Annotated in this window: 60 protein-coding genes and 1 tRNA gene (2 of these 61 only partly in view); 47 read left to right on the top strand and 14 right to left on the bottom strand. The window is 49.0% G+C overall.

Annotated features, from left to right (window positions below; genetic code table 11):
- The 3 genes from RYZ26_RS03645 to RYZ26_RS03635 form a co-directional block, all read right to left on the bottom strand.
- On the bottom strand, positions 1-840 hold the 5' portion of the coding sequence (locus RYZ26_RS03645) for a TRAP transporter substrate-binding protein (protein WP_317681799.1). 255 nt of this gene lie to the left of the window's left edge; the window shows 840 of its 1095 coding nt (coding positions 1-840); it begins with the start codon at positions 838-840; its stop codon lies beyond the left edge, outside the window.
- A gap of 175 nt (positions 841-1015) precedes the next feature.
- On the bottom strand, positions 1016-1735 hold the full coding sequence (locus tag RYZ26_RS03640; RefSeq protein WP_317681797.1) for an arginyltransferase: 720 nt from the start codon (positions 1733-1735) through the stop codon (positions 1016-1018).
- Positions 1736-1753: 18 nt separating this feature from the next.
- Positions 1754-2269, bottom strand: a complete 516-nt coding sequence (locus RYZ26_RS03635) for an RDD family protein (RefSeq protein ID WP_317681796.1) — start codon at positions 2267-2269, stop codon at positions 1754-1756.
- 136 nt (positions 2270-2405) lie between these two features.
- Here RYZ26_RS03635 and RYZ26_RS03630 point away from each other — a divergent pair, with 136 nt between their 5' ends.
- Positions 2406-2879: a flavin reductase family protein gene (locus RYZ26_RS03630; RefSeq protein WP_317681795.1), complete on the top strand. Its 474-nt coding sequence runs from the start codon at positions 2406-2408 to the stop codon at positions 2877-2879.
- A gap of 2 nt (positions 2880-2881) precedes the next feature.
- Here the strand turns inward: RYZ26_RS03630 and RYZ26_RS03625 are convergent, their stop codons facing one another.
- Complete coding sequence (locus RYZ26_RS03625) at positions 2882-3661, bottom strand: enoyl-CoA hydratase-related protein (RefSeq protein WP_317681794.1); 780 nt, start codon at positions 3659-3661, stop codon at positions 2882-2884.
- Positions 3662-3749: 88 nt separating this feature from the next.
- Between RYZ26_RS03625 and RYZ26_RS03620 the strand changes: the two genes are divergently transcribed.
- Both RYZ26_RS03620 and RYZ26_RS03615 read left to right on the top strand, forming a co-directional pair.
- Positions 3750-4592, top strand: a complete 843-nt coding sequence (locus RYZ26_RS03620) for an alpha/beta fold hydrolase (protein ID WP_317681793.1) — start codon at positions 3750-3752, stop codon at positions 4590-4592.
- A 146-nt stretch (positions 4593-4738) separates the two neighbouring features.
- Entirely contained in the window at positions 4739-5236 is a 498-nt protein-coding gene (locus RYZ26_RS03615) for a chemotaxis protein CheW (RefSeq protein WP_317681792.1), read from the top strand.
- A 67-nt stretch (positions 5237-5303) separates the two neighbouring features.
- Here the strand turns inward: RYZ26_RS03615 and hemB are convergent, their stop codons facing one another.
- Both hemB and RYZ26_RS03605 read right to left on the bottom strand, forming a co-directional pair.
- Positions 5304-6317 carry a porphobilinogen synthase gene (gene hemB / locus RYZ26_RS03610; protein WP_317681791.1) on the bottom strand — a complete coding sequence of 338 codons (1014 nt, stop codon included), beginning with the start codon at positions 6315-6317 and terminating at the stop codon, positions 5304-5306.
- 74 nt (positions 6318-6391) lie between these two features.
- The gene (locus RYZ26_RS03605; RefSeq protein WP_317681790.1) at positions 6392-7684 is read right to left on the bottom strand and encodes an O-acetylhomoserine aminocarboxypropyltransferase/cysteine synthase family protein; all 1293 of its coding nucleotides are present in this window, start codon (positions 7682-7684) and stop codon (positions 6392-6394) included.
- A 440-nt stretch (positions 7685-8124) separates the two neighbouring features.
- On the opposite strand from RYZ26_RS03605, the gene icmF reads away from it, so the two are divergent.
- The 18 genes from icmF to RYZ26_RS03515 all read left to right on the top strand — a co-directional run bounded on the left by icmF (position 8125) and on the right by RYZ26_RS03515 (position 25211).
- Positions 8125-11388, top strand: coding sequence for a fused isobutyryl-CoA mutase/GTPase IcmF (gene icmF / locus RYZ26_RS03600; RefSeq protein ID WP_317681789.1), 3264 nt, complete (start codon positions 8125-8127; stop codon positions 11386-11388).
- 87 nt (positions 11389-11475) lie between these two features.
- Positions 11476-11706 carry a DUF6898 family protein gene (locus RYZ26_RS03595; RefSeq protein WP_317681788.1) on the top strand — a complete coding sequence of 77 codons (231 nt, stop codon included), beginning with the start codon at positions 11476-11478 and terminating at the stop codon, positions 11704-11706.
- Positions 11707-12074: 368 nt separating this feature from the next.
- Positions 12075-12989: an ABC transporter permease subunit gene (locus RYZ26_RS03590; RefSeq protein WP_317681787.1), complete on the top strand. Its 915-nt coding sequence runs from the start codon at positions 12075-12077 to the stop codon at positions 12987-12989.
- A gap of 5 nt (positions 12990-12994) precedes the next feature.
- Entirely contained in the window at positions 12995-14305 is a 1311-nt protein-coding gene (livM, locus tag RYZ26_RS03585; protein WP_317681786.1) for a high-affinity branched-chain amino acid ABC transporter permease LivM, read from the top strand.
- On the top strand, positions 14302-15177 hold the full coding sequence (locus RYZ26_RS03580; protein WP_317681785.1) for an ABC transporter ATP-binding protein: 876 nt from the start codon (positions 14302-14304) through the stop codon (positions 15175-15177). Before livM ends, RYZ26_RS03580 begins: the two co-directional genes overlap by 4 nt.
- On the top strand, positions 15177-15887 hold the full coding sequence (locus tag RYZ26_RS03575; RefSeq protein ID WP_317681784.1) for an ABC transporter ATP-binding protein: 711 nt from the start codon (positions 15177-15179) through the stop codon (positions 15885-15887). The genes RYZ26_RS03580 and RYZ26_RS03575 overlap by 1 nt, the downstream gene beginning before the upstream one ends.
- Positions 15888-15899: 12 nt before the next feature.
- The gene (locus RYZ26_RS03570; RefSeq protein ID WP_317681783.1) at positions 15900-16244 is read left to right on the top strand and encodes a DUF6867 family protein; all 345 of its coding nucleotides are present in this window, start codon (positions 15900-15902) and stop codon (positions 16242-16244) included.
- Between the two features lie 126 nt (positions 16245-16370).
- Positions 16371-17474: a branched-chain amino acid ABC transporter substrate-binding protein gene (locus tag RYZ26_RS03565; protein WP_317681782.1), complete on the top strand. Its 1104-nt coding sequence runs from the start codon at positions 16371-16373 to the stop codon at positions 17472-17474.
- 131 nt (positions 17475-17605) lie between these two features.
- Entirely contained in the window at positions 17606-18052 is a 447-nt protein-coding gene (gene rpiB, locus RYZ26_RS03560; RefSeq protein WP_317681781.1) for a ribose 5-phosphate isomerase B, read from the top strand.
- Between the two features lie 56 nt (positions 18053-18108).
- Entirely contained in the window at positions 18109-19392 is a 1284-nt protein-coding gene (glyA, locus tag RYZ26_RS03555) for a serine hydroxymethyltransferase (RefSeq protein ID WP_317681780.1), read from the top strand.
- An 11-nt stretch (positions 19393-19403) separates the two neighbouring features.
- The gene (gene nrdR / locus RYZ26_RS03550; protein WP_317681779.1) at positions 19404-19862 is read left to right on the top strand and encodes a transcriptional regulator NrdR; all 459 of its coding nucleotides are present in this window, start codon (positions 19404-19406) and stop codon (positions 19860-19862) included.
- Positions 19831-20991 (top strand): bifunctional diaminohydroxyphosphoribosylaminopyrimidine deaminase/5-amino-6-(5-phosphoribosylamino)uracil reductase RibD, encoded by a 1161-nt coding sequence (gene ribD, locus RYZ26_RS03545; RefSeq protein WP_317681778.1) that lies wholly within the window; start codon positions 19831-19833, stop codon positions 20989-20991. The genes nrdR and ribD overlap by 32 nt, the downstream gene beginning before the upstream one ends.
- Before the next feature lie 31 nt (positions 20992-21022).
- On the top strand, positions 21023-21616 hold the full coding sequence (locus tag RYZ26_RS03540) for a riboflavin synthase (RefSeq protein WP_317681777.1): 594 nt from the start codon (positions 21023-21025) through the stop codon (positions 21614-21616).
- Between the two features lie 2 nt (positions 21617-21618).
- Positions 21619-22743: a 3,4-dihydroxy-2-butanone-4-phosphate synthase gene (ribB, locus tag RYZ26_RS03535; RefSeq protein ID WP_317681776.1), complete on the top strand. Its 1125-nt coding sequence runs from the start codon at positions 21619-21621 to the stop codon at positions 22741-22743.
- Entirely contained in the window at positions 22743-23204 is a 462-nt protein-coding gene (locus RYZ26_RS03530) for a 6,7-dimethyl-8-ribityllumazine synthase (RefSeq protein ID WP_317681775.1), read from the top strand. The genes ribB and RYZ26_RS03530 overlap by 1 nt, the downstream gene beginning before the upstream one ends.
- Before the next feature lie 6 nt (positions 23205-23210).
- On the top strand, positions 23211-23705 hold the full coding sequence (nusB, locus tag RYZ26_RS03525) for a transcription antitermination factor NusB (RefSeq protein WP_317681774.1): 495 nt from the start codon (positions 23211-23213) through the stop codon (positions 23703-23705).
- A gap of 8 nt (positions 23706-23713) precedes the next feature.
- A complete protein-coding gene (gene thiL / locus RYZ26_RS03520) occupies positions 23714-24664 on the top strand; it encodes a thiamine-phosphate kinase (RefSeq protein WP_317681773.1) in 951 nt (316 codons plus the stop codon).
- A 76-nt stretch (positions 24665-24740) separates the two neighbouring features.
- Positions 24741-25211 (top strand): flagellar basal body-associated FliL family protein, encoded by a 471-nt coding sequence (locus RYZ26_RS03515; protein ID WP_317681772.1) that lies wholly within the window; start codon positions 24741-24743, stop codon positions 25209-25211.
- A gap of 8 nt (positions 25212-25219) precedes the next feature.
- Here the strand turns inward: RYZ26_RS03515 and RYZ26_RS03510 are convergent, their stop codons facing one another.
- Entirely contained in the window at positions 25220-25672 is a 453-nt protein-coding gene (locus RYZ26_RS03510; RefSeq protein WP_317681771.1) for an outer membrane protein assembly factor BamE, read from the bottom strand.
- 94 nt (positions 25673-25766) lie between these two features.
- Between RYZ26_RS03510 and RYZ26_RS03505 the strand changes: the two genes are divergently transcribed.
- From RYZ26_RS03505 to RYZ26_RS03445, 13 genes are all read left to right on the top strand, one after another.
- A complete protein-coding gene (locus RYZ26_RS03505) occupies positions 25767-26327 on the top strand; it encodes a ubiquinol-cytochrome C chaperone family protein (protein WP_317681770.1) in 561 nt (186 codons plus the stop codon).
- On the top strand, positions 26324-26866 hold the full coding sequence (locus tag RYZ26_RS03500) for a YceD family protein (RefSeq protein ID WP_317681769.1): 543 nt from the start codon (positions 26324-26326) through the stop codon (positions 26864-26866). Before RYZ26_RS03505 ends, RYZ26_RS03500 begins: the two co-directional genes overlap by 4 nt.
- Before the next feature lie 91 nt (positions 26867-26957).
- A complete protein-coding gene (gene rpmF, locus RYZ26_RS03495; protein WP_317681768.1) occupies positions 26958-27140 on the top strand; it encodes a 50S ribosomal protein L32 in 183 nt (60 codons plus the stop codon).
- A gap of 27 nt (positions 27141-27167) precedes the next feature.
- Positions 27168-28205, top strand: coding sequence for a phosphate acyltransferase PlsX (gene plsX / locus RYZ26_RS03490; RefSeq protein WP_317681767.1), 1038 nt, complete (start codon positions 27168-27170; stop codon positions 28203-28205).
- Positions 28206-28221: 16 nt separating this feature from the next.
- Positions 28222-29190 (top strand): beta-ketoacyl-ACP synthase III, encoded by a 969-nt coding sequence (locus tag RYZ26_RS03485; protein WP_317681766.1) that lies wholly within the window; start codon positions 28222-28224, stop codon positions 29188-29190.
- A gap of 110 nt (positions 29191-29300) precedes the next feature.
- Positions 29301-29597, top strand: a complete 297-nt coding sequence (locus RYZ26_RS03480; RefSeq protein ID WP_317681765.1) for an integration host factor subunit alpha — start codon at positions 29301-29303, stop codon at positions 29595-29597.
- 2 nt (positions 29598-29599) lie between these two features.
- Positions 29600-30238 (top strand): MerR family transcriptional regulator, encoded by a 639-nt coding sequence (locus tag RYZ26_RS03475; protein ID WP_317681763.1) that lies wholly within the window; start codon positions 29600-29602, stop codon positions 30236-30238.
- Between the two features lie 62 nt (positions 30239-30300).
- A tRNA-Pro gene (locus tag RYZ26_RS03470) sits at positions 30301-30377 on the top strand.
- Between the two features lie 145 nt (positions 30378-30522).
- Positions 30523-31293, top strand: a complete 771-nt coding sequence (locus RYZ26_RS03465; protein ID WP_317681762.1) for a substrate-binding periplasmic protein — start codon at positions 30523-30525, stop codon at positions 31291-31293.
- Between the two features lie 108 nt (positions 31294-31401).
- Positions 31402-31941, top strand: a complete 540-nt coding sequence (locus RYZ26_RS03460; RefSeq protein WP_317681760.1) for a cytochrome b — start codon at positions 31402-31404, stop codon at positions 31939-31941.
- A 110-nt stretch (positions 31942-32051) separates the two neighbouring features.
- Complete coding sequence (rlmF, locus tag RYZ26_RS03455; RefSeq protein ID WP_317681759.1) at positions 32052-32960, top strand: 23S rRNA (adenine(1618)-N(6))-methyltransferase RlmF; 909 nt, start codon at positions 32052-32054, stop codon at positions 32958-32960.
- Between the two features lie 70 nt (positions 32961-33030).
- Positions 33031-33255: a hypothetical protein gene (locus RYZ26_RS03450; protein ID WP_317681758.1), complete on the top strand. Its 225-nt coding sequence runs from the start codon at positions 33031-33033 to the stop codon at positions 33253-33255.
- 5 nt (positions 33256-33260) lie between these two features.
- Positions 33261-34466: a winged helix-turn-helix domain-containing protein gene (locus tag RYZ26_RS03445; protein ID WP_317681757.1), complete on the top strand. Its 1206-nt coding sequence runs from the start codon at positions 33261-33263 to the stop codon at positions 34464-34466.
- Here RYZ26_RS03445 and RYZ26_RS03440 read toward each other — a convergent pair.
- Both RYZ26_RS03440 and RYZ26_RS03435 read right to left on the bottom strand, forming a co-directional pair.
- Complete coding sequence (locus tag RYZ26_RS03440) at positions 34441-34644, bottom strand: hypothetical protein (protein ID WP_317681756.1); 204 nt, start codon at positions 34642-34644, stop codon at positions 34441-34443. The two genes, RYZ26_RS03445 and RYZ26_RS03440, sit on opposite strands and share 26 nt — an antisense overlap.
- A 10-nt stretch (positions 34645-34654) precedes the next feature.
- Positions 34655-36679, bottom strand: a complete 2025-nt coding sequence (locus RYZ26_RS03435; protein WP_317681755.1) for a hypothetical protein — start codon at positions 36677-36679, stop codon at positions 34655-34657.
- An 85-nt stretch (positions 36680-36764) separates the two neighbouring features.
- Here RYZ26_RS03435 and RYZ26_RS03430 point away from each other — a divergent pair, with 85 nt between their 5' ends.
- Positions 36765-36974 (top strand): hypothetical protein, encoded by a 210-nt coding sequence (locus RYZ26_RS03430; RefSeq protein ID WP_317681754.1) that lies wholly within the window; start codon positions 36765-36767, stop codon positions 36972-36974.
- On the opposite strand, the gene RYZ26_RS03425 is transcribed toward RYZ26_RS03430, so the two are convergent.
- From RYZ26_RS03425 to RYZ26_RS03415, 3 genes are all read right to left on the bottom strand, one after another.
- A complete protein-coding gene (locus RYZ26_RS03425; RefSeq protein ID WP_317681753.1) occupies positions 36975-37685 on the bottom strand; it encodes an alpha/beta hydrolase in 711 nt (236 codons plus the stop codon).
- Between the two features lie 110 nt (positions 37686-37795).
- A complete protein-coding gene (locus RYZ26_RS03420) occupies positions 37796-38866 on the bottom strand; it encodes an autotransporter outer membrane beta-barrel domain-containing protein (protein WP_317681752.1) in 1071 nt (356 codons plus the stop codon).
- Between the two features lie 341 nt (positions 38867-39207).
- Complete coding sequence (locus RYZ26_RS03415; protein ID WP_317681751.1) at positions 39208-39717, bottom strand: hypothetical protein; 510 nt, start codon at positions 39715-39717, stop codon at positions 39208-39210.
- A gap of 66 nt (positions 39718-39783) precedes the next feature.
- On the opposite strand from RYZ26_RS03415, the gene RYZ26_RS03410 reads away from it, so the two are divergent.
- Positions 39784-41502 carry an alpha-amylase family glycosyl hydrolase gene (locus tag RYZ26_RS03410; RefSeq protein WP_317681750.1) on the top strand — a complete coding sequence of 573 codons (1719 nt, stop codon included), beginning with the start codon at positions 39784-39786 and terminating at the stop codon, positions 41500-41502.
- Here the strand turns inward: RYZ26_RS03410 and RYZ26_RS03405 are convergent.
- Both RYZ26_RS03405 and RYZ26_RS03400 read right to left on the bottom strand, forming a co-directional pair.
- Entirely contained in the window at positions 41499-42710 is a 1212-nt protein-coding gene (locus tag RYZ26_RS03405) for a glycosyltransferase family protein (RefSeq protein ID WP_317681749.1), read from the bottom strand. The genes RYZ26_RS03410 and RYZ26_RS03405 overlap by 4 nt on opposite strands.
- Positions 42711-42732: 22 nt before the next feature.
- Positions 42733-43548, bottom strand: a complete 816-nt coding sequence (locus tag RYZ26_RS03400) for an HAD-IIB family hydrolase (protein ID WP_317681748.1) — start codon at positions 43546-43548, stop codon at positions 42733-42735.
- 286 nt (positions 43549-43834) lie between these two features.
- On the opposite strand from RYZ26_RS03400, the gene RYZ26_RS03395 reads away from it, so the two are divergent.
- The 11 genes from RYZ26_RS03395 to RYZ26_RS03345 form a co-directional block, all read left to right on the top strand.
- Positions 43835-45007, top strand: coding sequence for an ABC transporter substrate-binding protein (locus tag RYZ26_RS03395; RefSeq protein ID WP_317681747.1), 1173 nt, complete (start codon positions 43835-43837; stop codon positions 45005-45007).
- Positions 45008-45137: 130 nt separating this feature from the next.
- Positions 45138-46064 (top strand): branched-chain amino acid ABC transporter permease, encoded by a 927-nt coding sequence (locus RYZ26_RS03390; RefSeq protein WP_317681746.1) that lies wholly within the window; start codon positions 45138-45140, stop codon positions 46062-46064.
- Positions 46065-46066: 2 nt separating this feature from the next.
- Complete coding sequence (locus RYZ26_RS03385) at positions 46067-47047, top strand: branched-chain amino acid ABC transporter permease (RefSeq protein ID WP_317681745.1); 981 nt, start codon at positions 46067-46069, stop codon at positions 47045-47047.
- The gene (locus tag RYZ26_RS03380; RefSeq protein WP_317681744.1) at positions 47040-47783 is read left to right on the top strand and encodes an ABC transporter ATP-binding protein; all 744 of its coding nucleotides are present in this window, start codon (positions 47040-47042) and stop codon (positions 47781-47783) included. The genes RYZ26_RS03385 and RYZ26_RS03380 overlap by 8 nt, the downstream gene beginning before the upstream one ends.
- Positions 47783-48493 carry an ABC transporter ATP-binding protein gene (locus RYZ26_RS03375; RefSeq protein WP_317681743.1) on the top strand — a complete coding sequence of 237 codons (711 nt, stop codon included), beginning with the start codon at positions 47783-47785 and terminating at the stop codon, positions 48491-48493. Before RYZ26_RS03380 ends, RYZ26_RS03375 begins: the two co-directional genes overlap by 1 nt.
- Before the next feature lie 7 nt (positions 48494-48500).
- Entirely contained in the window at positions 48501-49361 is an 861-nt protein-coding gene (locus tag RYZ26_RS03370; RefSeq protein WP_317681742.1) for an alpha/beta hydrolase, read from the top strand.
- Positions 49351-51090, top strand: coding sequence for a sensor histidine kinase (locus RYZ26_RS03365; protein WP_317681741.1), 1740 nt, complete (start codon positions 49351-49353; stop codon positions 51088-51090). Before RYZ26_RS03370 ends, RYZ26_RS03365 begins: the two co-directional genes overlap by 11 nt.
- Positions 51087-52445, top strand: a complete 1359-nt coding sequence (locus tag RYZ26_RS03360; RefSeq protein WP_317681740.1) for a sigma-54-dependent transcriptional regulator — start codon at positions 51087-51089, stop codon at positions 52443-52445. The genes RYZ26_RS03365 and RYZ26_RS03360 overlap by 4 nt, the downstream gene beginning before the upstream one ends.
- A gap of 214 nt (positions 52446-52659) precedes the next feature.
- Positions 52660-53682, top strand: coding sequence for a TAXI family TRAP transporter solute-binding subunit (locus tag RYZ26_RS03355; protein ID WP_317681739.1), 1023 nt, complete (start codon positions 52660-52662; stop codon positions 53680-53682).
- Positions 53683-53797: 115 nt separating this feature from the next.
- Positions 53798-55924, top strand: a complete 2127-nt coding sequence (locus RYZ26_RS03350; protein WP_317681738.1) for a TRAP transporter permease — start codon at positions 53798-53800, stop codon at positions 55922-55924.
- Between the two features lie 2 nt (positions 55925-55926).
- Positions 55927-56607, top strand: partial view of an SDR family oxidoreductase gene (locus RYZ26_RS03345; RefSeq protein ID WP_317681737.1) — the 5' portion only. Its footprint extends 99 nt past the window's final position; the window shows 681 of its 780 coding nt (coding positions 1-681); its start codon is at positions 55927-55929; its stop codon lies beyond the right edge, outside the window.

The raw sequence follows: 56607 nt of genomic DNA, 5'->3' as shown, positions 1-56607 counted from the left end.
GAATTCCGCATACATGTAGTTGTTTTCAGCCATTGTCGCATTTTGAATGATGTGTTGTTGTGCTGGTGTCAAAGATTTCCACACATCAAGGTTCACACCGCAAGACAGTGTAGAGCCTGGCTCGTGGAAGCCTGGTGAGTAGTAATATTTCGTCACTTTGTAGAAACCAAAGGCCAGATCGTTCCATGGGCCAACCCATTCGGTCGCATCAATCGCACCGGATTGAAGCGATGGGAAGATTTCACCACCCGGCAGGGATACAGCAGCCGCACCAAGACGACGCAGTACTTCACCACCCAGACCAGGCATACGAATTTTCAGACCTTTAAGATCTTCAACCGTGTTGATTTCTTTGTTGAACCAACCACCCATCTGAACGCCAGTGTTACCACAAGCAAATGGTTTAATGTTGAAGCCAGCGGCCAGTTCATCCCAAAGTTCCTGACCACCACCATGGTGAATCCATGCATCCATTTCGTTCGCAGTCAGACCGTAAGGTACAGCTGTGAAGAAGTTAAACGCTTTGTGTTTACCCTGCCAATAGTATTCAGCAGCGTGGTACATATCAGCTGTTCCACTGGAAACAGCATCAAAAGATTCAAATGGCGGTACCAATTCGCCAGCAGCAAACAATTTAACAGTCAACTGACCATCAGACATGTCCGTGATACGTTTTGCGGCACGTGCAGCACCTGTTCCCAGACCTGGGAAATTCTTCGGCCAAGTTGTAACCATTTTGAGTGTACGCTTGTTTTGCGCAATTGCTGGCGAAGAAATTGTAGATGCAGCACCGACTGCAGCACCTGCAGCAGCTCCGGCTAGAAAATCACGACGCTTCATGTGAAAAACCTCCCTAATCACATTAAAAAATCTGTACCCGGCCTGTTATTCCGGGTGTTGGTAATCTTTTACCAATGTATGATTAGCTTACGTGGCTTCCAAAAGAGATGCAATTGATTCTCGGTACCAATAAATGCGTACTGCATTGCAATATCTAGGTATTTTCTAGGTAGTACTAGGTATCCAATGCCGTCCAAAGACCATCAACACATCCTTCAAGGGGAGTGTAGCGTGCCTTATACGACATTTTTCGACACTCTTTGATGTAGTAGCCCAAATAGACATAAGGCAGGTCATTTTCCATGGCTTGCTGAATGGCCCACAACACCATAAAATTGCCCAGTCCCTGATACTGTTTGTCATTGTCAAAGAAACTGTAAACAGCAGACAAACCGTCATCCAGATGATCCATCAATAAAGCAGAGACAAGTTTACCATCATCGCGAAATTCCACAATGGAGGTTTCAACAGGCGTTTCTTCCACCATGGAACGGTAATCAAAGAAGTCCATCAGGGCCATATCACCATCAAAGTGCCGTTTCTGCTGATAGCTTTCAAATAACATGAACTGTTCCTGTGTGGCCGCTGGGGCACAGGGATTGCCTGCAATATTTGAAAACTTGTTCTGCAGTCGTCGCCAGCTCTTGCTGAATTTAAATTTCGCCACATCAACACGAACGGGAATGCAGCTACTGCAGTCAGGACAGACAGGAGAATACGCCATAAAATGGCTGCGGCGAAAGCCACCTTTTGACAAGGCGTTGTGCAATGTATCTGCATCATTGCCGGACAGTTCCGTCACAATACGACGTTCAACCTTGCCTTCCAGATACGGGCAGGCAAGGGGCGAGGTCGTATAAAAAAAGACTTTAGACTGTATCCGATCGGGACGCATTTAACGTTCTATACCTGTTTATTTCTGTTCAAGATCATTTAATACGATTGTTCCGGCAAGTATATCATGAAGACAGCGCTGTCGGGTATTAAACAAACATACAATAAGAATTAAGAAGGATGTCGGCGGCGCAGTAAAGAAGAAAATCGCCGTCTGAATAAAGGCCTGCAACATTTCAGGTCTCTCGCCATCCAGCCGATAGACACGAATACCCACAAACCGCATCCCCAATGTGGCAGCACGCGAAGAACCGATCAACAGCGTGTGATAAGTAATCGGGATCAAGGCAAGCAAGGCCATCAACGGCCCAAACAACAGACCAAAGCTCATCAAGCCCACAACACTTGCGAAAATCGCACCAATAAAACCGACCACGGCGCAAATCAGAAAATCAATTGCATAGGCAATAATCCGTTTTACAGATATCCCGTCATAATAATCTGGATATTCAACAGGGTCTGGGCCTTCGGCTTTTTTGTGTTCTTCAAAGCGTTGCCACTGCGGCGCAGGGACCTTGGAACTTCTGCCTGACATCATTTTTCCTTCGTAATCGTGCAATTGACTCCATATATTTCATAAGGTAAGGCGATAACTTAGAATAAACAACCATTGACGTGGTTTGTTTTGATCTCTATTGAAACATCGTAAATTAAAACCTACGGAAATAAAAATGAGCATTGATCAAAGAGATTTCAGAGATGCACTTGGAAAATTCGCAACAGGAATTACTGTTGTCACGACCAAGGATGAAAACGAAAACCTGATCGGTGTCACGATTAATTCCTTCGCCTCCGTATCGCTGGAGCCACCCATGGTTTTGTTTTCCCTGAAAAACGAAAGCCAGCTTTGTGAGATTTTCACCGATACTAAAAACTTCAACATCGGCATTCTCTCAGCTGGTCAGGAAGATATTTCCAACCTGTTTGCAGGATCAGACGACAATAAATTCAGCAACGTCGGCTGGAAAGAGGGACAAAACGGTGTTCCTGTCCTTTCAGGTACATTGGCAAATCTTGAATGCAAACGTGCAGCAGCGCACCCTGGTGGCGACCACACCATTTTTGTGGGCGAAGTCACCAATCTGGAACAATCTGAAAAATCAGAACCCTTGCTCTATTACAAAGGCGGCTACAAAACGCTTTAAACCTATTTGGCTTTAAATACAGGCGTTTTCTTTTCCATAAAAGCTTTAAACCCGACCTGATAGTCTTCGGAATCACATGTAGAAAAGGCTTCGTCCAATTCTGATTGGCTGAGCGGGGCAGGCTGCTTTAAACGTCGAACCATTTTCTTGTGAAGGCGTGCAGCAAGTGGCGCACCTTTGGCGATGCGATCAGCAACCACGCGCACTTCCTCTTCAACTTCCCAATCTTCAACAATGCGGTTAATCATTCCGACACGCAGCGCATAGTCAGCGTCTAGAACACGGCCTTCCAACAAGAGCTCAAGCATGACAGCCGGGCTAACCAGACGTAAAATGGCGTCCAGCTCCGGGTAGGCCAGCGTATGTCCCAAACGATTGATCGGCACCCCAAACCGGGAACTTTCCCCGGCAATTCGCATATCACAGGCACAAGCGATTTCCAGTCCGCCCCCTGTGCAAGCCCCCTTGATCAACGCAATGGTCGGATGCTGACATTCTTCAATCGCTTTTACGGTGCGGGTTACGACTTCTCCATAGGCTTTAGCCTGCGCAGCCGAAGAACGTTCCGTCGGAAATTCCCCAATATCCGCGCCTGCTGCAAAAGCTTCATCACCAGCGCCACGCAAAATTACACATCTCAGATCATTGTCCTTAGACAATTCTTCCATAACCTCCCCAAGCTTGGCCCAGGCAGGTTTGGTCAGTGCATTTCGTTTTTCCGGGTTATTCAGAACAACGGTAACGATGGCACCTTCGCGCTGTACTAAAATTGGGTCGGACATTTTTCGGCTCCAGTAAATAAATTGTTTGACTTCCAAACTATCAACTTTGAAAAATAAGGCAATTGGTTTGAAAAGGATAACACCTCCCATGCAGCAAAAAAGTTTTCTCAGTCTTGGCCCCCACGGTTTTCACAAAATTGCCTATACGGAATGGGGCAAGGATAACGCGTCACACACCGCTGTTTGTGTGCATGGTTTAACCAGAAACAGTCGGGATTTCGACGATTTCGCACAAAGCCTGTCTGACAGCCATCACGTCTTTTGCCCAGATATTGCGGGCAGGGGGTATAGCGACTGGCTGATCAACCCACAAGATTACGGCTTCCCAGTCTATGTAAATGATATGGCCGCCTTGCTCGCCCGGATCGGGAAGGAAAAAATCGACTGGATTGGCACATCTATGGGCGGCATTATCGGCATGATGCTGGCGGCACAACCCAATTCGCCAATCCAGCGCCTGATTATAAATGATGTGGGTCCATTCATCCCCAAGGAATCTCTGGCGCGTATCGCAGATTATTTAGGCCTAAACCCAAAATTCAACTCCATGGACGAACTGGAAGCACACTTACGACTGGTCCATGAACCTTTCGGCAATTTGACAGATAAACAATGGCGACACCTTGCCGAACATAGTGCGAAACGTTGTGAAGATGACAAACTGGCTCTTCATTACGACCCCGCATTGGCCATTCCCATTCGTGAATCGGAACCTGTTGATGTGGATTTATGGCCACTTTGGGATGCGGTCAAATGCCCGGTCCTGATTTTACGCGGTGAAAAGTCTGATTTACTTACCCGTGAGACCGCTCAAGAAATGTTAAAACGCGGACCAGATGCGGAACTGGTTGAAATCCCACAAGTCGGGCATGCACCAACCTTGATGGATGAAGATCAAATCGGACTTGTAAAACAATGGTTGAACAGCTAATTTTATAAATAAGTCGAAGAAATCAATAATTTGGTTAACTCTTTAGTAGATTTTTGTGTAGATTTGTTTTTAAATCATTTGAGGGATGGCTTCGTTGAGGCCTGAAGAACAAATACGCCAAAGAGTTAAAGGCCGGAGAAAGAAACATGAACCAGCTCGTTACGACTGATGGACAGTCCACAGACCTCATTAAAGGGGACGGATTGGAAGATTACGTTACCTTTAAAATTGACGGACAGCTTTTTGGTATCCCCGTCCTGAAGGTTCAGGACATCCTGATGCCCGACCATATCGCCTTTATCCCACTGGCGCCGAAAGAAGTGGCAGGTTCTATTAACCTGCGTGGTCGTATCGTTACCGTAATTGATGTACGTGTCCGCCTTGGCCTGCCAAAGCGCCAGGATGACGGCCAAAGTATGGGCGTAACGGTTGAACATGTAAATGAACTCTACAGCCTGCTTGTTGATACAGTAGGTGAAGTTCTCAGCCTTGATGAAAAGAATTATGAACGCAACCCAAGCACGCTTGACCCGATCTGGCGCGAATTTGCTTCCGGCGTCTATCGTCTGGATGGCAAGTTGATGGTTGTTCTGGATGTAGATCGTATGCTTGATATCCAAACAGGCGACGTTAAATCTGCGTAAAATCAGATTACAGAATCAAAAAGGGCCGCAAGAGATTGTTCTCTGCGGCCCTTTTTCTTTGTTCGGTTTACTTCTGTAACAGTTTCGCGGCTTCCACAGCGCAATAAGTAAAAATCACATCAGCGCCCGCACGTTTAAAACACATCAGACTTTCCAGAACGGCACGGTCATTGTCCAGCCAGCCGTTTTGAACAGCCGCTTTCAGCATCGCATATTCACCACTGACATGATAAACCGCCACAGGTGCCCCAAAAGATTCTTTAATACGGTGCACAATGTCCAGATACGGCATACCCGGCTTGATCATAAACATGTCAGCCCCTTCTGCAATATCCAGGGCGACTTCGCGCAAAGACTCATCGGTATTGGCAGGGTCCATCTGATAGGTCTTCTTATCGCCTTTACCCAGCGCACTACCAGAACCTACTGCATCACGAAATGGTCCGTAAAAGGCAGAGGCGTATTTAGCCGCATAGGAAATTGTCTGCACATTCTGGAAACCTGCACCGTCCAGCGCATCCCGAATTGCTCCCATACGACCATCCATCATGTCAGACGGGGCAACCACATCACAGCCTGCTTCTGCCTGAACGATAGCCTGTTGGCACAAGACATCAATGGTTTCATCATTCAGGATAACGCCATCCTTGACCAAACCATCATGACCTTCGCTGTTGTAAGGATCCAGCGCGATATCGGTAATGACGCCCATATCCGGGTATTTTGCCTTGATAGCACGCACGGCACGACAGACGAGATTATCCTTATTCAGCGCTTCCTTCGCACAAGGCGTCTTCAGGTCGTCATCAGTGTAGGGGAAAACTTCAATCGCCGGAATACCCAGGTCATATGCTTCACCCACGGCTTCAACCAGCAAATCAACAGATAACCGTTCAACACCCGGCATGGAAGCAACTGCTTCACGGCGGTTTTCACCTTCCAGAACAAAGATCGGCCAGACCAGATCATCAACGCTTAGATTATTTTCACGCACCATACGACGGGTCCATTCCGTCTGACGGTTTCTGCGCATGCGTGTACGTGGATAAGAAGCATTGGTAAGAAAATGCGGACGTGACACTTTAAATCCCCCTTCATCAAAGAAAAACGCCGCGCACTATATGCACGGCGTTTATGCTTAAATTATGGCAAAGATTACACTTTTGCCAAAGCCTGTTCGATATCGGCAATGATATCGTCGGCATGCTCAATCCCGATGGACAGACGCACATAACCAGCTGTCACACCAGACATCAACTGTTCTTCTTCCGTCATTTGGGAGTGCGTCGTGCTTGCAGGGTGAATCGCCAAAGAACGTGCATCACCAATGTTCGCAACATGATACAGCAGTTCGAGGGAATCAATGAAGGTACGGCCAGCTTCCAGACCGCCTGCCAGCTCAAAACCGATCAAGGCACCATTGCCGCCTTTCAGATAAGTTTCTGCACGGCGTTTTGCTTCACCTTCAGCAACATTTGGGTGGATCACGTTTGTGATTTTGTCATGACCTTTAAGGAACTCAACCACCTTATCGGCATTTTCACAATGCTGACGCATGCGCAGAGGCAGTGTTTCCAGCCCCTGAATGGTCTGCCAGGCATTGAATGGGCTTTCCGCCGCACCGATATCACGCAGCAGCGTTACACGAGCACGAATGATATAAGCGATTGGACCCAGTGGCTTTACAGCCTCCGTCCAGACGGCACCGTGATAAGACGGATCAGGCTGATTGAGGGTAGGGAAGCGATCACCATGAGCTTCCCAGTCAAAGTTACCGCCATCAATGATCATGCCGCCGATGCTGGTACCGTGACCACCGATGTATTTGGTTGTGGAATACATCACAACAGCCGCACCATGTTCCAGCGGACGGCAAATAACGGGTGCTGCTGTGTTATCAACAATCAGCGGCACGCCAATTTCGCGACCAATATCAGCCACTTCTTTAATCGGGAAAACGTTCAGTTTCGGGTTTGGCAGTGTTTCAGCAAAGTAGCAACGTGTCTTGTCATCTGTCGCTGTACGGAAAGCTTCTGGATCAGCCGGATCAACAAAGCGCGCTTCAATGCCCATTTGCTTAAAAGTGTTGGCAAACAGGTTCCAGGTTCCGCCATAAAGGTCCGTTGACGTGACGAAGTTATCACCCGCGCTACACAGGTTCAGGATCGCCAGTGTTGCTGCTGACTGACCGGAAGAAACACCCAGTGCTGCCACGCCGCCTTCCATCGCCGCAAGACGTTGTTCCAGAACATCCGTCGTTGGGTTCATGATACGGGTATAGATGTTGCCGAACTCTTTCAGCGCAAACAGGTTGGCGGCATGTTCAGCACTGTCGAATTGATAGGATGTTGTCTGATGGATCGGCACAGCAACAGATTTTGCGCCAGGATCATTACGGTAACCCGCGTGAAGTGCCAATGTTTCGGGATGCAGTTGTTTATCAGACATGGTCCTATCCTTATTTAAATTTAATTAGAGATTGGCGAACACAAGACCATTTCAAAAGGTGTGCGTCAAGCAGCTTCGCCATTTTCGGACCTTCACATTACCCGCAACAACTTTAGAAAAAACGCATATGGCAATCATCCAAAACTCTTGCCACCAACTTTTAGAAATTTTCTATCCAGATTGAAAAAGGGAAAGCTTTGGTAATCCAATACTCTGTGATTACGGAATCCGATTGCCATGCAGTTTTAACATTTTTTTACTTTACCTTCCCGATCCATTGCTTTACGTTTACGTAAACGTAATTATTGATTTGATACCAACTTGAAAAATCAGGTTGGTTTTTTGCAACGTCCTCCCCTTATCAGGTTAGGGCGTTTAAAAAAAGAAACAATTCGGTATTACAGTACCGATTTATTTCATCATCTTTTTGGGAGGATCACATGCCAGACGGTAGCACTAAGAAAAAGGCACTTAAACTCAAGAACCCTGTACGCTTTGTAACAGCGGCAAGCCTGTTTGACGGCCACGATGCATCAATCAACATCATGCGCCGTATTTTGCAATCCAATGGCGCTGAAGTCATTCACCTGGGCCACAACCGCTCTGTTGACGAAATCGTGACAGCTGCGATTGAAGAAGACGCGCAAGGCATTGCCGTAAGCTCTTATCAGGGCGGTCACGTTGAATATTTCAAATATATGATCGATCTTCTGAAAGAACGCGGTGCAGGCCATATCAAGGTCTTCGGCGGCGGTGGCGGTGTAATCGTCACTGATGAAATCCAGGACCTCATGAGCCATGGTGTAGAGAAAATCTATTCCCCTGAAGATGGCCGCAAGATGGGGCTTGAAGGCATGATCCAGGATATGGTCAAACGTTCTGACTATGCCCCAGCAAAAGACATTTCCTGCCCAAAAAGCCTGACAAAGCTGAAAAAAGGCGATACGAACGATCTTGCCCGTATCCTGACGGCGCTTGAAAATGAGCAACTGCCAGAAAAGCTGCAAAAACAGCTGGATGATGGTGCTGAGAAAATTGGCACGAAAATTCCGGTTCTGGGGATCACAGGTACAGGTGGTGCTGGTAAATCATCCCTGACAGACGAACTGATCCGCCGTTTCCGCATGTATTCTGATGAGCCACGTATCGCCGTTATCGCGATTGACCCAACCCGCCGTAAGACAGGTGGCGCGCTATTGGGTGACCGTATTCGTATGAATGCCAACAATGTGGAAAACATTTATGTGCGTTCCGTTGCGACACGTGACAACAAGTCCGAAGTTCCACCAAGCATGACCTCTATGATCAGCGCTTGTAAACTTGCAGGCTTTGATCTTGTGATCGTTGAAACCCCCGGGATCGGTCAGGGTGATGCGGGCATCGTTCCTTACGTCGATTTTCCGATGTATGTGATGACGCCTGAATTCGGTGCGGCTTCCCAGCTTGAAAAAATCGACATGCTGGATTTCGCCCAGGTGATCGCGATCAACAAATTTGACCGTAAAGGTGCGATGGACGCCCTTCGTGATGTTGCCAAGCAAGTTCTGCGTAACCGTGAAGAATTCCACGCAGCCCCAGAAGACATGCCTGTCATTGGTACCATCGCTTCGCGCTTTAACGATGAAGGTGTGACTGCGCTTTATTATGAGCTGGTTACAAAGCTTCAGGAACAAAAGCTGGGCAAAATCAAAACTTCACTGAAAAAGTCCCCTGGCATTCGCCATTCTTCCCCAAAAACAGCGATCGTTCCACCAGAACGCCGCCGTTATCTGGCTGATATTGCTGATACTGTGCGAGGTTACCATCAGGAAATCGCAAAACAGTCCAAAATCGCACGCGAACGCCAGCAATTGCGTGAAACCAATCGTATGCTGGAAGAAGCGGGCGAGAAGGGCAAGAAAGCGATCAAGAAACTGATCAAGGAACGTGATCAGGAACTTGACGGTCGTTGCCATAAGTTGCTGGAAATCTGGCCGACAGTTAAAGAAAACTACGCAGGCGACGAATATGTCGTAAAAATCCGTGATCGCGAGATCCGCACGGAACTGACATACACGTCTCTGTCCGGCACAAAAATTCCAAAAGTTTCCCTGCCACAGTTTGAAGATGAAGGTGAAATCCTGAAATGGCTTCTGAAAGAAAACGTTCCCGGCAGCTTCCCGTACACAGCAGGCGTGTTTGCTTTCAAACGTGAAGGCGAAGACCCGACCCGCATGTTTGCGGGGGAGGGCGATGCCTTCCGCACGAACAAGCGTTTCAAATACCTTTCACAACACAGTGATGCCAAACGTCTTTCAACCGCCTTTGACTCTGTCACCCTTTACGGTCAGGACCCGGATCATCGCCCGGACATCTATGGTAAAATCGGCAACTCCGGCGTTTCCATTGCGACTCTGGATGATATGAAAGTCCTTTATGGCGGCTTTGACCTTTGTGCGCCTGCCAACTCTGTTTCCATGACAGTAAATGGCCCGGCACCGATGTTGCTGGCGATGTTCCTGAACACAGCAATTGAGCAACAACTTGAAAAGTTTGAAAAAGATAACAATCGCGTTCCAACTGATGAAGAGATTGAAAAGATCAAAGCATGGACGCTGGCAAACGTTCGCGGTACCGTTCAGGCTGATATTCTGAAAGAAGATCAGGGCCAAAACACCTGTATCTTCTCAACAGAATTTGCCCTGAAAATGATGGGCGATATTCAACAGTATTTCGTTGATCACGATGTGCGGAACTTCTATTCAGTTTCCATCTCCGGCTATCATATTGCTGAAGCAGGTGCGAACCCGATTTCTCAGCTGGCATTGACACTTTCCAACGGTTTCACCTTTGCAGAAAGCTATCTGGCACGTGGCATGCACATTGATGAATTTGCACCAAACCTGTCTTATTTCTTCTCAAATGGGATGGACCCGGAATATACGGTTCTTGGCCGCGTGGCACGTCGTATCTGGTCAACAGCCATGCGCTTCAAATACGGTGCGAACGAACGTTCCCAGAAACTGAAATACCACATTCAGACTTCTGGCCGTTCATTGCACGCACAGGAAATGGATTTCAACGATATCCGTACCACGCTGCAAGCGCTTCTGGCGACATATGACAACTGCAACAGCCTGCACACCAACGCTTATGACGAAGCCTTTACCACACCGACAGAAGAATCTGTACGTCGTGCCCTGGCCATTCAGTTGATCATTAACCAGGAATTTGGTCTGGCGAAAAACGAAAACCCGAACCAGGGTGCCTTCATTGTTGAAGAACTGACTGACCTGGTTGAAGAAGCCGTTCTGAAAGAGTTCGAGCGTATTTCTGAACGTGGCGGCGTTTTGGGTGCCATGGAAACCGGCTACCAGCGCGGCTTGATCCAGGATGAATCTTTATATTATGAAATGAAGAAACATGACGGCTCTCTGCCAATCATCGGTGTAAACACCTTCCTGAATCCACAGGAAGAAGAACCACTGACACCTGAACTGGCTCGTTCATCAACAGATGAAAAAGAAAGCCAGATCAATCGCTTGAGAGACTTCCAACAGCGTAACGCAAAAGACGGTGAAGCCATTATCGCGAAACTGAAAGATGTCGCACGCGCCAATGGCAATATGTTTGAAGTTCTGATGGAAGCGGTTAAATACTGCTCCCTCGGTCAGATTTCAGATGCCTTGTTTGAAGTCGGCGGGCAATATCGCCGTAATATGTAAATTACAGCTTTTCTAAAAGCTATGGACACTATAAAAAATGGCACTACATTATAGCTGTAGTGCCATTTTTTTGTTTTTAAGTGAAGAATGAACCAACGCGTAAAAGTTACACAGTGTTATTTTGAAATCCGTAGATACGGAAACTATCTGCGCGTCTCTGCCATTGATCCAAACAGTGGAACGGAAGCAATTTCGACAGGTCCGGTCAAAATGGGCGAAGAAGTCCTCAAAAGGGCGGCCCATAGAAAGCTCGAATACATCCTGACAAAAAAACTTCAGAAACAAACTGAACAGAATCGACAGGACTGGACAGCATAAAAGACTGCCTATAATTCAGCTACAGCACAAAGAAGAAGAAAACTTCCTCATTTCCAAAAAAATTATAACTATTTTTCATATTTTCCATCATTCTTCCTGCAAGGTCAAAATGAATGCAGCAAAAGATTCATTTTTCTTGACATGACCCACCGCTGAGATAGGGTCAATTCTAATAAACAAAGGGCTATTTATGCTCATAAATTCATTCATTTAAATCCTGACATAGGCTTTGGGGTTTAAATCTTGGTTAGGCTTCATCTGGTGAGAAATCGTTTGTCCCAAAACATTTCACTCCACTTTAGAAATACAATCTCGTTTTCGGGATCGTTTGGTGTCGCCCCACTTTTGAGAGACTTCTAAAGGCAAAAATGGAATATTTTACCCAACAACTGATTAATGGTGTCACATTGGGATCCATCTATGGATTGATCGCAATTGGTTACACCATGGTTTACGGGATTATCGGCATGATCAACTTCGCCCACGGCGAAATTTATATGATCGGTGCTTTTGTTTCGATGATCACGTTCCTTATCCTCACACTACTTGGCGGACTTTGGTTGCCACTGGCGCTTTTGGTCGCGTTAATCATGTCTATGCTGTTTACGTCCATCTGGGGATGGACGGTTGAACGCATGGCCTATCGACCGCTGCGAGGTTCCTTCCGTCTGGCGCCGCTGATTTCCGCCATCGGTATGTCCATCTTCCTGCAAAACCTGGTTCAGGTTCTGCAAGGCGCACGCGTCAAGCCGCTTCAGCCGCTGATTTCAGGCGGATTTGAAATTATGGAAAAGGACGGGTTCACCGTTACGATCAGTTATTTACAGATTTTCATTATTATTTTGACCATTGTGTTGATGACGATCTTTACCCTGATCATCAATAAGACGTCTTTGGGACGGGCCCAACGCGCGACCGAACAAGATCGCACAATGGCAGCGTTGATTGGTGTAAATGTTGATCGCACCATTTCAACCACTTTTGTCATGGGCGCAGCCCTTGCTGCCGTTGCTGGTTTGATGGTTACGCTTTATTACGGTGTTATCGACTTCTTCATCGGCTTCCTTGCTGGCATGAAAGCCTTTACAGCGGCGGTTCTCGGCGGGATCGGGTCCTTACCCGGTGCCATGCTTGGCGGATTATTGATCGGCCTGATCGAAGCCTTCTGGTCTGGTTACTTCACCATCGAATATAAAGATGTTGCGGCATTCTCTATTCTTGTATTGGTGCTGATTTTCCGTCCGACCGGCCTTCTTGGTAAACCTGAGATCGAGAAGGTATAAGTTACATGTCTGCACAAAATCAAAATATCGATATGCTGGCCTTGCTCAAAGAAGCAGGTCTTGCCGCCCTGATCGCAGCGGCTCTCGCGCTGCCACTGGCGGGTTTTAAAACATTTGACGTTAACGGCACACTGACAGCCGAACCTCGCTTTAACTGGGTTCTGGTTGCTGCGGTTGTTGTATTCTTTGGTCGCCTGACCATTTCCATCGGTCAACAGACATTCTTTCCTTCTGTAGGAGAGGCTGCTGGAAATGCAGCAGGTTCCATCGGAACGACTATTAACAAGAACCGCAACATCCTGCTGGTACTGTTGTTAGCTGCCGTCATCATCTTCCCATTTTCCCCCATGGCAAACCGTCACTCCCTTGACCTGGCTGTATACGTGCTGATCTACGTCATGCTGGGGTGGGGATTGAACATCGTGGTTGGCCTTGCAGGTCTACTTGACCTTGGATATGTGGCTTTCTATGCGGTAGGCGCATATTCCTACGCGCTTCTAGCCACCACCTATGACCTGTCTTTCTGGATTTGCCTGCCCATGGCTGGCGTCTTTGCGGCAAGTTTCGGGATCATCCTTGGCTTCCCGGTCCTCAGGCTCAGGGGTGATTATCTTGCCATTGTGACCCTTGGGTTTGGTGAAATTATCCGTGTCGTCCTGTTGAACTGGTACGAACTGACCGGTGGCCCGGATGGCATTTCCTCCATTCCAAAACCTTCTTTCTTTGGCCTGGCAGAATTTTCCCGCCGTGGAAAAGATGGCCTGCCACCATTCCATGAACTGATGGGCATCGAATATTCAACGCTCCATAAATTCATCTTCTTCTACTTCCTGATTTTCGCCCTCGCGCTCATTACGAACCTGTTTACACTTCGCATTCGTAAACTGCCTGTAGGTCGTGCCTGGGAAGCGTTACGTGAAGATGAAACCGCTTGTCGTTCGCTCGGTATCAACCCGACAAATACCAAACTGTCAGCTTTTGCTATCGGTGCCATGTTTGCAGGTTTCGCCGGGTCCTTCTTTGCAACCCGTCAGGGCTTTATCAGTCCTGAATCTTTCACCTTCATTGAATCAGCGATCATCCTCGCCATCGTGGTACTTGGTGGCATGGGGTCCCAGGTTGGGGTCGTGCTAGCTTCCATCGTCCTCGTGCTTGGTCCGGAAGTTTTCCGGGAACTTGCAGAATATCGCATGCTCGCCTTCGGGGGACTGATGGTCCTGGTAATGGTCTGGAAACCAAAAGGCCTGCTGTCAGGCCGAAATCCCACCATTCGTATGCATAAAGAAGGAGAATTTGAACAGGGGGCTGCGAAATGAGTGATCTCTCACATGAAATCAAAGGCGTTCCACTTTTGGAAGTCGAACACCTGACCATGCGCTTTGGAGGCCTTGTCGCTATTGGTGATTTATCTTTCACAGCGATGCGCGAACAAATTACCGCACTAATCGGTCCAAACGGGGCAGGGAAGACAACTGTCTTTAACTGTCTGACAGGTTTTTACAAGCCGACTGAAGGGCGTTTGACTCTCCATCATCCAGTAAAACAGGAAAAATTCTATCTGGAACAAATGGATGGTTTCCGCATTCCACAGGTTGCAGGTGTTGCCCGTACCTTCCAAAACATCCGTCTGTTCAGTAACATGACTGTTCTGGAGAACTTGTTGGTTGCACAACATAATAACCTGATGAAGGCATCCGGTTTCTCCATCTTTGGCTTGTTGGGTTTGCCAACCTACAAACAATCTGAAGCCGAGGCCGTTGAACTGGCGAAACACTGGCTAAACCAGGTTGGCCTTTATGAAAAGGCTGACTGGGATGCAGGCAACCTGCCTTATGGTGACCAACGCCGTCTGGAAATTGCACGCGCTATGTGTACGCAGCCACAGGCCCTTTGCCTAGATGAGCCTGCTGCGGGTCTCAACCCCAAAGAAACACTGGAAATGAACGAACTTTTCCAATTCATTAAAGAAGAAGAAAAGATCGGTCTGTTGCTGATTGAACATGATATGTCCATGGTCATGGAAGTGTCTGATCATGTGGTCGTGCTGGATTATGGCCGCAAGATTTCAGATGGCACCCCTGAACATGTCAAAAACGACCCGGCCGTTATTCGTGCCTATCTGGGTGAAGAAGAAGATGAAGAACTCCCGCCCGAAGTGGCACAAGACTTTGAAGGGGGGAACGTGTAATGCTTAAATTTACTGACGTTCATACCCACTACGGTAGTATTGAAGCCTTAAAAGGCATCAATATTGAGATTAACGAAGGTGAGATCGTCACCTTGATCGGTGCCAACGGGGCAGGGAAGACAACCACCCTGATGACCATGTGTGGTATCCCGCAAGCTTCAAGTGGCAACATCACCTTTGAAGGCGAAGATATCACCCGCAAACCTACAGACAAGATCGTTTCAAACGGAATCGCCGTGTCACCGGAAGGTCGCCGCATTTTTCCACGTATGACGATTTACGAAAACCTGCAAATGGGGGCGATTACCACTGATCCGAAATATTTCGATGAAGACCTCAAACGTGTCTTTAAGCTCTTCCCCCGACTGGAAGAACGTATTGACCAGCGTGGCGGGACTTTATCCGGTGGGGAACAGCAGATGCTGGCAATTGCCCGTGCTTTGATGGCACGTCCCCGATTGTTGTTGCTGGATGAACCTTCACTTGGTCTGGCCCCACTTGTGGTGCGTCAAATCTTTGAGATCATTAAAGAGATTAATGAGCAGGAAAAAATGACTGTTTTTCTTGTTGAACAAAATGCCTATCACGCCCTGAAACTGGCTCACCGCGGCTATGTTCTGGTCAATGGTGAAGTCACGATGAGTGGCACAGGACAGGAACTGCTTGCCAGTGAAGAAGTCCGCGCTGCTTATCTTGAAGGCGGACATTAAGGAGATATAGAAATGGAATCCATTACAGGTGTATCACTTGGTGTCTTTCTTGGACTGACATGTCTTATTGCAGGCTTTTGCGCCTATATGACGGGACAGGCGTTAGCCTCCACATGGCGACCTATGTGGCAGATTGTGCCATACATGGTCCTGTTGGGCCTGGCTGATCGTTTTCTAACGTTTGCACTGTTTGAAGGGCCGCTTTTGTCCTTGCAGGGCTATCTGGTTGACACCGCTGTTTTACTGTTCGTTGCCATACTGTCTTACCTTGCGACCCGTGCGTCAAAGATGGTGTCGCAATATCCTTGGCAGTATAAGCGTGCAGGATTATTCGGCTGGAAAGAAATAAATGAATAAATCCATGATTTCACTATTGAATTTCGTCAATAGAGTAATCATAGTTTTGCCCTGAAGCAATTCCTGCTAAACGGGTTTTTGAACGGATTTGGTTAGATCCGTATTATAATTGGGAGACTGTCACACATGACAAAAACATTTAAGACTTCTTTGTTTGCCGCTGCAGCAGCCATGGTTCTGAGCGCAAATGTTGCACAAGCTGATATTAAAATCGGCGTTGCAGGTCCATTCACAGGTCAGCTTGCTTCATTTGGTGAACAACTGAAGCGTGGCGCAGAAATGGCTGTTGAACACCTCAACGCCAAAGGCGGTGTTAACGGTGAAAAAATCGAACTTCTATACGGCGATGACCAGTGCGACCCTAAACAGGCCGTATCTGTGGCAAACAACCTGGTAAACCAAGGCGTACAGTTTGTAGCAGGTCACTTCTGCTCTTCAAGCTCTATTCCGGCCTCTGACGTGTATCACGAAGAAGGCATTCCAATGATTACGCCAGCTTCAACAAACCCGACGCTGACAGAAAAAGGCTATGACCGCGTATATCGTGTTTGTGGTCGTGACGACCAGCAAGGTAGCGTAGCCGGTGCCTTTGTTGCCAAAAACTATGCTGATACCAATGTAGCAATCATCCACGACAAAACTGCATACGGTAAAGGTCTGGCTGATGAAATGAAAAAAGCCCTGAATGCAGCGGGCAAAAAAGAAGCCATGTACGAGCCAATCACAGCAGGTGAAAAAGATTACTCTGCTTTGATTTCTAAACTGAAAAAAGAAAAAGTATCAGTTGTTTACCTTGGCGGCTACCACCCGGAAGGCGGTCTGATCGTACGTCAGGCTAAAGAGCAGGGCCTGAACCTGCAGCTGATCTCTGGTGATGCACTGAACAGCCTTGAATTCGGTTCCATCGCTGGTCAGGCTGGTGACGGCACACTCTTCACCTTCGGCCCAGAACCACGCAACTTCCCGGAAGCAAAAGCCGTTGTAGACGCATTTGCTGAAACAGGTTACGACCCGGAAGGTTACACACTTTATACTTATGCAACCATCCAAGCTTGGGCACAGGCTGCAACTGAAGTCAAAACAGCTGACGTTGATAAAGTCGCCAAGCAACTGCACAACACACGTTTCAAAACTGTTATCGGTGAATTCTCTTTCGATGAAAAGGGCGACACTGACGGCCGTGCGTATGTTTGGTACGAATGGAACGAAGGTAACTACGCAGAAAAATAATCTGATTGTTATCTGTTAGAAGAATTAGCCCGGTGAAAGTCTTTTTCATCGGGCTTTTTCGTTGTCGCTTTTCAAACGCTGTGCTACATAATCGCCAAAACATGATATGCATTCATAAGGATAGACGGATCATGGCTGCTGAAACCATTGCAATCGCCTGCGATCATGGCGGTATTAACCTGAAAAACGCGATTATTGACGAACTGAAAAACCAGGGTTTTGACGTTCTGGATCATGGCTGTGACGGCAACGAGTCTGTGGATTACCCGGATTACGCCTACAAACTTGCCCAATCAATCAAAGACGGTACTGTTTCACGCGGTGTTGTGGTCTGTGGATCCGGCATCGGTATCTCCATCGCAGTAAATCGCTTCCCTGAAGTCAGATGTGCCCTTGTACATGACGCATTAGGGGCCAAATTATGTCGTGAACACAATAACGCAAACGTCATTGCCTTTGGTGATCGCACAACAGGTCAAACAACGGCACTTGATGCGTTGAATGTGTTCCTGAATACAGAGTTTGAAGGTGGGCGCCATGAGCGCCGCGTCGAAAAACTTTCTAATCCACCGCTTTGAAGCATCGTTCTTAAAAAGCAATTTCTTTAATCCCCTCATTGGAAAGGCTCATACAAATGTCTTTTGAAAATTTCTTTACTGCTTCCTTGGCGGACTCAGACCCAGAAGTGTACGCATCCACACGCGAAGAACTGGGTCGTCAACAGGATCAAATCGAACTGATCGCTTCTGAAAACATCGTGTCTCGCGCTGTGATCGAAGCCCAAGGTACAGTCCTGACCAACAAATATGCCGAAGGTTACCCAGGTCGCCGTTACTACGGTGGTTGTGAATATGTGGACGTATCCGAAGGTCTTGCGATTGAACGTGCAAAAAAGCTGTTTGATTGCGAATATGTAAACGTACAGCCACACTCTGGCGCACAAGCAAACGGTGCTGTTTTTCAGGCGCTTCTGCAGCCGGGCGACACCATCATGGGCATGACACTGGCTTCTGGCGGCCACCTGACACACGGTGCCCCACCTGCACAATCTGGTAAATGGTTCAACGCTGTTCAGTATGACGTATCACGCGAAACACAAGACATCGACTATGATGAAGTTGAAGCAATCGCTGTTGCAAACAACCCAAAACTGATCATTGCTGGTGGTTCTGCGATCCCACGTCAGATCGATTTTGCCCGTTTCCGTGAAATCGCTGACAAAGTTGGCGCGCTGTTCATGGTTGATATGGCACACTTTGCGGGTCTGGTTGCCGGTGGTGTTCACCCAAGCCCACTGCCGCACGCTGATGTTGTGACCACAACAACACACAAAACACTGCGCGGCCCACGTGGCGGCATGATCCTGTCCAACAACGCTGATCTGGGCAAAAAGATCAATTCAGCAGTCTTCCCCGGTCTGCAAGGTGGCCCGCTGATGCACGTAATCGCAGCCAAGGCTGTTGCATTCGGCGAAGCACTGCGCCCTGAGTTTAAAGATTATGCGGCACAAGTTGTTGCAAACGCCAAAACACTGGCTGCCACATTGGTTGAACGCGGCTGTGACATCGTTACTGGCGGCACTGACACCCACCTGATGCTGGTTGACCTGCGCCCCAAAGGCGTCACTGGTAAAATGGCCGATGCAGCGCTTGAACGTGCAGGCATCACCTGTAACAAAAACGGCATCCCGTTTGACCCGGAAAAACCAATGGTAACATCAGGTGTTCGTCTGGGCACACCTGCTGGTACAACACGTGGTTTCAAGGAAGAAGAATTCAAACAGATCGGCAACCTGATCTCTGACGTTCTGGATGGCCTGGCTGCCAACGGTGAAGACAACAACGAAGCTGTTGAAAAAGAAGTCCGCGCCAAAGTTGGCGAACTGTGTGCTAAATTCCCGGTATACAAAGACTTTTAAGGAACGATAAGATGCGCTGTCCCTTCTGTGGTGACCATGATACCCAAGTTAAGGATTCCCGTCCCACAGAGGACAGCGTGTCCATCCGCCGTCGTCGCTATTGCCCAGCCTGTTCGTCACGTTTTACAACGTTTGAACGGGTGCAGTTACGTGAATTGACGGTGGTAAAACGCGATGGCACCAAAAAACCGTTTGATCGGGAAAAACTTCTAAGCTCCATCCGTATTTCGCTTCGCAAGCGCCCCGTTGAAGAAGAAAAAATCGAACGTATCGTCAGCTCTATCCAGCGCCAACTGGAAACATCCGGTGAAACTGAAATCCAATCTGCCGCTATCGGTGAAAAGGTTATGGACGTTTTATTAGATTTGGATAAAGTGGCATATGTAAGATTTGCATCCGTCTATAAAGACTTCCGTGAAGCAAAGGACTTCGAGGACTTTGTCGAAAATTTGGGAACACATCAAGAATAAGGCCCCAACGCCGTCACAGGATGACGCTGGCTTCATGAAAGCGGCCCTCAAGCTTGCCAAACGCGGGCTTGGCAACGTGTGGCCGAACCCGGCTGTCGGCTGTGTCATCGTCAAAGACAATATCGTCATTGGCCGTGGCTGGACCCAACCCGGTGGGCGTCCCCATGCAGAAACCGAAGCGTTGGGACGGGCAGGGGATAATGCCCGTGGTTCTACTGCTTATGTGACGCTGGAACCATGTTCCCACTATGGTAAAACCCCACCTTGCGCCCTAGCCCTGATCGAAGCAGGTGTTACGCGCGTTGTCGTGGCGCTTGAAGACCCAGACCCCCGTGTCTCCGGTCGTGGCATCAAGATGCTGAAAGAGGCTGGCATCAAGGTTGTGATGAACGTCTGTCGCGACGAAGCTTTAGAAGTCAACGAAGGTTTCTTCCTGAAAGTGTTGAAAAACCGCCCCATGTTCACCATGAAAATGGCGACAACGCTGGATGGCAAAATCGCCGTTCATACGGGCGAAAGCAAATGGATTACGGAAAAGCCAACCCGCGAACAAGGCCATCTGCTGCGTGCCAATCACGATGCTATCATGGTCGGGATTGGAACCGCATCGCAAGATGATCCGCACCTGACTTGTCGTTTAAACGGACTTGAAGGTCATTCCCCTGTGCGTATCGTGGTGGATCGCCGTATGCGTCTGCCCCTGACCAACCATTTGGTCACACATGCCCATAAAATTCCCACCTGGATGATCACGCTAGGTGACCAGGATGATATCCGTGCCCAAGCCTATCAGGAAGCGGGCATGGAACTGATCACACCGTCAAACGTTTCAGACACAGATGGTGGTATTACGCTTAGTTGGGTTGCAGAAGAACTGGCAAATCGCGGGCTGACCCGCGTGCTGGTGGAAGGCGGAAGCCATCTGGCAGCCGCCATGCTACGTCGCAAGCTGGTAGATCGCCTGACCTGGATGCGCGCCCCGCGCATGATGGGCCATGACGGCATCCCGGCTGTGCAAGCATTTGGCGTGGACCATCTGGAAGAAACACCGTTTTTTGATCGCCAAGGCACATATAATTCAGGCGATGACCTCGTTGAGATTTATCGTCGCCGCGATTTGGATATTTAAATAAAGTACTGTTAAGAAAGGCTGTATTCCCATGTTTACAGGCATCATCACTGATTTAGGCAAAGTCAAAGCCATTGAAAAATCAGGTGACACACGTTTTGAATTTGAAACCGTTTACGATATGTCCAGCGTGGACATTGGCGCCTCCATCGCCTGTAACGGGGCCTGCATGACCGTTGTGGAAAAAGGCAATAACTGGTTTGCCATCACAGCATCAGCAGAAAGCCTTTCAAAAACGACCATGGGCGACTGGGAAGTTGGCAGCCCGATCAACTTTGAACGCGCGTGTCGCGTTGGCGATGAACTGGGCGGTCACATCGTTTCCGGCCACGTCGATGGCGTTGCAGAAATTGTTTCCATCACCACAGAAGGGGATTCTCATCGTTTTAAGTTCAAATCTCCCCAAGAATTAAAGAATTTCATTGCGCCCAAGGGCTCAGTTACGCTAAACGGCATCTCTCTCACCGTAAATGAGGTTGAAAATGATGTGTTCGGCATCAATGTAATTCCTCATACTATGGAAGTGACCAACCTGGGGGCAGCCAAGGTTGGGGACAAGGTGAATTTGGAAATCGACATGTTGGCGCGATATGTTGCGCGCCTTCTGGAAAAGGACGAGAATTAAAAGTGACTGATTACAGCCAATACCTGTCCAGCATCGAAGAAATTATCGAAGATGCCAAAAACGGGAAAATGTTCATCCTCGTTGACGATGAAGACCGTGAAAATGAAGGCGATCTGATTATCCCCGGTGACAAATGTGATGCCGCTGCCATCAACTTTATGGCAACACATGGCCGTGGCCTGATTTGCCTTGCCATGACAGGGGACCGCATTGATCATCTTGGTCTGCCCTTGATGACAACCCACAATGCGTCACGTCATGAAACCGCTTTCACCATTTCGATTGAAGCCCGTGAAGGCGTCACCACAGGTATTTCTGCCCATGACCGCGCCCTGACGATCCAGACAGCGATTGCTGAAAATGCATCGCGCGCAGATATCGCCACACCTGGCCATATTTTCCCGCTACGTGCACGTGATGGCGGCGTGTTGGTACGTGCTGGTCATACAGAAGCTTCTGTTGATGTGGCCCGTCTGGCCGGCCTGAACCCGTCCGGCGTCATCTGTGAGATTATGAACGATGATGGGTCCATGGCACGCCTGCCTGATCTGGTCGATTACGCCAAGCGTCTGGACCTGAAGATCGCAACCATTGCTGATTTGATCGCATATCGTCGCAAACATGACCGTATCATCGAGAAAAAGACAGAAACCAAGCTCAACAGCCTTTATGGCGGTGAGTTTGACATGCGTGTCTACACAAATAACGTCGAATATGCAGAACACGTTGCCCTGGTAAAAGGCGACATCACAACGGACGAGCCCGTGCTGGTGCGTATGCACGCGCTGAACGTTCTGGACGATGTTCTGGGTGATAACAGCGCAGGTAAAGAAAAAGAACTGCATAACGCCATGCGCCACATCGCTGATGTGGGTCGTGGTGTCATCGTTCTGATCCGTGAACCACAACGTTCCAGCCTGTCTGAACGTGTACAGGCCCATGCCACGGGTAAAAAACCGTCCGGTCAATTGCGCGATTACGGCACAGGTGCCCAAATCCTGCTCGACCTTGGCATCAGCGATATGGTTCTGCTGAGTAATTCCGAACGTAAAAATATTATTGGTCTGGAAGGCTACGGTCTTGCTATTGTAGATCAAAAGCCCATCCCGACATTGGAGAATGAATAATGGAAGCCCCACGTATTTTTGTTGCAGAAGCCCGCTTCTACGATGATATCGCAGATCAGCTTTATGCCTCTGTTGAAAAAGAATTTGAAGGCAAGGGGTATGAACTGAAACGGTTTAAAGTGCCGGGCGTATTTGAATTGGCACCTGCCTTTTCCTATGCCATTCAATCCATGAAAGTGGGTGCAATTGGCTCTCGTTACGCAGGTTTCATCAGCCTTGGCTGTGTGATCCGTGGGGAAACAACGCACTATGACGTGGTGGTCAACGAAACCTCACGTGCCCTGATGGATTTGAGCGTTCAATACAATCTGGCCCATGGATTTGGCATGATTACGGCTGAAAACCGTGAACAAGCCTTGGTTCGCGCGGATCGTGACCAGAAAGACGTTGGCGGTAAAGCCGCACGTGCATGTCTGGACATGATCGAGTTGAAAAAAGAACTTCACCTGTTGCCGAGATAACCTGCCATGAACGATAAAGTAAAACCCAACAAATCCGTAAAACGCAGCTCTGCTCGTCTCGCTGCCGTTCAGGCTCTTTATGAAGTCGAACTGTCCGACAGCGACGTTGATGACGTTCTGATCAATTTCCTGAAGACCCGTTGGGATACCCCGCAGGAAATTGGCGATGAAAGCCAGGAAAGCAGTCCGCTGACAGAACCGGACAAAAACCTGTTCACCGATTTGTTGCGTGGTGTTTATAAACACAAGGACCAGATGGAAGAAATCGTTGCCGGTGGTTTGTCTCAGGAATGGTCAACTGACCGTCTGGAAACCATCGTGCGCATCATACTGATGGCAGGTGTTTACGAACTTTATAACCGCAAAGACGTACCGCCGCGTGTTGTAATCACACAATATGTGGACGTGGCCCATGCCTTCTTTGAAGGACCAGAGCCAGGATTCGTCAACGGTGTGCTGGATCGTCTGGCCAAAACCCTGCGCCCGGGCGATTTTAAGTAAAATTGATCATGCTCGGTGAATTTGAACAGATTTCTCAAATCATGGCTCCTTTAGCTGAAAAAGCTAAGGGAGCTTTCGGTTTAAAAGACGATGCGGCTGTCTTTTCACATGGCACAAATCAGGAAATCGTCGTCACGACCGATACATTGATTGCCGATGTTCATTTCTTTGCCGATGACCCGGCAGAAACCATTGCCCACAAACTATTAGGCGTAAACCTGTCTGACCTCGCTGCAATGGGCGCATCCCCCCTGCATTACACGCTCAATGCCTCTTACCCAAAAGACATCACCGTTGATTGGATCAAAGCCTTTGCAAAAGGGCTCCAGGCAATGCAGGAAAGATATGGCATTGTCTTAATCGGTGGGGACACAACACGCACACCGGGACCTTTAAGCCTGTCTGTCAGCGCTTTTGGCACGGTTTCTACGGGTGAGTCTGTAAGACGCACAACAGCGCGGGCAGGGGACCTCATCTGCGTAAGCGGCACCATTGGCGATGGGGCACTGGGGCTGCTGGTTGCGCAAGATAAGCTCAGTGACGAAACCAGCCATTTGCTCAATCGTTATCAATGCCCACAACCCCGTGTTGATCTGGGCAAGGAACTTTCTGGCTTTGCAACCGCCTGCCTGGATGTCTCTGACGGATTGATCACAGACTTTCGACATATGGATGTGGGTGGGGCAATCACCTGGTCAAAAATCCCGTTATCAGCCCCTGCACAAAAATTGGTTTCAAAGGATTCTTCATTAATTTCAACCATCTTGAACGGTGGAGATGATTATGAACTGCTCTTTGCCATCGATCCGAAAGACGAAACCAGATTGGCTGAAATCAGTGAACGGACAGAGACGGCAATCACTGTAATCGGCAGAATTCAAGACGGTTCGGATATTTCCGTTATCGATGGCGCGGGGCAAAAAATGGACGTTGCCAAAGTCGGTTACCGCCATTTCTAAAGTCTCACGTTGCAAAGCAATTGAACACAACCGATAATACCATTCTGTTTTTTTGAGGGCTCAGGACTAAGTAATAATGAAAAAAGTGGTTATCATCTTTGTGTTACTTCTTGTCGTCATCGGGGCGGCCGTTGGTACACTGTATTTTCTGAAGCTTGGCCCCTTTGAAAGCACAGAAGTCGTCCAGAAAACGGATGATGAACTAGAACTGGAAAGAACCGACAACACGGCTGTAGTCAACGTCAAACCTTTCACCATCCCAATGTTCCAGGGCGAACGGGTGGCAGGCAGCATTCAGGTGCAGTTTGAGATCGAAGTCGAAAAAGGCCAGGAAGAAATCATCAACAAGAAGATGCATCGCCTGGAAGACGCATATCTGCGCGACCTCTATGTCTTTATGCCACGTCTGCTGCGCAATAAGGAAAAGCTGGATATTTTGGCCTTAAAACGCCGTCTGATGCGCATTACGAAAAAGACCTTGGGTGAAGAAGACTCCAAAGTCGTCACAGATATTCTGATCCAGTCAGTTGCAGATAACCCAGGCTGATAAACAGCTTATTCTTTATTGAAACGACCCAGGTTGCCGAAGATTTGTTCAAAGAATGTAATCTCGTTGCCAGCTGTCGGTGTCGTGCGTTCAACAAATGCGATTTTGCGCACTTGCTGGTTATCACGCTGGTCCACCCATTCAACAACACCTTCTTTATTGAATTTCACCTGAACCACTTTACGGTCATGAATTTCAGGTTCAAGGAAGGCGTAATATTCGACCCGTTCGCTGATGTAGTACCAAGATTCGCCGCCAAATGTCGAAAATGTCGACGGTGTACCCAGAATTTCAGCCACATCACGCGCATGGACTTCACCAGCAACAATTTGTGACAGGCTATCGGGGTCCGGCAGGTTGCCACGCGTTGCAAACTGTGACGTACAGGCACTCAGCATCAAGGATGCACCCAGAACAATACCCATAGTTTTTGTGGAACCGAAACGAGACAATTTTAACATCTTAAACCAACAAACCTGATTTTCACTTTGATAAGAGCCCCTACAATATCTTATAAAGCCCGATGATCAAGTTTTATTGAAATGCACTGGCCTCATGATCTTTTCAAAATTATTCAAATCCAAGCCTGCTTTTGCCGAAGAAGTTCAGGCGCTTTACATCAAGATTGTCGAACAATCGCGAAATCCTGTCTTTTACACCGACTTTGAAGTCGCTGATTCCGTGGAAGGGCGAGTGGATATGATCCTGCTTCATGCTTTTGTGGTCATGCGCCGCTTAAAACAGGGTGAAGAACAAACAAAAGAATTTGCCCAATCTCTCTATGACCTGATGTTTGCCGATTTTGACCTGAACCTGCGCGAACTCGGCGTCGGTGATATGGGTCTGGCACGACGCGTCCCGAAAATGGCTGAAGCGTTCTATGGCCGCATCACTGTCTATGAAGACGGTCTCGGCGCAGAAGACGAAGACGTTCAGCTGAAAGAAGCTTTGGACCGCAATCTCTATCGCAAAACACCTGTGAGTGACGAATCGCTTCAGGTTATGGCGCAATATTTACGCCGGGAAGCCAAAAATCTGGAAGAAACAGACATTGCAGCCCTTTTAAAAGGTGAGCTGACCTTTGGTAAACCACCCGCAGGAAAGGCAACATCATGAGCGCGATTGACTTCACCGTTCCTTTTCAGGTCGATAAACTGGGGCCGAACCCAAAGCGTATTCATCTGGACGCCACGGCTGATGAAATAGAAGCCTTGCGCGAACGTTTTGACCTTCAGACCATGAACTTTCTCAAAGGTCAGGTTATGTTACAGCGCCTGCAAGGGAAAAAAATAGAATGCCGCTTTGAAGTCGATACAGAGGTTACCCAACAATGCGTGGTGACCTTTAAGCCTGTCACCACAAGGATTTCACTGGAATTCACGCGCATCTATGATGAGACACTCAAAGGGGATGTGGATGAAAAAGAAGTGGAAATCGACATTGAAGCCACCGAAGAACTTGATCCCATTATCGATGGTGTGATAGACCTCGGCGCGGCTGTGAGTGAGGAGCTGGGGCTGGAAATTGACCCGTTCCCACGTGCCGAAGGGACGGAGTTCAAAGAGTTTGGCGTCGGTCCTGAAATCACGAAGGAAGAGGTCCAGGAGAGTAATCCGTTTTCCGTTCTGGCCGACCTGAAAAATAAAAATCAATAAAGTTTCATAATAGGCTTGCCCTATGTGACACTTTCGTTTAAATAACCGCCTCCCTCGTTATCGAGTTGATTAATTTTAAGAGTACAGAATAATGGCTGTTCCTAAGAAGAAAGTTTCTACATCTCGTCGCAACATGCGTCGTTCACATGACTCCCTCAAGGCGTCTGCTTACAACGAATGCCCTAACTGCGGCGAGCTGAAGCGTCCACACCACGTTTGTTCTGAATGCGGCCACTACGATGGTCGTGAGGTTACCGACGTCGAAGCTGTATAATTTACGCTTCGAAGAAAGGGTTTCCTCTTGTCAAACGAAATGACGCTTGCCATTGACGCCATGGGTGGTGACGACGCCCCCGACATGGTCGTTGAAGGCTTAAGCATCTGTAAAACAAAGCTCCCTGGCACTCGTTTCCTTGTTGTAGGTGATGAGCGTCAGTTGGAGCCTTTGTTGCTTAAGTACCCAAACCTCAAAGGTTCCTGCACGATTGTGCACACAACCGAAGTTGTCACAAATGACGACAAACCGGCTGTTGCGCTGCGTAACCGTCGCAATTCCTCTATGCGCCTGGCCATTAATGCGGTCAAAAAAGGGGATGCTGCCGGGATTGTATCTGCGGGTAACACTGGGGCTTTGATGGCAATGGCGAAATTTGCGCTGCGCACACTGCCGGGCATTGACCGCCCAGCGATCGCAACTTACCTGCCGCACAAAACAGGTGGCAGCGTCATGCTTGACCTGGGTGCAAATGTGGAATGCGACGCGGATAACCTGACACAGTTTGCCGTGATGGGTGAGGTTTACGCCCGCAACGTGCTAGGCTTGCCCAAACCCAAAGTCGGTATCCTCAACATCGGGGAAGAAGACCTGAAGGGTAACGATTCGGTTAAACAGGCCCATTCCATCCTGCGCAAAACGCCACTGGACATTGATTTCTATGGTTTCGTCGAAGGCGATGACATTGGCAAAGGCACGGTAGACGTAATCGTGACTGACGGCTTTACCGGAAATGTCGCGCTTAAGACCATTGAAGGCACAGCCCACCTGATGGGGCACGTCCTTAAAGAAGCACTGACCAGCAGTGTTCTTGGCAAGCTCGGGGCTTTGATTGCCAAGCCTGCGCTGATGAATTTCAAAAATAAAATGGACCCACGCCTATATAATGGCGCTATGTTCTTGGGTTTGAATGGAATTTGCGTTAAAAGCCATGGTGGAACAGACGCACTGGGTTTTGCAAATGCGGTTCAAGTTGCCCATGACCTTGTTTATCATGGCTTCAACGACCTGATCAAAGAAGACCTGGAACGTTTGATGGTGGCCCATAGTGGGCAGGACTCTTAAGGGGTGGCGACATTAAATGGCTTTACGTTCAAAAATTCTCGGATGTGGATCTTATCTTCCTGACAATTGCGTAACCAATGATGAATTGGCAAAAACTGTCGATACATCAGACGACTGGATTGTCGCGCGTACAGGCATCAAACAACGCTATATCGCGCCGAAAGATGAACTGACATCCGATCTGGCGCGCAAAGCTGCCTTAAAAGCCATTGAACATGCCGGTATTGATGCACAGGAAATTGATCTGATCATCCTGGGCACCACCACGCCGGACAACACTTTCCCATCGACGGCAACCAAGGTGCAGGCCCAGCTGGGCATCAACCATGGTTTTGCGATGGACGTACAAGCTGTTTGTTCCGGCTTTATGTATGCATTGGCAACTGCCGATAACTTCCTCAAAGCCGGGCAGGGCAAAACGGCCCTTGTTATTGGCGCAGAAACCTTTACCCGCCTTTTGGACTGGGAAGATCGCACAACATGCGTTCTGTTTGGCGATGGTGCAGGTGCCGTTATTCTGCGCGCAGAAGACGCAACTGACGAATCTGGCGGTATTATTTCCACCCATTTGCATTCAGATGGGCGTCATCAGGACATTTTGATGGTTGATGGCGGACCAAGCCTGACCCAAACCACAGGGCATGTTCACATGGCCGGAAAAGAGGTTTTCCGTCATGCCGTTGTGAACCTTGCTGACGTGGTCAAGGAAGCCCTGGAAGAAAACAATCTGACCTCAGATGACATCGACTGGATCGTTCCACACCAGGCCAACAAGCGTATTTTGGACGGCACTGCAAAAAAACTGAAAATCAGCGCAGATAAAGTGGTTGTGACCGTCGATCAGCATGCAAATACCTCTGCGGCCTCTATTCCGCTGGCTTTGGATGCTGCGGTGCGAGATGGACGGATCAAACGTGGTGATCTTCTGATCCTGGAAGCCATGGGCGGCGGACTGACATGGGGCTCTGCACTCGTTCGCTGGTAAGACCTTTTGTCTGATTAAATGAAACAAGCCAAACCTTTGATATTGACTGAATAATCAGGCTCAGGTACCGTTATTACCTGTTCGTTAATTCAGCTTGCGAGGATCGCCAAATGAATGAGAAAACCATTACACGCGCCCAATTGACCGAGGCTGTTTATCAGGAAGTTGGTTTGTCCCGCAATGAGTCAGCCGACCTGCTTGAATCCGTGCTTGATATGATCGCAGATACCCTTGCTAATGATGAGACTGTTAAAATCTCCTCTTTCGGCAGCTTTTCTGTGCGCAGCAAGGGGGAGCGTATCGGCCGTAACCCAAAAACTGGCGAAGAAGTGCCGATCCTGCCACGCAAGGTCCTGGTCTTCCGCCCTTCACAGGTTTTAAAAGCCCGTATTAACGAAAACAACTGACGATGACAGACAGAAGCGATAAATCTGCTGATGCCTTTCGCACCATCAGCGAAGTGGCAAAAGAACTCGGCCTTGCCACACATGTCTTACGCTTCTGGGAAAGCAAATTCCCACAGATCAAGCCTTTAAAACGGGCAGGGGGGCGGCGTTACTACCGCCCCGACGATGTTGCACTTCTGCGCCGCTTGCAATCTCTCTTGCATGATGAAGGCTACACCATCAAAGGCGTACAAAAGCTCTTTCGTGAAGAAGGCGCACGTAAATTCATTGATGAAGGTAACGCAGCCCCAGCTGAGGCTGAAGACGTAGATGTGCTGGCACCTGCAAGTCCACAAGCCAGCCTGTTTGATCAACCTGCATCGACCGCTGCATCACAGCCTGTAGCGGCACCAACGGTGGATGATGTGTTGAATAACGCCGTAGCGCTTGATGATACGCCGTCAGATACCTACATTAAATACAGCCCGGACCTTCTGCCCGATGCACCGGAACCGGAACCCATTACAGACCCGGCAGCGGACACAGTAGAAGCCCCAGTAACGGTTGTGAAACAAGGTTTAAACGATGATCAGCGCAGCATTTTGGAAGAGGTCTTGAGCGAGCTTAAATCCATAAAAGAACAAATTGATCAGGCGGCATAATTTTTTGCAAACTAACCGTTGCACTAAAAGAAAACCCTCTATATATTCCGCCCACACCTGATCGGGACATAGCGCAGTCTGGTAGCGCACTTCACTGGGGGTGAAGGGGTCGTAGGTTCGAATCCTGTTGTCCCGACCATATATCAAGGGCTTAGCCAATCGGTTGAGCCCTTGATTGATTCTTCAGGAACCACATCACGTTTGTAATAAATTCCAAACAAAATATTCACATTTCATTTTAAATCCATACATATAGTACAGGTTTTCGAAATAAGGGTGTTGAAATGAAAAAAGCGATATATATATCGGCGCTAATGCTTCTGTTTAGCCACCAAGCAAACGCAGATGAAACCAAGGTCATCACCCTGGCCACCGGAGAATTCCCCCCTCATATCTCTGAAAAACTGCCTGAGAAGGGGACTTTCAGCGAAATCGTGACGCGATCTTTCAAAAATGCAGGCTACAAGGTAGAGCTTAAATTCCTCCCTTGGAAACGCGCCTACAATGAAGCCAAGATGGTCAAGGTGGATGGGACCTACAGCTGGACGCCAAAGCCAAAACGTGAAAAGGATTTTGAATTTTCCGACCCGATTTTTGTTCTGGAACGCCGCATCTTTGTGATGAAGGAATCAAGCATTCATGCCGACGAAATTGAAGAGCTAACGGGTTTGCGCCTATGTCGTCCCTTGGCCTACACACTCCATGGTAAATTTGAACAGATGGTTGCCAACCACGAAATTAACCTTGTGCGCCCACCAGATATGGTCACCTGCTTTAAATTTCTGAAAGAAGGCCGCGTTGATTTTATCGAACTGGCGTATGAAGAAGGCATCACGTCTGCACGCAAAGCCATGGGCACCCTCGATCTGGTTCGAACACTTAATTTCCTGCCCGGCCAGAACCCCAACTCCTTGGGCATCTCCCACAGTCACCCCCAAAAAGACGAGCTTATGGCCGCCTTTAACACAGGCTTGCAACAGCTCAGAGACAGCGGTGACTATGATGAAATCGTCAGACGGCACCATTTGATATTCTTGGATACGTTGACGAATTAATTTCCGTTACCTTTTGTTACAAAACCGCACTGCGACAGACATCATCCTGTTACAGCGCGGGTGTTTATTCCCATCAATCTCATTTTTATTATTTCAAGGGACAGATTGATGAAACAACATGTGAAATATTCGTTGGTGACACGAAACCTGCACTTGATTGGTGGCGTGATCTTTATCGCCGCTTTTGGCGTGGGGCTTTATATGGAGGATCTGGAGCGTGGGCCGAAGTTGTTTCAGATGATCTTTATCCATAAAAGCATCGGGCTTGCCGGCTTGATGCTGGTGATCGCCCGTCTTCTGGAATATACCCGCTCCAACGCACCACAAGCACTTGAGAGCCACACAAAACTGGAACAAACACTTTCCAAACTCGTGAAAATCGGGCTGTATGTCATCATGCTGGGCTTTCCCATCACTGGGCTGATGATGTCCTGGTTCAAGGGTTATCCGGCGGCATTTTTCGGCTTGTTTGAAATTGCACCAATGGTGACAAAGGATGAAGCCATCGGCGATGTATTTGGCGCAATCCACCATTATCTGGTACCCGCTACCTTCCTTTTGCTCGGCCTGCATATCGCAGGAGCGTTGAAACATCATGTGATAGACAGGGATGCGACCCTGAAACGGATCAATCCTCTCAATTCCTAAAACATCCTCAAGGCCTCTGACACCCATCCAGAGGCCTTTTTTATTGAGTTCCCGGCCTGGTGATCTATAAAGACCTTGGAACGCACGCAAGATCACCTGACAGGCCCCTTATGAGCAGCAGCACCAAGCTTCACCCCCGCAACAAACATATCCACGGATATGATTTTGCCCGCCTGATCAAAGGCACGCCTGCGCTTAAAAGCTTCACCCGTAAGAACCCATCAGGCCAGACCACCATTGATTTTCAGGATGACAAAGGGGTGCGTACCCTTAATCAGGCGCTGCTGAAAAGCTATTATGGCGTAAGTTTTTGGGAGATCCCCGATAACTTCCTCTGTCCGCCCATTCCGGGTCGCGCAGACTATATTCATTACCTCGCTGACCTTCTGGCCGAAGATAATACCGGAGGAATCCCAATAGGGCGTGAGGTGAGGGTGCTGGATATCGGGACCGGCGCCAACCTGATCTATCCTTTAATCGGACACGCCGAATATGGCTGGCACTTTAGCGGGACAGATATTGACGTACAGGCCATCCAGAATGCCAAGGCCATCTGCAAGCGAAATAAGCTGAACATCAACATCCGCCATCAAACAAACCGCAAGCAGCTGTTTAACGGTATCATTGGCCCCAAAGACCGCTTCCAGCTGACCATGTGTAATCCACCGTTCCATGCCTCTGCCGCCGCAGCACAGAAGGGCACACAGCGGAAATGGAAAAACCTGGGTAAAGGTCCGTCAAAAAAGCTGAACTTCGGCGGGCAGAAAGCCGAGCTTTGGTGCCCGGGTGGCGAGATGAAGTTCATTGCCCGCATGATTGAAGAAAGTGTGTCCTTTAAAGATCAAGTGGGCTGGTTTACATCGCTCGTATCTAAAAAAGAAAACCTTAAACCTTTGGAAAGATTGGTTAAAAAGTCTGGTGCGCGGGAATTTAAAATCGTTGATATGGCCCAAGGGCAAAAGGTCAGCCGCTTTATCGCCTGGACTTTTCAAGAGAAAGAACAGCGAAAGCCACAATAAATCTTTCATATGATCGTGATAAGGTTAAGATAGACCAATCGTAATCAGTAACAGACATGAGGGTAGCGTTATGGGTTCCGGATCAACACGACCAAATACAGCAGACGACAAAATGATTGCCGCGATCGAACGAGGCGACCAACCTGAATTTCAGGACAGCAAGCCCCCAAAGATCAAAGACGACGCACTGATTAAAGCCAAAGAAGAAACGCGCAAGAAAAATCAGGAAAAAAGCCGCAACCTCAAAGCCTTACGCCTGGCTGCTGAAAAAGAACGAAAAGCGCAAGGTAAATAGGTCCCTTGACGCACGATCTGAATTTCTGGCGCAATCTTGCCCTGAACAAGCAAGGTCTTGATGGCCGCGATGCCTTTGGGACAGGCCCGGACGGTGTAGAAACTGCGATCAAGGCTTTGGGCTATATTCAGATCGATACACTCAATGTGATTGAACGTGCCCATCATCATACCTTATGGAATCGCGTTTCTGATTATAAACCTGATCATCTGGATCAATTGCTCGGCCAGCAAAAAATTTTCGAACATTGGCACCACGCGCTCTCTTATCTGCCCATCGATGACTACCGCTTCGCCATACCCTTTATGGAACGCATGCGCGCGGGCAAAACGCCTTATTACAAAACCCGCGATACAAAATTGATGACGTCTCTGATTGAGCGGATCAAGGTGAATGGCCCCTTGCGGCTGCGTGATTTCAAAGAAGACAAAGCCCACAAGCAAAAGAAAAATGCCTGGAACAGCCGACCGGTCAAACGCGCGTTGGAGGTTCTGTTTCTACAAGGCGACCTGATGGTAGCCCGAAGAGAAAAGATGGAACGAGTCTATGATCTGACAGAAAATGTCCTGCCATCCCATATCTCAACACGCAGTCCGACAGAGGCGGAATACGCGGACTATTTAATCAAGACCACCTTGCACGCCAACGGCTTTGCCAGCCTTGATTACATCCTCCATGGTAAATCCACTGCACCCTTGAAGAAAGAGGTCCAGAGGCAATTGGACGAAGCTGTGCGGGCAGGGGAGATTGAACAGCATGACAATATCTATGCCCTGCCAAATATTCTAGAGACTTCATTGCAAGCGAAAGAAGGCAACATCAAAATCCTGTCGCCCTTTGACAACGCCGTCATCAACAGGGACAGAGCACAGAACCTCTTTAACTTTTCCTATCGTCTGGAATGTTATACACCGCAGGCGAAACGCCAGTATGGCTATTTCTGCCTGCCCATCCTGTATGAAAATCAACTGGTCGGACGGGCAGATTGCAAGGCACTGCGCAAAGAGGGTGTTTTGAATGTTCTCAGTATCTATTTTGAAAAAAAGATCACAGACCCGGATAGTTTCTTTGCTGCACTGGCTGAAGAATTACAGCGTTCTGCCCAATTTAACCAGTGCGACACCATCCAGATCGAAAAAGCATCGCCCCATAAATTCAAAACCGTGCTGAAAAAGGCGTTAAAAGCTAATCTTCACAAAAAGTCGCCTTGAACCAGTCATACTGCGATTGCGTGCCTTTCAACTTGTAAGCTTTCAGGCCATCGCGCCCGTGGTTTTGATGGGCGGGCATCAGGACGACGGCTTTCTCTTCATAGGCTTTTGTCCGGATAGCCTTGAAATCCGCATCTTTTGGCAGCTGGACGATAAATGTTTTTCTGGCTTCACCCATCACATCCTCCTTAACCCGGCAAGGCTACCAAGGCTTGTTTCAGGCCTTCTTCAACCGGGAAGAAACGTTCAATCCCCAATGATAGCGCCTGTTTCAGGTTGCTGATGGCCTTATCTTTCTGCGCAGGATCATTCAACTGGACAATGCCTGAAAACCACAGACCAATGGGACGTGTAGCCTCATACGCAACGGCCTTTTCAGCCCGTTTCAGAAGGTCAGCTTCCTGCCCGGTTTCCAACAACCAGTTAAAGTAAGGAACGGCAAGATCAAATCGCTTCGGCGCCAACACCATCACCTGATCCAGATTGTTCTGCCAGCCTTCAGTCATCGCCTGATAAAGGGCAGGGCGGGCCTGTACATGTTCGCGAAAACGATAAAGATAATCGCCGCGCGCCATCAGGGCACGCACGCCAGAAACCAGTTCCTGATTGTCCTGAAGGCGACGATCCGCTTCACACAAAAAACCAGACAAGCGTTGCCAATCCTGATCAACGACCTGTTGGCTTCGTTCTTCCAGTTTGGCATTGAAAATATGGGTATAGTTTTTAAAGAGTTCGGAAAAATGATGCCCGTTCTTCTGTCCATCGTCCATCACAATCGGGCAGGCGTCATGATGATGATCCTGGGGACCAAGGTTTACGCGAACCTGCGCATCCCCAGTCACAGCCAGGCTTTGCGCTTGAACAGCGCCATAGGCCAGGATCAGTGCAACCAGCCCCACAACCGCCATCGACGCCTTCTCAGAGACCTTTGGCATTTTAAATTCACCACTTAGCGCCCCAAAGGCAATCGCCATCATCGCCAGTGTAGAAGGCATTTGGAACCACATGGAATTCAACAGGATCAAGCCGATAACCGTTGCAAAACTCAGCGCAAAATACTGCGGCTTGGCATATCTGATCAGGCTGTAAAAATAGGCCAGTAGCAGAAACAAACCAACCAGCCCGATGCTGCCAAGGGTTTCCACAAACAGATTGTGGCTGTGGAAATCAAAGCGCAGAAGACTATCCCAAATCCAGCTGTCACTTTGGATATTAGCCATATTTCCGGTGAAGAAAGTCGCTGTCTTGTCAAACGGCACATTCTTCATCATCAGATCCGCAAAGCTGCCCCAGCCATTGCCCAGCAGCAGGTTTGATACATCGCCAAACGAACTGTCCGTCACCACACCCAGCAACAAATGGCGCGAATGCATGGTGGAGGCAATTTTATTGGACAGGTTTTCATAGATGGGCGAATTTCCATCAAACAACCAAACCACGGTAAAAATAAAACACACCGTTAAAACGCCCAGCCCAGCACCAATCTTTGATGCTGTCTGATGGGGCAAACCAAATGAACGGGTGTAATGCAAAAGAACAGTGATGAAAACAACGCCACACATGGTCAGGACGGCAGAAAAATTGTCACTGAGATCAACAATCAAAAAACATGGGAAGATCGCAGCAAGAAAGGCAAAGGAGGGGCGCTTGATCACAAAGAAAATCAGCGGCCACAGATAAATCGCCCAGAAACCGATATGATCATTGAAAGAGAACATCCGCCATCGATCATGCCCAAAGACCGTCATCAACGACAACAGGACACACCCAAAAACAAATGTAATTACAATAACTTTCACCAAATACTTCGGGTAGCTCCTCAAGATGAAACGGGCGTTAATGGTGATGATCCCCAAACAGAAAAACCAGGCAGCGCCCAGTCCGGTTTGCTCACTTCCCAAAAGCTGGCTCAGTGCAGGTGCACCAAACGGGATCAATAAAAGAGAATAAAAACCAAGCGCTATCGGGATCAAAACAATGGGATGAGACAGACAGCGGCGCATCAGGTTGGGATAAAGAACCAGTCCAAGCAAAACGGATACTGCATTGATCATACCCGCGAGAAACAGCCCAATAATAAGCGGTTCGGACTCATGCCAGACGCCCACTTGTGGAAACAGCGGGGAACTTGCCAAGCCAACAAAGGCGGCCGGAAACCCCCCGGTGATCACAAGCAGAAAATGAAGGCGTTTATAGAGCTTTTGATTTTTCATTTTAATCTGGCTATTCCCTTAAAAAATAACTCATACTATATATATTATTGAGAGTTATCGACCAAACCCTATAAAGGATTTTGCCATGAAAAAGATCTTTGTTCTTGCTGCCTTTGCGTCCGGCTTACTGATCATCGACGCATCTGCACAAACAACGGCCCCCAAGGTGATGCCCGCAAAAGTTCAGGCACAACAAAATGCGGTCTCTAAAACGGTCAAGAAGGCCAAGGAAATGAAGTCTGATATGAAAAGCGACATGGGCAAAGAAAAAGGTAAGCCCAAGAAAGACAAGTAATCAGCGTTTTTCGATCGGCAACTTGTCCCAGCAACAGTCATGGTCATAAGACTTTATGACGCTTAGAGACGTGCCTGACTTCAGGATACGCTGATAGAGAACAGGTGGAACAATCTCATCCTTGGCGCCTGCATAGTGATGCTGCGGGATACGCGACCATCGTTCAATCTCATCCGCCGGATCATGGGAATATTTAAGCGGCGACATGCCATGATAACGCACCCAGTCCGCAATTCCCAAAGGCGATGCAACCGTCACTAAATTAGCGACATCACTGCATCTTGCCGCCACCAACGCCGCCAGCGTCCCGCCACCAGAATATCCATATAAATAAATAGAACGCGCCCCAAAGGTCTTTTTTAACTGATCAATCGCAATCAGGGTTGAATTGATCACTTCTGGGGCATATCGGGCATTCGTCCAGATAGGGGCGGAACAATTCTGCGCCTGATGCTCGCCAACAAACTGACAGGGGCGGGCCAGATAAGCCCAATTGCCCTTGAACTGCCGGACGATCTGATAGCCAACCGCATGGGACGGGGTGGGATTATCGGATGGCTGATACCGGTTCAGCCAAGCCTGGCCATCCCCCTCAATAAAGATGTGAAGACGGTCTGTACTGTCTTGTTTTTTAAACGCCCGAAACAGGTAAAAGTCGCCTGCCAGTCTGGTTTCTGCCTGAACGCCATCACGGACAACTTGCTTCTGCATCTTTTCAAGTGGCGTAACACACCCACTTAAGCCCAAAAGGCAAACAAGAGAAAAGGCAGCTTGTTTCCAAGCTGCCTTTTCAGACGTTCTAAAAAGTTGGTGCATCAATCTTAGAATTGAACACGCAGGTTCACGGAACCACCAACGTCTGTGTAATCGCCTTTCTTAGTCGCTGTGCTTTCCAGACCAGCAGACACAGAAGAACCGAAGTCGAAGTTAACGCCCAGGCCGCCGTTGATCATGTTGTCGTCACCAGAACCACCGTCTTCGTAGTCATAGCCGTATTTAGCTTTGAGGTAAGGAGTGATCATGCCGAAATCATAGCCGATGTTACCGCCAATGCTAATACGACCCAGTTTAGTGTCTTGCGCCGCAACAGATGTTGCACCAGCACCGCTCTCGGTAAAGGCATCTTTTTCTTCTTTAGCGTACAATGTACCCAAAGACGCGCCAAGCAGAACGTTATCCATGTTCCAGTTACCGTTAACATTCAGCGCACCGTAGATACGATCAGCTTCAGTTGTACCTGTAATAGCTGTTTGGTTTGTCGCATCAATACGTTCCATATCGTAGTCAAGCTTGGAGTAACCAATGCTCGCGTCTACGCTATAGTTTTTGTTGATGATATAGCCGAGATAAGGTGTGACAGTCCAACCTGTAACATCTTCGGAACCTGCGTTGAAGGTCGTTGTTGTTTCAACTTTCTCGTAACCACCAGAAAGACCGACAATTACGTTGTCGTTCAAGCGGTAATCGAAACCGATCATACCAGAGTACAATTCACCGTCGTAGTCAGCAGCCTTGTCAGCGTTGTCAAAGTGAGCACCAGTGAAGTCGATCCAAACACCGAACTTCTGAGCACCCATACCAGCTGCTTTACCGTTTTCATCCATGTCCAGGCTGTAGCTCAGCTTGTTACCGGAAGTGTTAAGTTTGGCAGTAGACTGACCACCAGCGGTAATGGAAGCAAGACGGTTGGAAACCAAGCCAGCAGTCGCAGCACTTGCAGCAGCAACAGTTTGTGCAGATGTAACTGTGCTACTTGCAGCGGCAGCGTTACCAGAACAGCCGCCATATGTGGAAGAGTAACCAGATGTCGTACAATCAGCAGCGTGTGCAGAACCACCTACGAATTGACCGGCAAGGAGAGTAACCCCTGCGAGAGCCAAAAGCTTTTTCATAAAAAATCCCCTAAGTAGAAGTAGTCAAAGATTTAGCTTGGATATTTTGTAGCAAAAGCGCTTAGGGAAGTTCAAGGTTATTAAAGGCTTAGATATGATCTTTTGGGCACATGTTGCATTTATACAACAAATCTGCACGAAAAACAGGCAAATCAAACGGTTTTGAAGCATTCCATCAAGGTGCATTCTCCAAAATCACGACCTCACAAAGAAAGAATCGGGTATCATTTTTTTCACACGCTCCAACTTATTCAAAAAGTGTAAAAACGTAATAAAACACAGCCTTAAAAAATTCAGAAATCAATTTAAGTCGGCGATTCACCCTCACTCAGAGGTTGCTTTTACTCCACCCGAAATGAAGAATGACAGGCACTGCAGACGTCAATTGCCTCACTTAAGGCGGTAAAAACCCTTTGATATTCATCCGCTGTTGGTGGTGTGCTTACGCTTCGTGCAACACGGGCGAAATTTTCTGCAGCCGTATGGAAATCACGTCCCATTTCACGAATTTCTTCTGGCATGAACTGTTCCATACCCCCGCCTTTGCCATGTTCAGCACGCATTTTTTCCAATGTTTTGTTGATCACATCCTGGGGCAGGCCCTGTTCTTCCATCACATCACGCATGGGGCGGCCAAATCCCATTTTACTTTGGGCAACAAAGGCAGCTGTTTCAAAATCGCCAGCAGAAATCGCTAACGTGATCTCATTTAAATTATCCAGATGACCGCGCATCTCTTCCAGAAACATGGATTTGATTTCACTTGGAATTTTAATGACTTCGCGCTCATCCGCCTGCACATTAAACGTGCAGATGCACATCAGGCCAGCAGCCAGAATCGTCTTTTTCATTTTCCCCTCCCATGCGTTTTCATTTTTATTGTCAGGCCAAACGAAACCTGTGTAAACCTATTCTTTATGAAAGAAGCACGACAAAAAATTATCCACCATCTGGCACAGATTTACCCCGATGCGGATTTGGACACACTGGCACAAAAATCACTGAATGCCTTTGGGGTCGGGACGGACAATGCCAAGCCAAGGTTTAATGACCTCTGGAGCCAACGTGATACACTGATGATCACCTATGGTGATACGTTCTTAAAAGAGGGTGAAAAGCCACTAACCACGCTTAAAAACTTTCTGGACACCCGCCTGAAAGATGTGCTGACAGGTGTGCATATATTGCCGTTCTTTCCCTATACATCAGATGACGGATTTGCCGTGCAGGATTATGATCTGGTGCGCCCAGACCTTGGGGATTGGTCAGATATCACGGCCATCGCCAAAGACTTTCGCTTTATGGGGGACCTGGTGGTCAATCATGCCTCCAGCCAGCATAAATGGTTTAAGCAGTTTCAAGAAAATGCCGCCCCAGGTAACGGCTTTATCAAAACCGCAGAATTAGATGATGATCTCAAACATGTGATACGCCCCAGACCGTTTGAATTGCTGCGTGAAACTGAAACAAAAGATGGCACCAAATATGTCTGGTGCACTTTCAGCCATGATCAGGTCGATCTGGATTTTTCCAATCCTGACTTATTAATAGAAATGCTTGCCATCATGGGGCGCTATATTGACTATGGCGTTCGAATTTTCCGCCTGGATGCGGTGGCATTCCTTTGGAAAGAGGCAGGAACCAGCAGCATCCATCTGCCCCAGACCCATGAGATCATCAAACTGATGCGCACATTGGCCGATATGCGAAATGAAACCATTATTCTGATTACAGAAACCAATGTGCCTAACCACGAAAACATCCAGTATTTCGGTAACGCAAACGAAGCCCATATCGTCTATAACTTCAGCCTTCCGCCGCTCTTGCTACATGCCTTGCTGACCGGACGGTCTGAGCATCTGCGCCATTGGGCGGCCAACATGCCACCCTTGCAAAATGGCTGTACCTATCTGAATTTCACCGCGTCGCACGACGGCATCGGCCTGCGCCCGACGGAAGGACTATTGTCGCAAAACGATATCGACTTGATGCTCAACACCATTGAAAATTTTGGCGGTCGCGTCACAACCCGAACGGTGAGTGAAGGTGTTGAAAAACCATACGAGATGAACATCACCTATTTCGATGCCCTAAAAGGCACCATTCAGGGGGCAGATGAGTTACAGGTAGAACGGTTTATTGCCTCGCAAACCATCATGATGGGCCTGCAAGGCATTCCGGCCTTTTATGTCCATAGCCTGCTGGGCACGACGAACGATTACCACAAACTGGAAAAGACCCAGCACAATCGGTCCATCAACCGCAGTCAACTTGATTATGATGACATCTGTGAAAAGCTGGATGACAACACCAGCATTCACGCCCGCGTCTTTAACGAGACCCGCAGACGACTTGCCATCCGTATTAATCAACCAGCCTTCCACCCGGATGCCACACAATATCTGATGCAGCCGCAATCCGGCTTCTTCGGCTTTATCCGCCAGCACAAAGGGGAAGGGCAGTTTATCCACTGCGTCACCAACCTGCAAGACCGTGAACAGACCTTATCCCTGCTCGACCTTAATCTGGATGAAACCCAAAACTGGATCGATCTGATCAGCGGGCAAGCCATTGATGACCTGATGGCGGATATGACTTTTGCGCCTTATCAGACGGTCTGGCTGACGCAAGCCTAAGCGTTATCTTCTTCCACAGCCTTATTCAGGCGGGACAGGAAACCCGGCATAGCGGAATGGACACGGCTCCAGCTTGGGATGAAGGGCACTTCTTCCGGATACTCCAAAAAGACCTGTCCGGCCTGCATGATGTTGCTGGCAAACAGTTCTACCGCCTGTTCTTCCTTGTGACGATCCACAGCCAGACCGTTCATCATCGCGTCATTATAATAATTTTCAATCAGATCAAGGGCTTCACGGTAATACGTCGCCTTGATGGTACGGAATTTTTCAAGCGAGAATATCTGTCCGTCGGTCGCCAATTTACGATAAATCGCCTTGGAAATATCAATACTCATGCGCGACAGGCCTGTACTGGCGTCTTCTTCGGACATGATCTGATGTTTGTGATCATAATTATCCGCGATATCCACCTGAGCAATCACTTTGGTGGAATAATTGCGACGAATTTCAGAAAGCACACCGATTTCCAGCCCCCAGTCCGACGGAATACGAATGTCAGAAACCACAGACGTGCGCATGGCAAATTCACCTGCCAGTGGATAACGGAAACTGTCCAGGTAGGTGATATAGTCATGGTCCCCGATGACCTTTTTCAAGGCACGCAACAACGGTGTCACCAACAAGCGGGTCACACGACCACTGAGACGGCCATCATGGATGCGCGGATAAAAGCCTTTGGCAAAAACGTAAGAGAAATTCGGGTTCGCCACCGGATACATCAAACGCGCCAGCATGCTGCGGTCATAGGTCAGGATATCACAGTCATGCAGCCCGACGACCTCTGCGCGACGTGAAGACAGCGTATAGCCAAAGCAGAACCAGACATTTCGCCCTTTGCCTGGTTCACGCGGGGACAAGCCCTTGTCTTTTAATTCATCATCCAGTGCGCGCAGGCGGGGACCGTCATTCCATAAAATACGATGACGCTGCGGCAGTTTGGAAAAATAATGCTTGGCAAATTCAAACTGTTCCTTATCGGCACGGTCCAGCCCAATGACAATTTCCGCCAGATAGGGAACCTGTGCCAGTTCTTCCACAATATGTTCAAGGGCCGGGCCTTCAAGTTCACTGAACAGGGACGGCAGAACCAGCGACATGGGCCGGGTTTGCGCGAACATGGTCAAATCCTGTTCAAACTCTTCCAATGGTCGGTTCGTCAGATTGTGAAGGGTGGAAATTACGCCTTTTTGATAAAAATCAGCCATCTTGTTCAAATCCCCAAAGTTGTCAGTCGAGCCCAAGCTCGTCCATTAGCTCATGCATCCCGACCGCCCAGCCCTGAGGGCCAATGGGTTCAGGATACTTAATCTTCCCAAAGGGCGCCTCAATCGAAAGCGCCACACCCTCCGGATTTGCAATTACTATGCCTGTCTCAGCCGCTGCGATCATTTTTGCATCATTAGGCCCATCCCCAAGGGCGCAACTGTGATAATCATTTGCTGGAAAAAGGCTTTTCAAACGGGCCATCATCCAGTTAATGGCCTCACTCTTATCGGTTTTGGACAGAATGTGATAAAATCGCCCGCCTTGTAAAAGCGCCATATTCTCTGCCTTCAACAAGCTTTCCAGCTCTTTCAATTCCGCGTCCGTACCCGTCCATAAAAAGGGTTCACTCGCCAGTCGGTCTTTTGCTTTTTCTGCCTTATCAATAGGCAAATCGGTTATTTCACAGACACCTTTGACCGACATATCGCCAAATCCACGGATATGTCTGCGTATATTTTTAGGCAATTGATCAATAAATGTGCAGATTTCATCATAAGGCCGACCAAAGATTTTTGCTTCCCCCAGGTCTAGAGACTGACTGAATGCACTTGTCCCAGCATAAATCGCCGAACCATTTTCGATGATACAGGGATCACTGATTGCAAGTTTCGCCTGAAATTCCTTAACCTCTGCGTAGGCCTTGCTGGTCGTCAGGACAAGGGGGACCTGATTGACTTTCAAACGGTCCAGCGCGGACTGCGCCTTGGCAAAAGAATAGGTATCATGATCCAGCAAGGTGCCATCCAGATCGGTAAAGATAATCAGTTGTTTTTTCACAAGACCTACCTTTGAACAGGATATAACTGCTTGATCTTATACAATATCTGTACCAGTCCCCAAGATGTAAAGATGCTGATGTCTGGAAAACGTTTCAGAATGGCTTCATAGCGATCAACTGACGTCAACGCCAGTGCTTCATATAGGTCTTTCTTAAAATACGCCGCTGGCAAAAGGTCGAAGGTCTCACGCCCTCAGGTTTTACTTGTCATCGCCTAAAAACCGATTAAGCTCTTTTTCCAATTAAATTAAAACTAAATCTAAAAATTAACAGTTAGGGTGACCCATGAAATTTCTTCCATCGATTGTAAGCTTTTGTGCCGCAGCCAGCCTGTCTTTGGGCGTGGCTTCTGCCGCAGATAAACCCGTCAAGATCGGTATGATCACAACGCTTTCCGGTGGGGCTGCGAGTCTCGGTATCGATATTCGCGATGGCTTTGACCTTGCTGTCAAAATGAAAAAAGGCATGTTAGGCGGCGTCAAAACTGAAGTCATCACCATTGATGATGCCCGCAAAGTCGGTACCGCCAAACAGATCGCAACCCGCATGATCAAAAAAGATGATGTGGATGTGGTGACCGGCATCGTCTGGTCAAACCTCGCCATGGCCGTGGTGCCAACCGTGACCAAAGCAGGCAAAATTTATATCAGCCCGAATGCGGGACCTTCTGCGCTGGCGGGTAAGGGCTGTCATCCCAACTATTTCAATGTGGCGTGGCAGAACGACAACCTGCATGAAGCCATGGGCAAATATGCGTCCGACAAAGGGGTAAAGAAAACTTACCTGTTGGCACCAAACTATCCGGCAGGCAAAGATGCGTTAAAGGGATTCAAGCGTTTTTATAAAGGTGATATCGCTGGTGAAGTTTACACAAAACTGGGTCAGGTTGATTACGCGGCAGAAATCGCAAACCTGCGCGCCGCCAAGCCGGATGCGGTTTATTTCTTCCTGCCCGGTGGTATGGGCATCAACTTTGTGAAGCAATATAATCAGGCAGGCCTGAACAAAACCACACCGCTTTACGGCCCGGCCTTTTCCTTTGACGAAGGTATCCTGAAAGCCGTGGGTGACTCTGCCCTTGGTGTCTATAACTCTTCGCAATATAGCTGGGATCTGGAAAACCAGGCCAATATGATGTTTGTGGCTGCCTTTATGGCAGAATATAAACGTGCACCATCCTTGTATGCGTCCCAAGGCTACGATGCAGCCATGCTGCTGGATAGCGCTATTGCCAAGGTCAAAGGTGATCTGTCTGATCAGGATGCCTTCCGTGCAGCGATCAAGGCAGCGGATTTCCAATCCGTGCGTGGAAACTTCAAGTTCGGGTCCAACAACCACCCAATTCAGGACATCTATGTGCGTCAAGTTGTCAAAGGCGAAAATGGCGTGACCAACAAGACTGTCGAAAAAGTCTTCACGGATCATGCGGACGCTTATGCGGCTTCCTGCAAAATGTAAAAAACGAATAATCCGTCACCCCGCATACTTCAGCGGGGTGACACCTACATCGTCATTCCTGCGTAGGCAGGAATCTAATAATCGACCACCAGATCCCTGCCTTCGCGAGGGATGACGTTTTCTGGCTTCAATGACAACACTTCTCTTTCTGGAACAAACACTTAATGGCCTGCAACAAGGTGTCATGCTGTTTTTGATGGCAGCCGGGCTGACCCTTGTCTTTGGCATTATGCACCTGCTAAACCTCGCCCATGGATCGCTTTACATGGTCGGGGCCTACGTCTGTGCAACAGCCACCCAAGCCAGCGGATCGTTCCTGATCGGTGTATTGTCCGCCCTTGGGGCCTGTGCGGTAACCGGAATGGTCATCGAAGTGCTGGCCATGCGCAGACTTTATGCGCGGGAACATCTGGATCAGGTCCTGGCAACCTTTGGCATTATCCTGTTTTTTAATGAACTGGTAAAAATCCTCTGGGGTCCGCAAGCCCTGTTCCTGAACCCACCGGATATCTTAAACGGCACCATCGAAATTCTGCCGGATACACCTTATCCAGCCTACCGATTGTTTATTATCGCGGTTGGTCTCGTCGTTGCACTGGGCTTGCGTCATCTGATCCTGAACACACGGGTGGGGATGTTGATCCGCGCAGGCGCCACGCATCGCGAGATGGTGGGGGCCTTGGGTGTCAACATTGACTGGCTTTATACAGTCGTCTTTGGCATCGGGGCCATGTTGGCGGGGCTTTCAGGCGCTTTGGCTGGTCCTATGCTGGCCATTCAAGTCGGGATGGGAGAAAACATCCTGATCCTGACCTTTGTGGTCATCATCGTAGGCGGTGTAGGCTCTGTTCGTGGTGCACTGGTAGGGGCTTTGCTCGTAGGCTTGGTCGATACCTATGCCCGGGCCTTCCTGCCCATGGGCCTGCGTGAAATCCTTGAACCCTCCACCGCAGACAGTGTAGGGGCGGCTATTTCAGGCATGGGAATTTATATTTTGATGGCGATTGTGCTGCTATTTAAGCCCAGCGGCCTGTTTCAGGCGTATGGAGACCAATAACCATGCGTGTGCGTAACGTTCAAATCATCACCATCTTAGCCCTCATCAGCATGCCATTTATCGCAACGGCGCTGAATGAACCCTTCTGGATTGACCTCACCACCCGGATCGTCATTTACGCTATTGCGGCCATGAGTTTGGATATCATCCTCGGCTATGGCGGGATGGTCAGCCTGGGCCATGCGATGTTTTTAGGGGTAGGGGCCTATAGTGTGGGCATCCTGACCCATCACAGCTTTGAAAGCTCCGTCGTACCATTTTTACCCGGAAACTGGACGGGATCAACCGCCGCCATCATTCATCTGCCCGCAGCTATCATTTCATCCAGCCTGTTGGGCCTTTTGATCGGGCTATTGAGCCTACGCACCACAGGTGTCTATTTCATCATGATCACATTGGCCTTTGCCCAGATGATGTTCTATTTCCTGATCTCGCTGCCCACATACGGCGGTGAAGATGGCCTGAATGTCTGGGGTCGAAGTGAAATCCCGGGCCTTGATTTGTCTGACAGCACGACCTTTTACTTTATCTGCCTTAGCCTTCTTTTTGCTTTCTGGTTCATTGCACGCCGTTTGGTGAACAGCCGCTTTGGCGGCGTTTTGCGTGGCTGTAAACAAAATGAACAACGCTTGAAAGCCCTTGGATATAACACCATCCGCTATAAACTGATCGCCTTCACCATTGCCGGAGCAGGTGCTGGACTGGCAGGTGGTTTGCTTGCCAATCTAACCGAATTCGTCGGTCCCGGCATGATGCACTGGACCAAATCTGGTGAGCTGATCGTCATGGTCTTGCTGGGCGGCATGGGCACCTTGATCGGCCCGATCTTTGGATCAGCGGCCTTGCTTTTATTAGAAGAAGTTCTATCCGCTTATACCGAACACTGGATGATCGTCCTTGGGCCGATCCTGTTGCTGGTGGTGCTATTTGCCCGTCGCGGTATCTATGGTTTCCTGGCCGGGGAGGGATCAAAAGATGGCTAATATCCTTTCCGTCATTGGTTTAAACAAATCTTTCGGCGCCCTTCATGCTACCGATCAATTAAACCTGTCTGTGGAAGAAGGCACCATTCATGGGCTGATCGGCCCCAATGGTGCAGGCAAGACAACGGCGATTAATCAGTTAAGCGGGGAGATGATGCCAGACAGCGGCACCATCATCTTTAACGAAGAAAACATCACCAACTGGCCAATCCATAAACGGGCACAGTTCGGCCTGCAACGGTCCTACCAAATTACCAGCCTCTTCCCGGAATTTACGGCCCTTGATAACGTCGCTATCGCTATTCAGGCAACAGACGGGCACAGCTTCCGTTTCTGGAAAAAAGCCCGCACGGACGCCAGCCTGATCGATCCGGCGATGGAGGTCTTAAAACAAGTCGGCCTCGACCATATCGCCCACACGCCCGTGACCGATCTCGCCCACGGGCAGCAGCGCCAGATCGAACTGGCCATGACATTGGCGACCAAACCCAAGATGTTGCTGCTGGACGAACCCATGGCTGGGATGGGCAAGACGGAAAGTCAGGCCATGATGGAAGTTCTACGCCCGCTTAAAGGCAAGATCACGATTTTGATGGTGGAACATGATATGGACGTTGTCTTCGCACTGGCTGATAAAGTCTCCGTCCTTGTACGCGGACATTGCATCGTGACCGGAACACCCGATGAAATCCGCGCCAATGAAGATGTGCGCACCGCTTACCTGGGGGACGGCTGATGGCGTTGCTGGAATTAAAAGGGGTTGAAGCCTGCTATGGCCCGTCCCAGGTTTTATTCGGTGTAGACCTGCAAATCGACGCGGGTGAAGTTGTCACGCTGATGGGGCGCAACGGCATGGGTAAAACCACGACCACGCGCGCCATGATGGGGCTGACACCAGCCAGTAACGGGTCCATTCTATTTAACGGACAGGAGATTTCAAAGCTTGCACCTTATAAAATCTCACAGGCAGGTATTGGTTATGTGCCTGAAGGTCGCCAGACCTTCCCGAACCTGACGGTCTATGAAAATTTGATTGCCACAGCGGCCAATCATGCAGAAACCGAAACACCCTGGACGGTGGAACGCGTCGTTGATCTCTTCCCGCGTCTGGGGGAACGGTACAAGCAATATGCCCGTACATTATCAGGTGGGGAGCAGCAGATGCTCGCGATTGCACGGGCCTTGATGACCAATCCGTCCTTCATGATTTTGGATGAGGCAACCGAAGGGCTGGCCCCACTTATCCGAGATGAGATCTGGCATGTGCTGGAACATAATCTCAAGAAATCCGGCCAGGCCATTTTGGTGATTGATAAGCACCCGGAAGCCATGGCACGTATTGCAGATCGGCATAATGTAATGGAAAAAGGTAAAATTGTCTGGACGGGCACCTCAAAAGAGTTGTTAGATAACAAAGAGATGCAACACCGTTATTTAGGGGTTTGAATTTCGAATGCATATGCAGATCGATCAAATTCAGGAAAAACATTATAACGTGCGTGAACGCGTGCCAAACTGGCTGGAGATCTTCCAACACTGGCATGATCGCTCCGCCGCCTTTCGTGCGACTGCAAATGCCCAATATGATCTACGTTATGGTCAGACCCCGCTTAGTACCATGGACCTGTTTATGCCATTGGGAACCAGTGATCGTTTGGTGCCGCTGCATATCTTTATCCATGGTGGATATTGGCAGGCTATGGATAAATCCGATTTCAGCTTTATCGCCAAACCTTTTGTGGAAAATGGCGTTGCGGCCCTGATCATCAATTACGATCTCTGCCCCAATGTGGATTTAAACCATATTGTTGAACAGGTGCGCGAAGTCGTCGCCTGGGCCTGGGAAGAAGGCGAAAGTGTGGGCATCGACCCGCACGACATCCATGTCAGCGGCCATTCTGCGGGCGGTCATCTGGTCGGGAGCCTTCTGACGACGGATTGGGACAGTCGCGGGGACCATCATGTTCATAATACGGTGATTAAAAGCGCGGTCTGCCTGAGCGGGCTGTTCAGCCTGACGCCCTTGGTACACACGACGATTAACGGCAACGTCGGCCTGTCTCATGAAATGGCCCATAACCTCAGCCCCTTTGGCAAGACCTGTTTTGTCAATTGCCCGGTCCTGTGTGTTTATGGCGATTGGGAAGGCGACGGCTTTGAAATGCAGTCGCAAAAAGGGGTGGAACATTTTACAGCACAGGGGCTGTCGGCAGAATTGATCCGGCTGGAAAATGCAACCCACTTTGATGTAGCCGATGCGCTGGCAGACCCGACATCCCCCGTCTTTCAATGGGCGTTAAGACATGCGACTTAACCGATCGTTATTGATTGCGATCTTTGTGTTTGTCGGCATTTTCCTTGTCTGGCGGATCACCATCTATTCCGAAACCAATGCCTTAAACGACCTGCGTTTCAGCGGTCATTCTCGCGCGGAACTTTATGCCACCACCTTGCGTAAAGAACTGGATACATATCGCAGCATGCCCTATATCCTTGCGCGTGATCAGCGGGTCAAAGCCTTGATCGAAGGCAAGGGGGATCCCTTTGTGGTGAACCAGCATCTGGAAGATTACGCCAATAATTCAAAAGCTTCTGCGCTTTATGTGCTTTCTGGTGATGGCACGGCACTGGCGTCCAGCAACTGGCGCTCTGATCAAAGCTTTGTCGGGCATAATTACAGCTATCGCCCCTATTTTCAGGACGCTTTGAAAGGGCAGAACGGGAATTATTATGCCGTCGGTGTACAGACCCGTTTTCCCGGCTATTACATTTCCTATCCTGTCTTTCGCGAAGGTACTTTGCTGGGCGTTGTGGTTGCCAAGGTTGATCTTTCCAAGCTGGAAAAAACCTGGACTGAATTGGGCGAAAATGTCGCGGTCAGTGATGCATTCGGCGTCTTTATTCTGTCCAGTATCCCGGACTGGCGTTATCGCACCATGCGCGAACTGTCACCCAATACCCGAAAGCGCCTGCAAACCATCCAATATCTGGACCAGCCTTTAAATGTTGCGCCGATGAAACGTAAGGCAACGGAACTGGGCACACAGGTGGAATTTAAGCAAACCGCCTTTCTGGAACAATCCATCCAGCTGCCAGACCTGAGCTGGCGCTTGCATTATCTGTCTGACCTGAAACCGATGCAACAAACCGTCCATCAGGACACCTTGCTGGCCGCAGCCTCCTGGGTTGTAGTCGCCTTTATCCTTCTTTTCTTGCGCGAACGCCGCCAAAAAATAAGATCACGGCGCGAAGCAAAGGATGCCCAACGCATTCGTGAAGCAAACGAACAACTGGAAGCCGAAATCCATGTGCGCCGCGAAACGGAAAAGAACCTGCGCGAAGCCCAAAGTGAACTTATTCAGGCAGAAAAACTGGCCGCCCTGGGCCGCATGTCCGCCGCCATTGCCCATGAACTCAATCAGCCCATCGCCGCCATCCGCACCTTTAGTGCCAGCGCACAGAAATTCTTGGAACGTGCTGCCCACGATGAGGTGGACAAGAACCTGACCATGGTGAGTCAACTGACTGAACGCATGGCTGCCATCACATCACAGCTTAAAACCTTTGCCCGCAAAAGCCCGGAAAATCTAAGCCAGATTGATTTGAAAGAAACGCTGGAACGGGTGATCGGGTATCTGAAACCTGCCTTGGATCAAGAAAAAGTTGACCTGGATATCAACCTTGAAGCGGTTGAAATTCTGGCCGATCAGGTGCGTCTGGAACAGGTCTTTACCAACCTGATCCGCAATGCTGCTGATGCAGTAAAAGACCATGAAAATAAACAGGTTAGCGTGACCATCACCCAGACAGACACCACCACAGAAATTGATATCGCAGACAATGGTGAAGGGATTGATGAAGAACATCTCAATAAAATATTTGATCCGTTCTTTACCACAAAAGAAGTTGGGGATGGGCTGGGATTGGGCCTATATATCTCTTATGGCATTATCTCGGACCTGGGCGGACAGTTAAAAGTGCGTAACCGCAAAGACCATGGTGCCTGCTTTACCATTCAGTTTCCTAAAGGATCAAAACCGTGACCAGCCTTGGCCCCATCATACTGATCGACGATGAAGAAACCCTGCGTATGGCGGCAAGCCAGTGGCTGAAACTGTCCGACTTTGATGTCATGGAATTTTCCGAAGCCAAACCTGCGCTGAACGTTATCACGCCTGATTTTGCAGGCGTCATCGTCACTGATGTGCGTATGCCGCGCATGTCCGGTCTGGAACTGATGGATGCTGCCCTCGCCATCGATAAAGATATCCCGGTCGTACTGATTACCGGACACGGCGATGTCACCATGGCCGTCGAAGCCATCCAGAAAGGGGCCTATGACTTTATCGAAAAACCGTTTCAGCCCGAAGCGCTGGTCGATACCATCAAGCGCGCCAGTGAAAAACGCAAACTGATCATTGAAAACCGCGCGCTGAAACAAAAGCTGAATAACCCGCAAGACCTGGCCAGTCGCATCATCGGCAATTCTGACGCCATCCAGCAGTTGCGCCGCGATATCATGGATTTGGCAGGCACGGACGCCAGCATCCTCATTCAGGGGGAAACAGGCGCGGGCAAAGAAGTTGTCGCGCAAGCCCTGCATGATTTCAGCACGCGAAAAGATAATCACTTCGTTGCGATTAACTGTGGCGCTGTGCCGGAAAATATCTTTGAAAGCGAACTGTTTGGCCATGAGGCAGGGGCCTTTACAGGCGCGCAGGGCGCACGTGTTGGTAAGATGCAACATGCCAGTTCCGGCACGCTGTTTCTGGATGAAATCTCATCTATGCCTTTGAATTTACAAGTCAAAGTTCTGCGTGCCCTGCAGGAAAGAAAGATCGAACGACTGGGGGCCAATGACCCGGTACCCGTCGATATCCGCCTGATCAGTGCCAGCAATATGGATTTAATGACTGCCTGTGAAAAAGGTGAGTTCCGCGATGATCTATATTATCGCCTGAATGTTGCTGAAATCCGTGTACCACCTTTGCGTGAGCGCGGCGGTGATATCGTCTTGCTGTTTGAATATTTCATGCAGGCTGCGGCCAAAACCTATAACCGCGATGTCGAACCATTAAGTGTTGATGTCAGTGATGCGCTTTTGACTCATAAATGGCCAGGCAATGTGCGCGAACTTAAGAACGCTGCAGAACGCTATGTCTTATCCTCTGCCAGCCCGACCCAACGCATTGCAAGCATCCTGCGCCAACCCCAGACCGGGGAGGGCAATCACAGTCTGGCAGATCGCATGAAAGCCTTTGAAAAACAGATCATTGAAAGTGCCTTGCGTAAATATAACGGCAATATCAAGGACGTTCTGGAAGACCTGGACCTGCCGCGTCGTACCCTGAATCAGAAAATGCAGGACCTAGGGATAAAGCGAGAAGATTTCCTTTAAAAAATCCTTTTTAAGCAAGGGCTTGCCGATATCAGAAAAACCATAGGCAAGATTTTGCTCATCTGCGCATCGCACAAAATCGATACCAGCCATAAAATATATTAAAATCAATATCTTAAATTAATTTCATCATGCGGCGCATCATTGGCACGGCGCTTGCGAATATCAGCCCCATAAGATGTTTTTAATCGTCATTGTCTGGGAGATATGACACATGAAATCCTTTAAGTTTTTAAAAGGTCTGACAGCTGCCGCAGCTGTGGTTGCCGCCCTTGGTACAAGCGTTGCTGAAGCTGCTGACAAGAAAAGCTACATCCTTGCAACGGCCACAACAGGTGGCACATACTATCCAGTGGGTGTTGCCCTTGCCACACTGACCAAAGTAAAGCTGGAACCAAAACAGAAGATCTCACTTTCTGCCATCAGCTCTGCCGGCTCTGGTGAAAACGTCAAACTTCTTCGTGAAAATGAAGCGCAATTTGCCATTCTCCAAGGCCTCTATGGCGCCTGGGCCTGGAACGGTACGGGTAAGGTAAAAGAGTCCGGCCCACAAAAACACCTGCGCGCCGTATCCATGCTGTGGCAGAACGTTGAACATTTCGGTCTGAAGTCTGATCTGGTGAAATCCGGTACTGTGGATGACCTGATGAACGCCAAAGGCAAGAAATTCTCTATCGGTAAGAAAAACTCCGGTACTGAAGGTTCTGGCCGTCACATCCTGTCCGGTCTGGGTGTAAATACAGACAGCACATTTGATGTGGCATACCTTGGTTATGGTCCATCTGCCGATGCCATCCAGAACGGTACAATCTCTGGCTTCAACGTACCGGCTGGCCCACCTGTTGGTGCGATCACACGTGCATTTGCTGCACTGGGTAAAGACCTGACCATCCTTGATTTCACTGATGATCAAATGAAAAAAGCAAATGGTGATCTGTCGCTTTGGACACGTTACGTGATCCCGGCAGGTACATACCCGGGTCAAGATAAAGCCATCAACACAATCGCACAGCCAAACTTCCTGGCGGTACGCGCTGATGTAGACGAAGATGCAGTTTACAAGATCACCAAAACAATCTACGAAAACCTGCCTTTCCTGAACGGTATTCACAAAGCAACCAAAGCAATGGCGCTGAACAAAGCAATTGCTGGCCTGCCTGTGCCGCTGCACCCAGGTTCTGCCCGTTTCTATCGTGAGCAAGGCATTGAAATTCCTGCACGTTTGATTGCCAAGTAATCAAACGCTTCCCTAGTAGGACACCTAGGTGGGTAACTTCCCCGTGGATCAGGCCCTCGATAACACCTGATCCTGGTTACCCACCTTTTTTTTAAGAAATTTTCGGAGACTTCCCATGAGCAGCCAAACAGATACGGCGCCCGATTTAAGCGAATTTCAGGAAGACCATGGCGTTCGTCATATGGATCAAAGCCCCGTTGGTCGTTTAATTTTCATCATCGGCATCGTGCTTGCGGGATCGCATATTTATTTTAATACCATCGGGACACTGCCCGGTCTTTGGGTTGCAGCCATGCACTTTGGCGGATTTGCCTTCCTGTGTGCATTGATCTATCCGCTTCACCGCACCAGCGCTGACAGCCCGCTTACAAAACCTTTCTTGATTATTGATATTCTCATTGGTCTCGCCGCCATTGGCTGCACCATCTATCTGATTTTAAATGAATCTGCCCTATATGATCGCGGTGTAAAATTTGAAACAGGCGACTGGATTGTTTCCATCCTTGCCATCGCCATTGCCCTTGAACTGGTGCGTCGCACAGCTGGCTGGTTTATCCCAACCTTGATCCTGATTGCGCTCACTTACGTTTTCTGGTGGGGTAAATATCTGTCCGGTGTGTTCCATTTTCCGGGTCTGAGCCTTGAAACCCTGCTGTTCAGAAGCTTTTATGGTGGCGAAGGTATGTTCGGCCCCATCGCACGAATTTCCTGGTCCTATGTGTTCATGTTCATCATGTTCGGTGCCTTTCTGGTTAAATCCGGGGCAGGGGACTTCATCATTGATCTGGCACGCTGCGCCGCAGGTCGTATGATCGGTGGTCCGGGTCTGGTTGCCGTCTTGGGTTCCGGCCTGATGGGGTCGGTTTCCGGCTCTGCCGTTGCCAATACCGTATCCACAGGCGTCATCACTATTCCCTTAATGCGCAAAGCTGGTTTCCCGGCACGATTTGCCGCAGGTGTCGAAGCTGCAGCTTCCACAGGCGGGCAACTAATGCCACCAGTTATGGGGGCAGGGGCCTTTATTATGGCGACCTATACCCAAGTCTCTTACCTTGAAATCATCGCCTATGCGGCCATCCCCGCATTGCTCTATTTCCTGTCTGTCGGGTTCTTTGTGCGTATCGAAGCCAAACGGTCCCACACACAGGATGTGGAGATGGAAACACCGCCTTTCATTGACGTCCTTAAAAGTGGCTGGCATTCCCTGTTGCCCATCGCCATCTTGGTCGCCTTGCTGATCTATGGTTTTACCCCGACTTATGCGGCTGGTCTTGCGATCCTGTCGGTGATCGGTGCATCCTGGTTCTCTAAAACCCCGATGAAAATCAAGGAAGTGCTGGAAGCTCTCTCACAAGGGGCCTGGAATATGACATCCACCGCCATTCTCCTTGTCGCGATCGGTCTTGTGGTCAATGTGGTCGGCACAACGGGTGTGGGTAACACATTCTCGCTGATGATTACCAACTGGGCGGGCGGAAGCTTGCTGATCACGCTCTTGCTGGTCGCCATTGCCTCTCTTGTACTTGGGATGGGACTGCCTGTCACCGCGTCCTACATCGTACTTGCAACCCTATCAGCGCCTGCGCTTTACAACCTGATTGCAGACGGTCACATGATCAATGCGCTGATGAACGGTACACTGCCCGAAGAAGCCAAGGCCATCTTTATGCTGGCAGCACCTGATAAGCTGGACATGTTAAACGGCCCCATGCTGGCAAGTGACGCCTATGCGCTTTTGACACTCGTGCCGAGTGATTTCAAACAGACGTTGCTGGAACAGGCTTTGAGCCCGGAACTGCTGACGGCTGCTTTGATCTCTGCCCATATGATCATCTTCTGGCTATCCCAGGATAGTAACGTCACGCCACCTGTCTGTTTGACTGCCTTTGCTGCCGCAGCCATTGCCAAGACCCCACCGATGAAAACAGGCCTGACTGCCTGGAAAGTGGCCAAAGGGCTTTATATCGTGCCGTTGCTGTTTGCCTACACGCCACTAATCGGCGGGACGTTTGAAGAGGTCGCCATCCTGTTTGTCACCTCCATCCTTGGTATCTATGCCCTGATTGGCTTTATGGAAGGATATCTCGAAGGTCCGCTGAATATTGTTCTGCGTGTTGGGCTTTTAGGAGTGAGCTGGCTCTTGATGTGGCCGCATGGCAACCTTATCTTCCAAGTCGTAGGGAGCGTCGCCTTTGTCGCCGTCTTCATCTACAGCAAAAAAACACAAACAAAGGACGCATAGTTATGGATCTTGGTCTCAAAGGAAAAACGGCAATTGTCTGTGCCGCATCAAAGGGATTGGGCAAGGCTTGTGCCGTCAATCTGGCCCGTGAAGGGGTTGATCTGACCATCTGTGCACGCACAAAAGACACACTGGAAGCAACCGCAGATGAAATTCGCAATACCTATGGCGTGTCCGTCACTGCCATAGCCTGTGACATCACCTCAGAAGAAGGGCGAGCCGCCATCCTTGAAGCCAATGCAAACCCGGATATCCTGGTCAATAATGCGGGTGGCCCTCCACCCGGTGATTTCCGTGACTGGGACCGGGAAGCATGGATCAAGGCCATTGATGCCAATATGCTGACCCCGATTGAACTAATCAAAGCCACCGTTGATGGCATGATTGATCGCAAGTTTGGCCGTATCGTCAATATCACATCCGGCGCTGTAAAGGCCCCCATTGATGTGCTGGGCCTGTCCAACGGTGCACGCGCGGGCCTGACTGGGTTCGTTGCTGGCCTTGCACGCAAAACAGTTATCCACAACGTCACCATCAACAATCTGCTGCCCGGCCCGTTTGACACGGACAGGATCGCACAAGTCGTCAACGGTCAGGCCAAGGCTCAAGGTGTCGATTATGAAACCGCGCGCAAAGACCGCATGGCTGCCAATCCCGCCGGGCGATTTGGCGACCCGGAAGAA

This window comes from Terasakiella sediminum (genome assembly GCF_033100395.1).
Classification (GTDB): Bacteria; Pseudomonadota; Alphaproteobacteria; order Rhodospirillales; family Terasakiellaceae; genus Terasakiella.
This window is presented reverse-complemented; position numbering and strand designations above follow the sequence as displayed.

Excerpts from the sequence above, each read along its gene's own strand:
- RYZ26_RS03640 (WP_317681797.1), bottom strand. The coding sequence starts at position 1,735 with ATGCGTCCCGATCGGATACAGTCTAAAGTCTTTTTTTATACGACCTCG.
- RYZ26_RS03635 (WP_317681796.1), bottom strand. The coding sequence starts at position 2,269 with ATGTCAGGCAGAAGTTCCAAGGTCCCTGCGCCGCAGTGGCAACGCTTT.
- RYZ26_RS03630 (WP_317681795.1), top strand. The coding sequence starts at position 2,406 with ATGAGCATTGATCAAAGAGATTTCAGAGATGCACTTGGAAAATTCGCA.
- RYZ26_RS03625 (WP_317681794.1), bottom strand. The coding sequence starts at position 3,661 with ATGTCCGACCCAATTTTAGTACAGCGCGAAGGTGCCATCGTTACCGTT.
- RYZ26_RS03620 (WP_317681793.1), top strand. The coding sequence starts at position 3,750 with ATGCAGCAAAAAAGTTTTCTCAGTCTTGGCCCCCACGGTTTTCACAAA.
- RYZ26_RS03615 (WP_317681792.1), top strand. The coding sequence starts at position 4,739 with ATGAACCAGCTCGTTACGACTGATGGACAGTCCACAGACCTCATTAAA.
- RYZ26_RS03605 (WP_317681790.1), bottom strand. The coding sequence starts at position 7,684 with ATGTCTGATAAACAACTGCATCCCGAAACATTGGCACTTCACGCGGGT.
- icmF (WP_317681789.1), top strand. The coding sequence starts at position 8,125 with ATGCCAGACGGTAGCACTAAGAAAAAGGCACTTAAACTCAAGAACCCT.
- RYZ26_RS03595 (WP_317681788.1), top strand. The coding sequence starts at position 11,476 with ATGAACCAACGCGTAAAAGTTACACAGTGTTATTTTGAAATCCGTAGA.
- RYZ26_RS03590 (WP_317681787.1), top strand. The coding sequence starts at position 12,075 with ATGGAATATTTTACCCAACAACTGATTAATGGTGTCACATTGGGATCC.
- livM (WP_317681786.1), top strand. The coding sequence starts at position 12,995 with ATGTCTGCACAAAATCAAAATATCGATATGCTGGCCTTGCTCAAAGAA.
- RYZ26_RS03580 (WP_317681785.1), top strand. The coding sequence starts at position 14,302 with ATGAGTGATCTCTCACATGAAATCAAAGGCGTTCCACTTTTGGAAGTC.
- RYZ26_RS03575 (WP_317681784.1), top strand. The coding sequence starts at position 15,177 with ATGCTTAAATTTACTGACGTTCATACCCACTACGGTAGTATTGAAGCC.
- RYZ26_RS03570 (WP_317681783.1), top strand. The coding sequence starts at position 15,900 with ATGGAATCCATTACAGGTGTATCACTTGGTGTCTTTCTTGGACTGACA.
- RYZ26_RS03565 (WP_317681782.1), top strand. The coding sequence starts at position 16,371 with ATGACAAAAACATTTAAGACTTCTTTGTTTGCCGCTGCAGCAGCCATG.
- rpiB (WP_317681781.1), top strand. The coding sequence starts at position 17,606 with ATGGCTGCTGAAACCATTGCAATCGCCTGCGATCATGGCGGTATTAAC.
- glyA (WP_317681780.1), top strand. The coding sequence starts at position 18,109 with ATGTCTTTTGAAAATTTCTTTACTGCTTCCTTGGCGGACTCAGACCCA.
- nrdR (WP_317681779.1), top strand. The coding sequence starts at position 19,404 with ATGCGCTGTCCCTTCTGTGGTGACCATGATACCCAAGTTAAGGATTCC.
- RYZ26_RS03540 (WP_317681777.1), top strand. The coding sequence starts at position 21,023 with ATGTTTACAGGCATCATCACTGATTTAGGCAAAGTCAAAGCCATTGAA.
- RYZ26_RS03530 (WP_317681775.1), top strand. The coding sequence starts at position 22,743 with ATGGAAGCCCCACGTATTTTTGTTGCAGAAGCCCGCTTCTACGATGAT.
- nusB (WP_317681774.1), top strand. The coding sequence starts at position 23,211 with ATGAACGATAAAGTAAAACCCAACAAATCCGTAAAACGCAGCTCTGCT.
- thiL (WP_317681773.1), top strand. The coding sequence starts at position 23,714 with ATGCTCGGTGAATTTGAACAGATTTCTCAAATCATGGCTCCTTTAGCT.
- RYZ26_RS03515 (WP_317681772.1), top strand. The coding sequence starts at position 24,741 with ATGAAAAAAGTGGTTATCATCTTTGTGTTACTTCTTGTCGTCATCGGG.
- RYZ26_RS03510 (WP_317681771.1), bottom strand. The coding sequence starts at position 25,672 with ATGTTAAAATTGTCTCGTTTCGGTTCCACAAAAACTATGGGTATTGTT.
- RYZ26_RS03505 (WP_317681770.1), top strand. The coding sequence starts at position 25,767 with ATGATCTTTTCAAAATTATTCAAATCCAAGCCTGCTTTTGCCGAAGAA.
- RYZ26_RS03500 (WP_317681769.1), top strand. The coding sequence starts at position 26,324 with ATGAGCGCGATTGACTTCACCGTTCCTTTTCAGGTCGATAAACTGGGG.
- rpmF (WP_317681768.1), top strand. The coding sequence starts at position 26,958 with ATGGCTGTTCCTAAGAAGAAAGTTTCTACATCTCGTCGCAACATGCGT.
- RYZ26_RS03485 (WP_317681766.1), top strand. The coding sequence starts at position 28,222 with ATGGCTTTACGTTCAAAAATTCTCGGATGTGGATCTTATCTTCCTGAC.
- RYZ26_RS03480 (WP_317681765.1), top strand. The coding sequence starts at position 29,301 with ATGAATGAGAAAACCATTACACGCGCCCAATTGACCGAGGCTGTTTAT.
- RYZ26_RS03475 (WP_317681763.1), top strand. The coding sequence starts at position 29,600 with ATGACAGACAGAAGCGATAAATCTGCTGATGCCTTTCGCACCATCAGC.
- RYZ26_RS03465 (WP_317681762.1), top strand. The coding sequence starts at position 30,523 with ATGAAAAAAGCGATATATATATCGGCGCTAATGCTTCTGTTTAGCCAC.
- RYZ26_RS03460 (WP_317681760.1), top strand. The coding sequence starts at position 31,402 with ATGAAACAACATGTGAAATATTCGTTGGTGACACGAAACCTGCACTTG.
- rlmF (WP_317681759.1), top strand. The coding sequence starts at position 32,052 with ATGAGCAGCAGCACCAAGCTTCACCCCCGCAACAAACATATCCACGGA.
- RYZ26_RS03450 (WP_317681758.1), top strand. The coding sequence starts at position 33,031 with ATGGGTTCCGGATCAACACGACCAAATACAGCAGACGACAAAATGATT.
- RYZ26_RS03440 (WP_317681756.1), bottom strand. The coding sequence starts at position 34,644 with ATGGGTGAAGCCAGAAAAACATTTATCGTCCAGCTGCCAAAAGATGCG.
- RYZ26_RS03435 (WP_317681755.1), bottom strand. The coding sequence starts at position 36,679 with ATGAAAAATCAAAAGCTCTATAAACGCCTTCATTTTCTGCTTGTGATC.
- RYZ26_RS03430 (WP_317681754.1), top strand. The coding sequence starts at position 36,765 with ATGAAAAAGATCTTTGTTCTTGCTGCCTTTGCGTCCGGCTTACTGATC.
- RYZ26_RS03425 (WP_317681753.1), bottom strand. The coding sequence starts at position 37,685 with ATGCAGAAGCAAGTTGTCCGTGATGGCGTTCAGGCAGAAACCAGACTG.
- RYZ26_RS03420 (WP_317681752.1), bottom strand. The coding sequence starts at position 38,866 with ATGAAAAAGCTTTTGGCTCTCGCAGGGGTTACTCTCCTTGCCGGTCAA.
- RYZ26_RS03415 (WP_317681751.1), bottom strand. The coding sequence starts at position 39,717 with ATGAAAAAGACGATTCTGGCTGCTGGCCTGATGTGCATCTGCACGTTT.
- RYZ26_RS03410 (WP_317681750.1), top strand. The coding sequence starts at position 39,784 with ATGAAAGAAGCACGACAAAAAATTATCCACCATCTGGCACAGATTTAC.
- RYZ26_RS03405 (WP_317681749.1), bottom strand. The coding sequence starts at position 42,710 with ATGGCTGATTTTTATCAAAAAGGCGTAATTTCCACCCTTCACAATCTG.
- RYZ26_RS03395 (WP_317681747.1), top strand. The coding sequence starts at position 43,835 with ATGAAATTTCTTCCATCGATTGTAAGCTTTTGTGCCGCAGCCAGCCTG.
- RYZ26_RS03390 (WP_317681746.1), top strand. The coding sequence starts at position 45,138 with ATGACAACACTTCTCTTTCTGGAACAAACACTTAATGGCCTGCAACAA.
- RYZ26_RS03385 (WP_317681745.1), top strand. The coding sequence starts at position 46,067 with ATGCGTGTGCGTAACGTTCAAATCATCACCATCTTAGCCCTCATCAGC.
- RYZ26_RS03380 (WP_317681744.1), top strand. The coding sequence starts at position 47,040 with ATGGCTAATATCCTTTCCGTCATTGGTTTAAACAAATCTTTCGGCGCC.
- RYZ26_RS03375 (WP_317681743.1), top strand. The coding sequence starts at position 47,783 with ATGGCGTTGCTGGAATTAAAAGGGGTTGAAGCCTGCTATGGCCCGTCC.
- RYZ26_RS03370 (WP_317681742.1), top strand. The coding sequence starts at position 48,501 with ATGCATATGCAGATCGATCAAATTCAGGAAAAACATTATAACGTGCGT.
- RYZ26_RS03365 (WP_317681741.1), top strand. The coding sequence starts at position 49,351 with ATGCGACTTAACCGATCGTTATTGATTGCGATCTTTGTGTTTGTCGGC.
- RYZ26_RS03355 (WP_317681739.1), top strand. The coding sequence starts at position 52,660 with ATGAAATCCTTTAAGTTTTTAAAAGGTCTGACAGCTGCCGCAGCTGTG.
- RYZ26_RS03350 (WP_317681738.1), top strand. The coding sequence starts at position 53,798 with ATGAGCAGCCAAACAGATACGGCGCCCGATTTAAGCGAATTTCAGGAA.